Here is a 57,671-nt window from a genome sequence, read left to right as displayed (position 1 = left end):
CCACCACATGCCCTTAATCAAAAAATCGAAACCAACTTACGTAACGCGAATTACTTAAACAATAATTCTGCTTTTACGAAGCTTGAGTTTGATTTTTGGGGGAATTTAGAAAATGCCCTCGATAAATTTCCTGGTTCTAAATTCACTCAAAAAAATAATGATGGTTCAATTCATATTAGTGTGCCCTCAGTTAATCGAGTTAGCGCGAAAATGTGGTTATTGAGTCAAGGAAAAACGGCACGGGTAACTTTCCCACCGAGTCTACGGCACGAAATTAAAACTGAACTTTTAGCTATGCTTGAACAATATTAACGCTAAATAAGCCCATCCAAACGCTAAACTTGCGTCTTGATGGGCTTATTTTTTAAATTAAAATTCTTCAAAAGCGATGGTATTTGCATCCGCCAGTATCGTTTTTAAAGGTGTCAATAACTGCTCTAATGAAAAACTATAAGAAGCACGATGTTTGGCAAACTCTTCAAATAACGGTACTAATACTTGATCACAAAATTCCCATGGATCCGTATATGTATAAAGTGCATTGGCTAAACGACCATGTGTATCACTTATCAATTCAGTGATAATCTGGCGGGCTTCGCGTGGTAAGACCAAATACTCCCGTGCTAAGTTAATAAATTGTTCTGCCAAAACCTTAATTACAAATTCGGCATCTGTTAAGGTGAACTGTTCAAGGGAACTTGTGATATTAACATGCCGCTCATTTGTTTTCTTAATTTCGCGATATAAGATGTCAGCATTAACACGCCCTTTGAATAAAATGTCAATGTCAGCCATATCAATATAATCAACGTCTGGTAGTTTTTTCATGATTTGATATTTCAGTTCAGCTGCGACTGGCGATAATTTGTTCACACCAAAGGTTTGCTTTAAAATTTCAATATTTTCTGGTTGATCTAGTAAATTAAACAGCATTTCCGGATTCTTAAATAAACTAGTATTTAAACCTAATCGTTTAGCTTCCGCATTTAAAATTGCTCTGACAAAAGCCAATCCATTAATTTTCAATCCTAAATAGGTCGCATTTAGCAAGGCTTTTTCGATTGAAGTACCATACCACTGACTGATAACATACGCCACAGCTACACTAATCGACATATTCTTTTTAGCTTCAATTGTATCGGTCTTTGCATTATATTTAATGGCATCTACATTCCCATTTAAGGCAATGTGGAGAACTTGATCAAATGAAAATAACCCTTTACGAATAATATGTTGGGCAACTGTCGGATCAGTTATGGTTGGAATATCACCCTGCTTAATTCTTTCAGTCATTAAGGCCACTGCTAAGGCATATTGATCTGCGGGAACTTCAATTTGCATTAACGCTCCATTGGAATCCCAATAACGGAACTGTCCTTCATCAAAGGCTGCTTCAATCGCATCATGCGCACTGGGATGATAGCTACCTGAAACGACATTTAGACAATTATCTTTACCATCTACACCAATTTGTTCAAAAGTTGTTATTTCACTTGGATGCTCTTTAAAGAAAATAAGTTGTTCATCATCTTGGGTGCGATTTAGAACTTTAACTGTAATTAATCCATTTTTATCTAAACTAACTTCCAACTCACACTCATCTGCAAGCTCGCCTAGAGGAATATCGGTTAATTGAATACTTCCTAGTGACTGTAAGTTGTCACTACCTTGTAACAGGTTCAACGGTGTCAACCTATTCTTATCAATCGGAATCGTTGGCGCAATGTTTGGAATAACCGTATTATCTTTAACTAGTTTAACAAAGCTACCATTATTATGTTCAAGAATAATTGATAATGGTGTTACATCAACTGAGGTAACATCTTTAAACATATTATTTAAAATCGCTGATTGGATCGTGGTCCCTTTTAAAGCCATCACTTCGTCATCAATAACCTCAACGCTCACGTCAGCAATCGTACTCATGGCTTCTTTAATGACCGGAACCTGACTTCCTCCACCCGCTAAAATAATATTATCAATTTCTTCCACTAAATAACCGGAGTCTTTAAGGAGTACCGCAATTAGGTCTTTAATTTCATGAACTAACGGTGCAACTAAAATATTAAAATGCTCACGAGTCAAAGTTACATCAATATCTAATGATGTATCACCATCATTAACAACCGCCACAACTTTAATTTGAGTGGCCTCTTTGGTCGAAAGTTCAATCTTCGCATTTTCCACCACAATGGCTAGGCGTTTCATAATACTGCTATTATTTGATAAATCAATCGCATGTTGTTGATAAAAATCTTGCACAAGCCATGTCATAATGCTTTTATCAAAATCATCACTCCCAATTTGATTACTACCGTTTGCTGCGATGACTTCGACAATTCCATTGTTGATTTCAATTAATGATGCATCGTACATTCCCGCCCCAATATTGCAAAAAATATTAAGTTCATTAACCTTAAATTCCTTTTGAGACGCGTATGCTAATCCCACAGCGGTTGTTTCATTAATTAAATTAATTGTTTTAAAGCCTGCTAACTTGGCCGCATGCTCCATGGCTTCCCGTTGACGATCATTAAACATTACTGGCACCGTAATCACAACTTCAGCAATCGTTTCCCCAAACGAATTTTCAGCTGAATGCTTCAATTCACCTAATACTAAGGCCGTAACCTCAGTAGCTGTATAAAAAACACCATCAATTAATACCCGATAATTATCTTCTCCCAAATGGCGTTTGATTGATTTAATTACATGGCGATTTGTTAATGCGTACTTAGGTACTTGATTACCAATCAATGGGTGATTACCTAATGCCACCCGTGAAGAAATCACGCTTTCTTTCTTACTATTTAGTATTACTTTAGGGCCGTCTTGCGTATAGACTGCAACCCCTGAATCATATGTTCCAAAATCAATTCCAATCAGCATAAATCATCCCCATTTATATGTATCCTTAATATAATTCTTTAAGGTTATCATTCTTCTTCTAAGTATTTATATCTTAATAAAATATGTGTTACTATATTCTAAATAAATTAGCCGACAGTATATGTCACCTTAGCGTAAATTTTAAATTATATTGGGAATCCACATTTTACTTTGTTCTATTTTACTCTTATTTAATTTAATAAACATTAATTATTTTTCACTATAATTAATTTTTAGAAATTGATTATATTATAATATTCAACATACTAATAACGATATGCTTAGTTGCATATTTCGATTGCGAGGTATTCACAATATGACTACTGGCGATTCAAAACGCCTCCTTGATTTACTATTAAAACTATTAGCAGGTGAAAAAATTGGCCGTGATGCTTGGCTTGAAAGTAATCATTTAAAATTACGGACCGTGCAAAACGATTTTAAAGATATTGCAATTGCCATCGGTGATGACAATCCACGCTACGCGGTCGTTCGTGCCAATAAGACGATTGCCATCACCCGAAAAGCTGCCATTAACGAAAAGCATATTCTAGCTATTTGTAAAATTTTGCTTGCCTCACGGGCCTTTACCAAGCTTGAAAAAGATGCGTTAATTACTAGCATGCTAGCTTTAGGTGCAGCTGAAAATACTCAATTGATTAAGCATAGCTTGGCTAATGAAACCAATGACTACAAACCTGTCCATCATGGTAAAAATCTGCTGGATTTAATTTGGCAATTTAATACTTGGATTGAAGCGCGCCAAGTATTATCTTTTGATTACGAACGAATGGACCATACAAATAAGGCCGATACTGCCCTACCAATTGGCTTATTTTTTGATACGTATTATTTTTATATTATCATGCAGCGTGAGCAAGCTGGTAAAAATTTCCAAGCCTTTTACCGCATTGATCGCTTTAATAATATTCGTACTAATAACCGTGTCAAAATTAGTCACCCCGCCAGTCTCAACACGCTAGAGGAAAATAAGATTCGTAAAACTAATAATCTTATGCAGTTAGGGCATAGTACTCCGATTGAATTTGATTTTACCGGTAATCCGGAAGCGGCCTTAGATAAATTCCCCGATGCCCAAATAACCGATAAAAAAGTTACTAACGGTGTCCATATTAAAATTCCTAACGCTAATCAAAATGGCGCAATGATGTGGTTTTTAAGTCAAGGTCATCGAGTAAAAGTTACTAGTCCCGTCTCACTAGTCAACGCGATTCAAACTGAAATCGCAATGATGCGTGCTTTATATTAACCCCGTGCTTCAATAGTTTGCTATCTTTAAAACATATCAAAAGCCCCTGAAGCAATTCTTCAAGGGGCTTTTATCTATCGTTTTTTGATATTATCCGCCTATCAGTCCTTTTTCATCACTTTATAATTCTTGAGCTAGCAATTGATACAAGCGTACACGTGAATCAATAGCGGCTAACAAATCCGTTTGAAACTCCTTAATCCCAGTAAAGGGAGTTATTTTATTAAAGAAAACTTGGCGATACTGATATGCAGCACCGTTATCAGTTGTTTGCCAATCACTTGAATACAACGCAAAGACCGCTTGCACTGGCCGGACAATACCTCGTAAGTGTGCAGGGATAAACTTAGAACTAACTTGCGTACTATAAGCCGTCAACTGTTCAATATCTGATTTACGATGTTTACTGCCTAAAATATTTTTCAATGGTTTATATTTAGCATCCAAAATGATATTACCCATAAATTGTTTAGTATCATTTTGATAAATATCAATTCGAATGTCGGGTTTATTTTTATGGGCATCAATTACAATTGGACAAGTCTCATCAGTATCGGCAATGTTTTTGCCAATTTGTTGATTAAAAGTTAACCTTAACAGCACATTATCCCGAATCAACATCACAAACGTATTTTCTTGTAAAGTTGGTATTTGCGGTTGTAACCCTTGGTGATCATATAACCAACCACCAATTTGTTGGTAACCAGCGGCCATCAATAATTTAATTGTTTTAATGTACGTCCACATTTCATACAAATGCGCTGTTCGTTTCCAATAATATTGATTCTGAGCAGGTAACTGTGCCTGATTATGCAACGCTAAGTACTGTTGATAAATTAAATTGTAGCGGGCCGATAAAATTAATGCCTTGGGTAAATCAAACGAACGTTGACTTGGTAAGTTGGCAAAGATTTCATCTTGCAAAAACATCGTAAAAGATTGTTGCATTTGGTGCAATGCTGTCAATTGGCCAACGATATCAGCTTGTTGTTGTTGATACTTATCGCGCTGAAATTCAAACTCGCTCACTGCTAATTTATTAGCATACTGGGTTACTTGTTCAAATTCGGCCCTTTCTTGCTTCGCCAACGTGGTCAAATATTGGATCCCTTGTTGAGTAAAGCGGGCAAATTCACTCACAATCGCTTTTAACCACCGATTTTCAGGGATGTCATACGCTAGATACCGGTTTGGTGCATACGTCATCCCCGCATGTGGTGGCTTTTGACTCATCTTTTGTAATCCCTGATTATCAGTAATCTTTGCCCGTCCGCTCGGTAACCATGTATACCGCTTATCAATTTGATATTTAGCTGTTTGCCGTAGTTGCCCAATTGTTTGTTGTAATTTCGCTTGATTAGCAATAAACATTTGTAATTTCACATAAAAATCAGGATTACTTTGATTGGTCTTTGGGATATCACGTTTACGCCGCACATTATCGCGTGCTAATCCAGTTGCAAATGCTTCAATTTCTTCGCGCATCTTAGCTAATTCATCAAAGTCCAAATTTTGCGGGGTAATTTGAAAATAAGCATAGTATTTATGGCCATTAGTAACAACCACTAACGTATAATAACCCGGTCTTAATGGGACCGTTTGTTCCGGCACATCAAGCATATCAACTGTGTCCTTACTATGTTTAAATACCCCAATGGCTCCGTGATTGGGCGTAAAGTACGTTGTTTCACCATCAATTTGACCACCTAAATCATATTCCGCCAAATCCTCAATATATAAACGTGCTGCATCATCAGTACTAGTAAATGTCAAAATCAACTGTTGGGCTTCACGAAACCATGGGATCCGATCCTTAGCTTCCGGGAGCTCAAGAACATCGTGATTAAAGAAGGTTAATTGTTCCTGACGACGATACGATTGGAGCGTAATTTTAAATGGTAAATCCATAAACTTGTAACTCCCTTGCTTTACAATGTATTACTTCGCGGGCTTTAGTAAACGGTGATGCGGTTGCATATTCATCAAAAATTTTAATTAATTGTCCCTCGTTTGTTTCATCACCAACTAAATCTTTTAATGACGCTTGTGATCCTTTGACTTTGGTTAAGACCCGTTGTACGATTTGACGATCCAAAGCCTCCGTACGGGCTAAATATTGATTATCCACAGCAATGTTAGTCAAATAATCATTAATTTGATTAACAATCCGCCAACCAATACCGAGATTTTTATCCGCTTTATTTAAAGCTTCATGTAATTGCCACAAGAACCCTTTTTCAGCATTTGATAGCGCATAATTTGGCGTTAAGTTTTGCATAGCCCGATAATCAGCCATTGTATAGCTGTTAGTCACTGATTTAACTGGCGTAGAGCCACTCAATGTATCTGTTTCATTAAACGGTACCATATCAAGGGTAATTACATTGGCCCGATCAAGCACTTTATCCGAGAACTGATATGTTGATTCATCAGTATTTACCGTACCAACAAATAAAACATTGGCACCAATTTTTACTTGAGCTGGATACTGTGCACTATTATTTAAATTATTTGCCAATTGCGAATTATATAACGTTATCGCCCGTTCATCACTATCCATTTCAAGGACCGATAAGAATTGTGAGAAATAGTGTTCTACTCGGGCTAAGTTCATTTCATCAAACACGACAATATAAATATCATCGGGGTTTTGATTAGCTGCAATCAATGTATCAACTAATCCACTATCACCTGGTCGGTATGTATGATTAACAATATCAGCATAGCCTAATAAATCGGCATCATCCGCCCAAAATGGCCGCACCGGAATAAATTTAACTTGGGGTATCGACGCTGGTGTTTGATTGATTTTTAAAGCCTCAGCATACGTTGCCACCAATTTAGATTTTCCTGTTCCACTCAAACCAGCTAAAATAACCATCCCATCACTTTTCATCGCTGTATGGAAATTAACTAAATCAGCTTGGCGATAAAATAAGTTACGTTGGTTCCACGCAATTTCAATAAACCGATCAACAAACTCCTTTTCAGTATGATTAATGCCGGTAGTTGCCGGAATTGATGGCGTACTACTTACTTTAATGACTGGTGTTTTCACCGCAGTTACTGGTGTCAGTGTTGTTGTGCCGGTTGCGTTTACGTGTGGCTTTTCAGGTACCACAACACTTGCAAGGGCTGCAGCATCAAATAAACCTTGGGCAAATAGTGGTTGACCAAGATTAATACGATCATCTTCACTCATTGCAATATCCGTTTTGCTTGGTTGATAACTTACCAAATCCCCCTTATTGTGGCTTTCTTTTAAAAACGAACTTGGCATAAATAATACATCATTTAATTCATAGCTCAAGTCCAACCATTCATCGTTAATCGTATATTTTTTTAAGCTTGTCGTTGAGAAACTAATATTACCACTGTTGTCAACGGCTTGACCAGTTATTGGTGAATAGAAGGTAAAGTGATCTTCATCTTGTTTCCACACGATTCCATGCGGCGTATCTTCAATATTTGATGACCAAGGATTACGAAGTTTACCTAATTTTTTATTTTCAAAAATGTAACTTTCAAAATCGCTTTGGTTATTCACAAAAGCACTATTATCAGGGCCAAAAACAGGTAATGGTAATAATAAATCATTGCGATTAAAACTCGCATTTTTACGTAATAACTTAACTAGTTTCTTCCCTTGAAAAAAGGTCCGGCCCATACTAGGATTGTAACTAACATATGGTTGTACAATGATCAAGAATTTCTCAAGGAATTCATAAATAGCATTAATCCGATTCATTTGTGAGTCGTATTCCCGATCTTCAAATATAAATGAATCAAAGTTATTTACATAAACTTGGATTTTATCTGGTATATCACTTGGGCTAACGCTATTGGGAAAAACCGAAACCGGCTGCATGTAAATATAGGCATGATTATCGCTCCCAATATTAATGTCTTCTTTAGCCTCTAAGTAGCCAACGATTTGATAGTTTTGCATACCATTGATAAGTGTCATGATTGTATTTCTCCTATTTTTTGTTTAGTTAGTTAATAAATTAGGTAATTCATCGCGCTTAACTGTAATTTGAACATCCTGTAATGCATTCATAATCATATTACGCGTATGCCGAGTAACATATTCCGTTGCTAACCATATTTCTTGCATATCAAATTCCGTAATGAGTTTTAACAGCTCCTTGACGTCCGTTTCGGGATTATAAAGCTTAATAAAGGTTGCTTGGGGGGTAAAGTCGGTTGGTAACGTCTTAATTTCAGCAACTAAGACGACCCGACGCATTGCTTTGGCTTTTTGTTGTTCAGCTTTTAATGCTTGGCGGGCTTGTGTTTCGTTTTTAGCCTCTTCAAACTGTTTAGCCTGATCTTTTAAGGCTGCTTTGACCGTCTTTAACTCAGCTTCTAACTGTGCATTTTGTTCTTCAAGGCGCTTAATTTGTTGATTAAATGAGTTATTCAAATTATCAATTTTAGTTCTTTCTTGCTCTTTGATTTTTTCAACCTTCACGGTTAGTTCTTTAGCAGCGCGTTGCTTAGTAGTATTAATCTGATTGTTTAATTTTTTGACTTGCGCTTTTAAAAGCTTATTTTCATTGATTAAAGCCGGCTCTTCTGACGCCTTTACCTTAGCAATTGATTTTTTAGTCGGTGCAACCGCTACTTCATTTTGCTTATGCTCCGCCAACATTGCCTCGACTTCGTTAGTAAATAGCTTAAGGTCATAATTTTCAAACATCTGGCGAATATTATCATCACCTATATTAGTTAAAACCGGCCCTAAGAAGCGAATTGTCGTATATTTACTATCAGCAATCGCTTGTTTTAAACTTTCAACACTCGTAATATCCGCCACATCTAATTTTTTATCAATAAAAGTTGGAAAATTGAGTAAAATATAGTCTAAATTTTTATCACTTAAATTTTTGAGAACCTTTGGGGGCACCCACATAACGCCCCCGCGCTTGATCAACATATTACTGGACTTTTGCGGTAATTTTTTGAAGATCCGTTCCACTGTATTACTATCAAGGCTAGCTAAAACATATCTGATCAAGTGTTTAGTATTTATATTCATGATTTACAACCTCATTTTCTATTAAATTATTCTTATTTTAACATTATTTAATAACGATTAAATAATACATTAACTAAGATACGTATAAAATCAAATATTATTCAATTATTTTAACTTGTTAATGCGTAATATATTTGCGTTTTATGTGATGGTGATTAATTTCATTAAAAAAGCTGACCATTTTTGATCAGCTCTTTTCCATCTTAACTAAATGGTCATTAAAAAATGATACGGTGCAATAGCTTTAAACTTAAGCTCTGTTTTACCGGCTGCTACTAATTGACTGTTTTTAATTGGTTGCTTTGCTTTAAGTCCTAAGGCTTGATTAACAAAGGTGAAAATATTACCACTCAAGAATTGCAAGGTCATATCCATGTTTTTTTGCTCGATTTTAGCCACAAACATTTGACCACTCAAAGTTTCAACAATAAAAGCCGTCTGCGGAAACACCGCTTGGAAGTTGGGACTAGTCTGAGTTTGTAAGATGCACGGTGTTTGACCTGCATGCCAAGCATTTATTCCCTCTTGGAACCACGTTTGCTCTTGCCCAATCCATGGTCCCCGCACAATTGGTAGGCTAATTACTGTTTCGTCTTGGTCGGCCATTGCCTTAACCAGTCCGAGTTGACCACGGTGTTCATTGTTATCCATCATAGTAATTAATTGATCACGATTAATGATATAGCTCGTATTATCGGTTTTAATTTCAATATTTAGCCGTTCCGACAAGATATCTGTTAAGAATGTCGTGATAGCAACTTCAAATACCCCTTCAATACTTGCCTGATCTGCATCACCTAAAAACGGAATCTGCCATTGACGGTTGTTGGCTGTGATCGTCGTTACTGGCAATAATGGTAAATCAACTAGGGCCTGTAAGTATTGCGTTGTCACGCTTTCAAACGCTGATGCCGTAATGGCTAACGTTGCTTGTAAGGCCTCGACTGGCAATTGGTTACGAGGTACTAAATTAGTTGTTATTTGTACCATTAGTGGTTCTTGATCGTTTACACGAGTTGCCAACGCTGCTTTAATATTGTTTGTTAATTGGGCCTTACTCCCCGTTTTTAATTGCTTTAGCCACTCCAAGGGCATTCCACTTTGTTTTAATTCTTGTAGCATTTTTCACCTCCAACGTGAATGTTATTCGAAATATAAATAACTTTCATCTGATTCAGATTCTAAATATACGAAAGTTATTTATATTTCATAAATAACTATACTGGATTTTAAAATATTACACAAGTTATTTTTGAAATTTATTTATATTTCATTTCAATAACTAATCAAAAAGCGGTAGTTAGTCCCTACCGCTTTTTTCAAATTATCTTCAATTATTTTAATGACAAGGCCGCCACATCAATTTCCCAAGGTAACCAATCACGGAAGAATTCCCCTTCGTGACTAACTAAGATTAAATTACCTTCAAAGCGAATCAACGCCTTTTTCAACGCTTGTTTTGTATCTTCATCTAAGTGGTTGGTGGGTTCATCCATAATTAAGAAATTACTTGGAATCAATTCCATCATTGCAAGCTTAACTTTAGTTTGCTCACCCCCTGATAAAAGATGCATCGCTTTTTGGGCATTTGATGCGTTAATACCAGCTGCGCCAAGTCGTTGCCGGGCCATCCGTGGTTCAAGTTTTGGAAAAGCATCTGCCATTACTTCTAATGGTGTCATCTTATCATCATCCCAGTCCAAATCTTGGTTAAAGTAATTAACTTTAACGGCTGGAGCAAATTTACTTTCACCGTGTAATGGTTCAATTAACCCTAAAATAGATTTAATCAAAGTTGATTTACCAGCCCCATTAAACCCTTTTAGCAATAATTTTTGGCCATGCGTCATCGCAAAACTTACCGGACTTAATAAGGCGTGCGTGTATCCAACTGTTAAATGATTAACTTGCAGTACTTCTTGTGATTGCATCGGTACATATGGAAAATCAAAGCTAGCATGTAATTCTTCATCCGGTGCATCCACGATTTCCATTTTAGCCAACATTTTTTCCCGTGAACGAGCTTGTTTTGACTTAGTCCCCGCTTTATTCTTACTAATAAATTTCTCGGCTTTAGCAATCACAACTTGTTGCTTTTCAAAGCTCCGTAATTGTTGCTCCCGCTTTTCGGCTTTTTGCCGCATTGCTTGTTGGAAACTACCACGATACTTAGTAATTTTCCCAAACGCAATATCGGCAATCGTATTCGTAACTTGTTCTAAAAATTCATAGTCGTGGGAAATAATAATCGCCCCACCATCAAAATCTTGTAAAAACTCAACCAACCATTCAATGTGGGCCGTATCTAAGTTATTCGTTGGTTCATCTAAAATAATTACGTCATCGTTTTCTAATAATAACTTAGCTAAAATAACTTTTGAACGTTGCCCACCAGACATTTGACCGGTTAAGTGATCCGCACCAATGGCATTTAAACCTAATCCGGTAACGACTTTATCAATCTTAGTATCAAGTTCATAGAAATTAGCTGTTTCAAGTTGTTATTGTAATTGCCCAGCTTTCACCAATAATTCATCATCAGCCGTCTCACCATATTGGGCGTATAATTCATTAATTTGCGCTTCCTTATCAAATAATTCTTGGAATGCTGTTTGTAAAAATTGGTACATCGTTAATTCAGCTGGTACTTCGGCATATTGATCCAAATACCCAACTTTTAAATTCTTTTGCCAATTAATCTGGCCTTCAACTGGTAAAGTTTGGCCCGTTAAAATTTTAATTAACGTTGACTTACCAGCCCCATTTTGACCAACAATTCCCATATGCTCATGATTATTTAATTGAAATTCTGCATCGTCATATAATTGTTTATCCGCAAAACTCATTGATAAACCACTAACTTCTAATAATGCCATCTAATCCTCTTTCTCGTTAAATCAACGTTCTCTAATATCTCTAATTCAATCAATGCTACGCTTTTATATAGCTAATTTCAACAGTCAGTATTGTAAACACAAAAAGCCAAAAGGCGAATCCTTTTGGCTTTTTGACTTTATTTACCAAATTTTAGGGCGTAATTACGTGCATCTAAGCGTTCAAAACTTAGTGCATTAGTACCAAATCGCTTTAAATCCGTTAAGGTAATTACTGTTGCCAGGCTAGTTTTAAACTGCGGCGCACATAGTCATAAATATTGCCCTCAATAAAATCAAGGCGTGCATCAACCCCAGTTCCCGTTAATTGGGCCGTTAATTTAGTCCCTTCAGGTGTATAGAACGTTATGACTTCATTAATTGGGAAATACGCGCCTAAATCAACCGACGGAATTTGAATGATACATGGAGCATCCCCTTGGGTCCAAGCATTAATGCCGATTTTATCCCAAGCAAAGCGATTACTATAGCGGCCACCAATCATTAAATTGATTTTAAAAGCTTCATGATATTGGCTATCCGGATGTGCTTGCAAAGCTTGTAGTTCAGGTAAATATGGGCCTAACTCTTGCTGGGTAATCCCCGTTGGTGCTTGGTCCATCGCCATTTCAATTACTTGGGCAGGTGATAATGGGACCGCTTGTTGCCAATCACTTTCACTAACAATTAGTTGGGCAACGGCCGTATTTAATTGTTCGAGGAAATCTTTAGCGGCACTGCGATTTTTACCATTAGGGACATTTTTAAGGGCTAGTTTAGTGCCCCGTTCATTAACTAATTCCTTAATGATTTGTGTGGCGGGTTGATTTGCAACCAAAACAACGTTGTATCCTTGAATAGCTGATTTAGGTAACTGATAATCAACTAATTTAAGCCCGGTGCCATCAAATATTCCAACTCGGCCGGCTCCTAGTTCATGGTCAACCGTCACGTATGCGTTAAATTGCGCATCTTGTTGGTTAGTAAACTTAATTTCTCGGGGGATGACACCTTTGTAGGTTTGTAGATATTGCGCTGCATGAATTGGATTCCCAATTGTAGCTTGTACGAAGGCTTCGCGGTGATTAATTAATACGTCTCGTAACGTCGTTTCATCAAAAATTTCACGCTTACCATCGATAATAATTGTTAGTACTAATTTTTGTTTCAAAATTGCTAACCAAAAATGTTCAAAAATCGTGGCAATTAAGGTTTGTGGCTCGATAAAACTTTTACGGACACATGGAATAACAATCCGAATACCGGGAGTAGTTGGGGTAAACAACGCGGTCGATGGCGTTACCCCTTTACGTAATTTTCCTTTACCGCTATAAATTTGACCATCTAGTTCATGATCAAATAACGCCACCCAACTTTGGAGGGGGTAATCGTGGCATCTGGTTGCATCGTTTGATAATACGCCATGTTTAATTCTGAGCCGGCCATTAATTCGCGCCGAACCAGTTTTTTTAACTTAGGCCCTTTAACATTGGTGGCCGTAATGGTTAAGGCTTGCACATTTGGTAACTGTTGCCACCGATCCATTTGAGCTACCACACCACCAGTATATGAATCTTGTGCCGCTAAACTTTCAATATGGGTAAAAATTTCATCAAACCCTGGCAATTCTTTATGGGCAACTGCCATGACATCCAAAGTCAATTCAATCGGTTGCTGCGGATTAATTGGGTGCACCAATAATTGCGTCGCTAGCGCCGTTAACATCGGGGTGATTCCGGCTTTTTGAGCATGCAAAAGATGCTTACTAAAAACCGTTTCAGTGATGGCCTTGCGTGTTTTAAATTTATAAATATTTTTCATGTTGTGACCTCCTTGGAGCCCTTAATCAGTTGGCGTGTTAAGCGACAAGGCACTAATATCTAACACATCAGGGAGCCAATCTTGATAAAAATCAGCTTCATGACTGACTAAAATTAAATTACCGGTAAATTTCTTCAAAGCCCGTTGCAAGGCTTGTTTTGTTGCTTCATCTAGGTGATTAGTTGGTTCATCCATAATCAAAAAATTACTTGGGGTTAATGTCATCAAAGCCAATTTAACCTTGGCTTGTTCCCCACCCGATAACAACGCCAATGGTTTTTGGGCATTTTGCTTATTAATTCCCGCGTTATTTAAACTGCGCCGAATTGGTTGTAATTCCATCTCAGGGAATTGATCACGTAGCACATCTAATGGTGTTAGTTGATCATTCTCCCAAGTTAAATCTTGATTGAAGTAATTAACGACAATGTCTTCCGTAAACTTGCTAGTACCCGCTAATGACGTGATTTTACCCAATAACGTCTTAATAAGTGTTGATTTACCAGCTCCATTAAACCCAACTAACGCAAGCTTTTGCCCCGCCACCATTTCAAACGAAATTGGTTGGAGCAATGCTTGGTCATAACCGACTGTTAAGTTATTAACCGTTAGTGTCGTGGCCGGAGCTACTGGCCCGGTTTCAAACGGTTCATCATAAATCGCATACGGATCTTCCATCTCAGCTTCGACTGGTTGATAAACCGGAAAATCAAAATATGACCGTAAATCTTGATCTGGTGCATCGACTAAATTCATTTTATCAAGCATCCGGCCCCGCGATTTAGCTTGTTTAGCTTTAGTACCGGCTTGGTTTTTATCGATGAATTTTTGCGTCTTGGCAATCAATTCTTGTTGTTGCGTAAATTCACGTAATTGGCGTTTACGATTTTCATTTTTTTGCCGCATCGCTTCTTGGAAACTACCCCGGTATTTAGTCATTTTTCCAAAGGCAATATCGACGATACTATTAGTAACTTGCTCTAAAAAGTCGTAATCATGTGAGACAATCATCGTCGTACCATCAAAGGCTTGTAAGAAGGTTACTAACCATGCAATGTGGACCGTGTCCAAATAGTTAGTCGGTTCATCTAATAATAAAACTTCATCATTGGCTAATAATAACTTAGCTAAAATGATCTTTGACCGTTGGCCACCTGATAATTGTGCCGTTTTATGGTCGGCAATATCGTTTAACCCTAAGCCCGTGATAACTTTTTCAACTTTAGTATCTAAATCGTAAAATTCTGCTTGTTCAAGTTGTTCTTGAATTTGCCCTGCTTGCATTAATAATTGCTCATCACCGGTTTCAGCAAATTGTTCATAATAGGCACTCATTTGGGCTTCCATTTGGTACAAATTGGTGAAAGCTGTCGCTAAAAATTCCCGCACTGTCAAATCATCGGTAACCGCAGCGTATTGATCTAAATAACCAATGCTGGTCCCTTTTTGCCATTTAATTGTGCCACTAACTGGTAAAATTTGCTCGGTAATTAGCTTAATTAACGTTGATTTACCGGTTCCGTTTTGACCAACAATCCCGAGGTGTTCCCCGGCTTGCAGTTCAAATTCGGCCTCCGTGTATAATTGCTTATCATCATAACTCATTGATAAGCCTTGTACTTCTAATAGCGCCATCTTTTACGCTCCTTTATAGTATTGCTTAAATTAAATCTATACTTGTTTTTAAATTTATATTAAACTAAAAACTAACATTCATTCAGCACAAAGGAATTCTTTATCATGAAAAAATTTTATTCATTTGGCGGCATCCTTTTAAGTATTGCTGCCATCATTTTTGCTTTTTTTTATTCGTTACATGTAAATTTAACGGCTGATGAAGCCTTTACAATTGCCTTAATTAACCATAGTCCCTGGGATTTAATTAAGACGGATGCACTCGATGTCCATCCACCATTATCATATTTAATTTATAAAATTATCGCTTGGCCAATAACTCATTTCACTGCCTATAATAATTTAGAAATTGTTTATTTACGGGTATGGAACTTTATTTTTGGCCTAATTAGTATCTTTTTTCTAAGCAAGATTATTAAATTATATCAAAAAGGTGTCAACTATTACATGCTTAGTGCCTTTATCATACTATCGCAAATCACCATAAATGGTTTAACTTTGCGCATGTACCAAATTGCGACTTTATTTTTAATTCTTGAGCTATACATGTTGTTGAAATATGCCAAAGTACGCCAACAACACTACTTATGGTTAACATTATTATTTGCAAGTTTAAGTGCTTATTCACATTATTTCGCAGCAATCTTTGCCGGTTTAATCCTTTTTTACTACTGGTTAACGCGGTGTTTCCAAAAGGACCACGATTTAATAATCAAACTACCTTTGTTGGCGATTGGCTTCGTTATTTCGTACCTTCCCTGGATTTTTATCGCAGTTAAACAAATTACCTCCGTGAAAAAAAGTTACTGGATCTTACCAGATGAATCATGGAATGCGGTATTTCAACAATCTTTTAATTTAAATTTGTTACCTATGTATACATATTTATTGCTTGGCCTCTTATTACTACAAATTATTTTTTGGTGGCGTAATTATGCCCATCCTTTTGTACTAATCATGTTCGTGACATTACTTTCATATTTAACGGCCTATTTAATTGGTGTCGTTGAAATTTTGAATAACCGGCCGATTCTAATTGATCGTTATCTCTACCCGATGTTTTTCATTACGCTGTTTTTCATTTTAATGAGTTTGAGTGACCTAAAAATCGCCAGCTATCTTAAGTCTCTGATTTATTTGACCATTATTGGTTGTGCATTATGTATTATTCCATCACAAGTAAATCAATTGTCAAAGTTTAGTCCGGTAACATCCACTAATATTTTTACTAAAAGCATCATTGGTTCAAAAGTCCTTACACCCAATAATTATGGTACCACCGTTAATGTTTTAAATTCAGCTGCCAAAAATCCACAGTATACTTATTGGATTCCGCGCAATCATTATGAGTTTGGAATAAAACTAGTCCAAAGCCCTAAATTATTTAAAACAGTTTATCCCAATATCAAACCATACTAAATAGCTTAGTTGAATATAAGGTATAAAAAAGCTAAAATTAAGTAGTAAACTTTTTTCGGGGGGACATTTATATGTCAGTTAAAAAAATACGGTTAATCATCAATCTAGCAGCGATTATCACATTGCTTGTTAGCTTGATTGGATACCATATTATTACGGTACAAGCATTTATTTTAGCAATTGCCATTAAATTTATTCCAGGGTTCTTTTTACCTAAGCGCCAATTAAAAAACCAGTAAACTTAGTTTTTAACTAGGTCGACTGGTTTTTTTATTACCAAAACTTTTGTTAATTCGTTGCATTGCAATTTTCATAATACCCCTCCGTATTACTTCTAAAATTGTGCGCAGTTAAATTAATTTAAAAGGTTACGCCACTTTCCAAAATAATATTGGCATATGGGGCCATTTCCCCTGTACGAATAAATGCATGAGTATCGGCTAAACGATGCTTCATATCATCATGGGAAATAAATTCCAATTCAGTATCAGGCAAAAGATTTTTAATCGCTTGTAGTTGCCCAGGATTAGCGGTTTTTATTTCTTCGGCCAAATAAATTTTTTGTACAGCTAGTTCGGTTAAAACATTCTGTAATACGACATTAAAGCTAGGTACATTGTTTGTTACCGCTAAGTCAATTTTTTCAGTTCCCTTAGGCACTGGCATTCCAGCATCCCCAATTGCAATGGTATCAAAATGCCCCATCTGGGCAACTACGCGCGAAATGTCTGAATTAATAATGCGTCCTTTTTTCATGTTAAATTCCTTTCAACGATCAAAATGTAATTAAGTAGTTAGCCTATACTTCTATTCTACCGATATTTTAAAGCGCTTTCAATTATTAACTAGCAATAAAAAGACCCCTCGAGTGGATTTACTCCAATTCGAGGGGGCGGTATGCAACCAATTTTCAAATTTAAATTATGTCACAATACTACTTATTGTCTAACATTTCCTTGGCATAACTAATGTAATAATGGCGCCCGTTGGCACTAGTTTCTAAATCAGCTAGCGCGTATAACATTTTGATTTTTAAATCAACGGCTTTAACTTCCCCAATACCAATTAACAAATCACATAATTGTAATGCCCATAAATAATCGGTATCCTGAATGGCTTGTTCAAGCGCATCAATAACTTTTGGTGCACCCCCAATCAATGCGACCATTTTTGCTGAATACAAATATTGCGGCATTTTATGCAAGTTAGTTGGATTACCATCAAACCAACCAACATAAGCAGCAAAAATTGCCCGAACGGTCCATTCAACACTCCCATAAATTTCTGCTAAATATGGCAGCGTCCGTAAGTGATCTGGTAACCGAACTTGTTCCACAACTTCTTCGACTGTCAATCCGGCATCAATATGGGCAAGCGTTTGATCAAAGACTGAAGCCACGGCATCACGATAATTGCGTAACGTGGTTTTAACAATTTCAGCACCTTCCAATGGCTCTAAGTGCCCAGGTAAAACTGCTACCGCATTATACGAAATCAGTAAATCCAAACTTTGAATCCAACGCCCAATATCACGGTATTGCCCACCACGAATGGCTGCTAAGTTCGGAAAAGCCCCATAGTAGTTATCACCAGCACACATAATTTTCTGTTCTGGCAACCAGATATACCCCATATCACCGTTTTCACCGGGAGCACTGATTAATTGTAAATGGACTCCATCAATCACACGATCAACAATCCCATCACTAATAATTTCTGTTGGTAACAATGGGGCATACCCACGTTGGCCTTGAGTATGGCCTTCACGCATCCCAATTCCTTGCGTGATAGCTTCATTATCATCAAGCTCATAGCCCATTTGTCGTTCAGTTCGTTTCAAAAGTACGTCATTAACTTTTTGGGCATCAACGAGTGGTTGGTCACGATTGGCAAAAGCAATCACTGATTGGGCAGTTGCTTGAAACATACCAGCACCACCACGATGATCTGGATGTCCATGAGTGTAAATAATCGTGCGCACAGGTTTTGGTGTGATTTTTTGTAAATCCATCAACATTTGTGCTGCGCGATCTGGTGAATCTAGTGTATCAACTAAAATAACACTCATGGCCCCTTCAATTGCAATTGCATTACTATGACCATATCCCACAAATTGGTGTACGCCCTCACCAACGTGGTAAATTTGCTTATTTTCATGTTCGTTAGCAAATTCTTGTAAAATTTTTACGCCCTCTTTGTGTAACATTAGAAGTAATCCCCCCCTTTATCCATAATTTTCCTATATCGTTAAGTTAATTATACTACATTTAAAGAATATAAAACTAATGTATTAAATCCAGTTTAACTAATTTATAAGCTTTTCTTTGGAATAAATAAGTAGTTTAAACAACTTAAAATATTGATATACCAATCTTAAATAAACTTATATTAAAGTGAAATTACACAAAAAAAGCTAATACGAGAAATTTGATCATTTTTTTGCAAACATATCGTAAAATACATTTAATATCGATTTAATTGCATAATATATTTATAGTCAATTTAGTAAGGTATTTTAACAGCAATATTAATTATCGATAATTTTTTGCACAAAGGTTTTAGTTTTACTATTTTTAGCTCGATGTTCAGTAAAAAAATCGTGGGGTAATTTGGCGCGAATATCATGTTGCTTCATCAACATTAAAACATCACTGAAACTATCCCGATATAATGTGGGAATCATTGGCTCATGATACGCCAAAAAGGCAAAAATTTCTAAAAGATTATTAGCCGGTGCCTGACTAGCAGCTACCATTATTTTTTCAGAAACGATTGTGCCAGTCATATCAGTACTAAGAACAATCATTGCCGGCCCTTCCTTACTGATTAGTGCTGGTTTAACTAGCATGGTTTGCTGGGATTGTTCTTCATATATTTGATAGGGAAAACTATCTTTAATATTTTGAGCACCCTGAGTTATTTGTAAAGTTTTAGCCCGTGGCCGCTCAATTACGGGCCCCCGGTGCATGGCTTGTTGATACTCTTGATTGGCTAGCAATTGTTGTTCCATATCTTTGGTCAGATTATCAGCATTTATAGCCTTAATTGGTTGTACATGTTCGACGGCTTCTAGTTGTTCTGGGCGCACTGAAAGATCCCGATTGATATTAAAATCGATAGCCTTACTCCTTTTTGATTTTAGTATTTAGATATTTATCGGCGTATTATCCCATTTAGTGAATCCCTAACCGCAAAAAAAGAAGATGAAATATTCATCTTCTTTCGATTAATATGCTATTAATTTCGGCTTAGTACGTATCACCATTCACAATTGAATTTTTAACAATCACATAATCAACTTGGTGCAAGTCTTTTAAGACGCGGCCACCGGCATATGAAATTGCTGATTGTAAATCTTCATGCATTTCTTGCAAGGTGCCATCAATTGAACCGCGATAAGGAACAAATAATTTCTTTCCTTCAACGTGGCTGTATTCACCCTTTTGGAATTGGGAAGCAGAACCAAAGTAAGTTTTAAACATCTCACCGTCAATTTCAAACTTTTCACCAGGCGTTTCATCATGACCAGCAAATAATGAACCAATCATAACCATATCAGCCCCAAAGCGAATTGATTTAGCAATATCCCCATTGTAACGAATACCACCATCCGTCACAATCGGCTTGCGCGCAGCTTTGGCACATAAACGTAATGCGGCTAATTGCCAGCCCCCAGTACCAAAACCGGTTTTAAGCTTCGTAATACAAGCTTTACCAGGGCCAACCCCAACTTTAGTGGCATCCGCACCAGCATCTTCTAAATCGCGGACCCCTTCAGGCGTGGCAACATTTCCAGCAATTAAGAAAGTTTCTGGTAAACGGGCTTTAATAAATTTAATCATGTCCATCACCGTTTCGGAATGACCATGGGCAATATCAATAGTAATGTATTCTGGTATGATGCCTTCCGCCGCAAAGCGTTCAATCAAGGCGTGTTCATCTGCTTTAACTCCAATACTAATTGAAGCAAATAAGCCGGCTTGATGCATTTTAACGACAAAATCGTAACGGGTTTCTGGTTCAAAACGATGCATGACATAGAAAAAGCCCTTTTCAGCTAAGTGCTTCGCTAATGGTTCATCAATCACCGTTTGCATGTTAGCTGGTACCACAGGAATTTTAAAAGTCATCGGACCAAATTGAACTGATGTATCGGCTTGTGATCGACTTGTAATCACACATTTACGTGGTACAAGTTGTACATCTTCATAATCAAAAACTGTTAATCCATTATTCATTATCTATCCTCAAACTTTTTCATTTTAATTTGCAAAACACGAACTTTATAATATATCCAAGCCCCAAGAAAGTATTATACCGAACTTTATCTACAAATGAAAGCAAAAAATACTTTTAAACCGAAAAATATCATTATAAATAAAATATAGTTCGTGTTTAAGTCACAAATTCATCGCTAAATACGAACTTTACACAAAAAAAGGATTCGCTAATGCGAATCCTTTTTTTGATATTATTCTTCAGCCATGTTAGGTTGATCGTTTTCAGCATAAACTGGTGCTTTCAAGCCTAAGTCAATTTCAATTTGTTGTTTTGAAACTGGTTGTGGTGCTTCAGTCATTGGTTCAGAAGCCTTACTATTTTTAGGGAAGGCAATCACTTCACGAATGTTATCTTGACCTGCAAGAATCATCGCTAAACGATCAAGTCCAAGAGCAATTCCGCCAAGTGGTGGGAATCCAAATTCCATGGCATCAAGTAAGAAACCAAATGCTTCGTGAGCTGATTCAGCGGTAAAGCCAAGGGCCTTGAGCATTTTTTCTTGAATATCCATCGTGTGAATACGGATTGAACCTGAACCAAGTTCGTAACCGTTCAACACTAAATCATAACTTTGGGCGTGGGCTTGGTGCGGATCTTCACCTTCATTAAAGAAGTGTAAGTCTTCTTCGTTAGGCATGGTGAATGGGTGGTGGGCTGCAATCCAACGGTCTTCCTCTTCTTGGTGTTCAAAGAGTGGCCAGTTAATAATCCATGCAAAGCCCCATTTTGATTCATCAATCAAGCCCAGCGTTTTAGCTGTGTCACGACGTAAGTAATCAAGACTCCCAGCCACGACGTCCGCTTTAGCCGCAACAAAGAGTAATAGGTCACCAACTTTGGCATCCATAGCCGCTGTGATTTCAGCAAATTGGGCGTTCAAGAACTTCGCAACGGGACCATTAAAGCCTTCTTCAGTAACCTTAACCCATGCAAGTCCCTTAGCACCGAAGCGTTCGATGTATTGGGTGTATTTGTCTAAGTCTTTACGAGAGTAATGGTCGGCCCCACCAGGCACAGTAATCCCTTTAACGACCCCACCATTAGCAATCGTACTTGAGAAGACGCCAAATTCTGATTTAGCTGCCAATTCGTTTAAGGCAACTAATTCATACGCAATTCGTAAATCAGGCTTATCAGTACCAAAACGTTCCATTGCTTCGGCCCATTCAAGGACAGGGAAAGCAGCTGGATCAACCGTTACACCAGCGGCATCTTGCATAATCCGAGCAACCCAACGACCAACTAATTCACGGATTTCATCTTGGTCCATGAATGACATTTCCACATCAAGTTGAGTAAATTCTGGTTGCCGGTCACCACGTAAATCTTCATCACGAAAGGCGCGTGCTACTTGGTAGTAACGGTCAAAACCGGCACCCATCAATAATTGCTTAAATAATTGAGGTGATTGTGGTAAGGCATAGAAACTACCTGGGTAAACCCGTGAAGGTACAAGGTAATCCCGCGCACCTTCAGGAGTTGATTTAGCCAAGTATGGGGTTTCAATATCAACAAAACCTTCACCATCAAGGAAATCATGCGTTGCTTTCGTAATCTTTGAACGCATCAAAATGTTCCGTTGCATAACTGGACGACGTAAGTCCAGGTAACGGTATTTCAAACGTAATTCATCAGAAACACTGATTTCATCTTCAATATCAAATGGTGTAGTCTTTGCTTCCGCCAAGATTTTAGCACCGTGTACTTCAACTTCAACTTTACCAGTCTTCATGTCAGCATTGATGGTCTTAGCATCACGTGCCTTAACGGTTCCTTGAATTTCAATAACGTATTCTGAACGCATTTGGTCAGCAACTGCCAAGGCATCAGCACTAAATTCTTCAGAAAATACTAATTGCACAATACCTTCACGATCACGTAAAGAAATGAAAATTAAGGCTCCAAGGTCACGGCGTTTTTGCACCCATCCCTTTAATACAACGTCTTGACCGACAAATGATTCATCAACTAATCCCGCATATGTTGTCCGTTTCATAACTAATCTCCTACTCTGCGTCATCAGCTAAATTAGCTAATGCGTCCTCTTCATTTTCAATTAAAAATGGTAATTCTGTGTAAATTTTAGCCAATGGTACTTTAACTTGTTCACCAGTTTCCATGTTCTTCAAGTTAACCTCTTGGTTAGCCAATTCATCAGGTCCAATCGTTACCACATATAATGCATTCAACCGATCGGCGGCTTTGAATTGTGCCTTTGGTTTCCGGTCTAAGTAATCACGTTCAGCCGTGTAACCGTATGAACGAATCCCTTGAACTAATTTCAAGGCTTCTACATCCGTTTCTTCGCCAATATTAGCCACATAAAAATCAAGTGGTTCAACTTCAGGCAATGGTGTTTGTTCACTTTCAAGGAGCAACATCAAACGTTCAAGTCCAATCCCAAAGCCAATCCCAGATGTTTCGGGGCCACCAAGTTCTTCAACTAAACCATTGTAACGACCACCACCAGAAATCGTTGTCCAACCGTGACCAAGGGCTTTAGAGTTCGTCATGATTTCAAAAATTGTGTGGTTGTAGTAATCCAACCCACGGACCATTGATGCGTCAACTTCGTAATCTAAACCAAGGGCATCAAGCATCGTTTTTAACTTATCCCAGTGGGCTTGCGCATCAGGCGTCAAATAATCAAGAATTGATGGGGCATTTTCAACAAAGACTTGATCTTTGGCATCTTTTGAATCCAGCACCCGCAATGGGTTTTTGTGTAACCGTTCTTGCGAATCAGCACTTAATTCCGCTGCATGTGGTTCTAAGTAATCAATCAAGGCTTGCCGGTAAGCTGCCCGTGATTCGGCATCCCCTAAAGTATTAACCGCCACTTTTAAGCTCGTTAAGCCAAGTGATTGGAAGAAATCGATCGCCATGGCAATAACTTCAGCATCCAAAGCTGGTGAGTCAGCCCCAAAGGCTTCCACCCCGATTTGGTGGAATTGACGCATCCGCCCTGCTTGCGGCCGTTCATAACGAAACATTGGTCCGATGTAAAATACTTTGTAAGGTTTTACTTGTTCGGGCGCAAACAATTTATTTTCAACAAAGGCCCGAACCACGCCGGCTGTACCTTCTGGGCGTAAGGCGATGTGGCGATCACCCTTATCGTGGAAATCATACATTTCTTTAGTTACAACATCTGAAGTATCCCCCGCTGAACGTGAGAAAACTTCAAAATTTTCAAACAATGGTGTCCGAATTTCGTTGTATTGGTAGTTATTAAATAATAACCGCGCTGTTTCTTCAACATAGTGCCATTTAAGACTGTCACCAGGTAAAAGATCCGCGGTTCCCTTTGGTTTTTGGAATGATTGTTTAGCCATTGTATTACCTTTCTATATGCGTGACTGGACAAAAAAAGCGCCCCCACTAGCACAAAATACTAGTAAGGGCGCTTAAAAAAGCACGGTACCACCTTAGTTTATCACTTACCTCGTAACGCGAGGACACGCAGCCTAAGCTGGACTTCAAAAGTGTCTTTCAAGTAAATATTAGCTTGGTTCACAGCCACCACCAATTTTCTGCGCCTAACATTTACCGTACTTTTCTTTATCTTTAGTCATCAGTTATTAAACATAAATATAACGTGTTTGAACATTTATTGCAAGTAGATTAATGACCCTTTTTAAAATCATCATCGTCATCAGTTTTAAGTACCGCCATAAAGGCTTCTTGCGGCACATCAACAGTCCCCACTGACTTCATGCGCGCTTTACCACGTTTTTGCTTATCAAGCAACTTCGCCCGGCGATCGGGATCCCCAGTGTGAATCTTAGACGTAACATCTTTCCGGTAGGCTTTGATGTTTGTTCGTGCAATAATTTTGGCCCCAATAGCCGCTTGCACGGGAATTTCAAAGTTTTGACGAGGAATAATGTTTTTCAACTTACCAGTAATAATCCGTCCACGTTCAGCCGCAAAATCACGGTGCACGATGAAACTAAGAGCATCAATTTTTTGTGAATTAAGCAAGATATCAATCGTTACCAAGTCACTTTGACGGTAGCCGGCTGGTTCATAGTCTAATGAAGCATACCCACGCGTACCTGATTTTAACTTATCAAAGAAGTCAAAAATAATTTCTGACAATGGCATGTAGTATTTAACATTTACCCGCGCAGCATCGATGTAATCCATCGTATCAAATTCACCACGTTTACGTTGGGCAAGTTCCATGACCGTCCCAACATAATCGTTAGGCACCATGATACTTGCATGCACGTATGGTTCTTCAATATAGCGAATTGCCGAAACTTCAGGCATTTCTGCCGGATTTGAGACATCAACTTGTTCGCCATCGGTCTTGGTAACATGGTACGTTACTGATGGTGCGGTTGTGATCAAATCTAAATCAAATTCCCGTTCGAGACGTTCTTGAATCACGTCCATGTGTAGCAAGCCTAGGAAACCAGTCCGGAAACCAAAGCCAAGTGCTTGTGATGTTTCAGGTTCAAATTCTAACGCAGCATCGTTAAGTTGCAACTTTTCCAATGCTTCCCGTAAATCAGTAAATTTAGCATTATCGGTTGGATATAACCCTGAATAAACCATCGGTGTCATTTGACGGTAACCTTCGAGTGGTTCACTAGCTGGGTTATTAGCTAACGTAATTGTATCCCCAGATTGCGTGCTCTTAATATCTTTGATGGATGCTGTAATGTAACCAACATCCCCAGCACCTAGGAATTCACGCGCAACTGGCTTGGGTGAGTTAACCCCAACTTCCGTCACTTCATATTCAGCCCCCGAGTGCATCATCTTAATTTTGTCACCAACTTTAACGACCCCTTCACGGACCCGCACTGTTAAGACAACCCCACGATAGGGGTCATAAGCTGAATCAAAGATTAAGGCTTTCAATGGCGCGTCAAGTTCACCATCCGGGGCAGGCACCGTTTTAACGACTTGTTCAAGTAATTCTTGAATCCCAATCCCTTGCTTAGCCGAAGCTAACACGGCTTCAGAAGCATCAATTCCAATAACATCTTCAATTTCTTCACGGACAACTTCAGGTTGGGCCGCTGGCAAATCAATTTTGTTAATCAATGGCACGATTTCAAGGTCATTATCCAACGCTAAATAAACATTTGATAATGTTTGAGCTTCGACTCCTTGAGCGGCATCAACCACCAAGACCGCCCCTTCACCAGCTGCAAGCGCACGCGAAACTTCATATTGGAAGTCCACGTGACCTGGAGTATCAATCAAGTGGAAAATGTATGTTTCACCATCTTCAGCATCGTAATGTAACTCAACTGAGTTCATTTTGATTGTAATTCCGCGCTCCCGTTCCAATTCCATTGAATCAAGCAATTGATCTTGCATTTCACGGGCCGTAACGGTATGTGTCAATTCTAAAATTCGGTCGGCAATTGTTGATTTACCGTGATCGATATGGGCAACAATACTAAAATTCCGAATATTTTTTTGGCGTTCTCGCATTTCTTCTAAGTTCATTATCGAGTCCGTCCTTTCTATCTTCCATCATTTATCTGGATTTAACGTCCCTTACATATGGCACATGCAAAGCGGTTTAAATCTATCCTATTAATTTTACCAGTAATAGCAACAAAAAAGAACTAGCAAGCGCTAGTTCTTTTTTTATTTTAGCTAATTGATTTAAATGGGTGACGCCATGATTGCGGTGCGAAAATGAAGTAATACATTGTAATGATAAGGGCTAACCAAATTATTAACAAAATCAGGCCTGAAAACATATCCGTACTACTAGTGCCAAAATTCCCATTAGTGTAGAATACAAATCCGGTATAGAACACAATTAGTAACCATAATGGCCAACGTAACTTGGCAAACATCACAAATTTATCATTACGTTCTAATGATAATTTACTGAAGGCCTTAATCGCTAAGGCTGCTAAAATAATCGCAATGACTAAGCCAACACACCCACCAGGAATGGTATTACCTAACCAATTAAACACTTTTTCTGGTGCTTTAGCACTCTGGTCTGGATCATATTGAAGCGAACGTAATGTTAAGGCGTTAATCAATGATGGAATTGATAGGAAAAATAAGCTACTCATGATAGCACTCCCAAATTTCTTACCAATTAATACACTGGTTAAGCTCAAAAACATCAAGCCGGCTCCTAACCAAGTCAACGAAGTAAATAATTCCACAAAACTAAGTCCTTGCTGATTAATATTGTAATACTTCGCTGGCACGGTGACATAGGTAATTAAATAATAAATTCCTTCACCAACAAGCATTGCTAGCATTGGTAACCCAATCAATAATTTAATTTTAGTCAACATTACTTTGGCACGACTAAACCGTGAACTTGCTAAAAACAAATTAAAATTCTGAGCAGTATCATCAGCTAAAAGTAACGTAATTACTAACATCGTCACAAAACTGACAAACACAAACGTTGCTGATTGGCCATATGAATTATCACGAATTCGATTAGGGGCTGAAAAACTATGTGGCACGCCATCTTCGAGCCAAAAATTGCTTCCACGTTCAACATATTTATCAACAGCGATGTTGTGTTTACTTTGCTTAGCCGTTTCATAACTTTTAAGCATTTCAGGGTAAGAACTTTTAAATTCTTGTGAATGCATATACGTATTGGCTTGTTGCCATGAATTAAGTTGGCTGACTGTTAAAAAAACAAAACTACCCAAAATAATTGCCATTAATACTGCCAGCGCTTTGCGATAACGCCGCCATAGTAATTTATTAATTGTCATATTAACTCCTATTTTTCTAAGATATAATCATTTTCATTAACTAATTGTGTCCGGAACAAGTCCTCTAATGATAATGGTAATTCTTCATATAATAGTGGTGCTAAATTGGCAATTTTTTCATCTAATTGCCGTGTATAATTTTCAAAAATCATTACATATACTCGTCCACGAGCTTCAACTAACGTCCCAGCTTGCTTAATTTCATCAGGTAGACCGTCTTTAAAGACTAATTGAATTTTGCGCGCAGTTTCCCGAAGATTTTCTAAGCTATACTCCCCCACTACTTTAGTGTCTTTAAGAATAATGGCCCGATCAACTAACGTATCAAGTTCAGCCAAGTTGTGTGATGAAATGATTAAGCTAATTTCCTTACTTTGAACCGCATTAATCAGTAATCGTTTAACGTTTTCCCGAACTAACACATCAAGGCCGTCAAATGGTTCGTCTAAAATAACAAATTGGGCTTGGGTTGCTAATGCTAGTAACACATTAAAGAGCCCTTGCATCCCTTTAGAAAAGTACTTAACTTTTTGATTCAATGGTAAATTATGGTCCGTAATTTCCGTCAAGAATTGATCAACATCCATCTTCGGATAAGTAATGGCATACATCTTGGCAATTTCCATTGGCGTATAATGAATATAAAAATTATTTAACGGATCAACAAAGAATAATTCTTGTTTTAAAGCGATGTCTTCCGTTAAATCCTGATTGTCAATCAATACACGGCCATTATCAGTTAGATAAATGCCCGTCATTGCCTTAAATAACGTAGTTTTCCCAACTCCATTACGGCCAATCACCCCAACAATTTCACCATGATTCACTGTGAAAGAAACATCTTCAATGATTGTCCGATGGTTAATTACTTTCTTTAATTCATTTACGATTAGCTTCATGCGTCCCTCCATACCATTCATTCATTAAATCGGCAATCTCTTGCCGGGATAAACCGATGTACATACCTTCAGTTAATAAATCATTTAATTGGCGTTTAAATTGATTCATTTGTTGGCGATCTGGTCCGAAGTCACTCGAATCTTCGGCCACAAATGTTCCTCGACCAAGGACTGTGTCAATCACTCCTTGTCCTTCTAACGCTTTATACGCTTTCGCAACTGTATTGGGATTCACTAGTTGCTGTTGAGCCATTTCACGCACTGATGGTAATTTATCACCAGGTTGCAAGATGCCTAACAAGATATCTTGTTTAATCCCAAACATTAGTTGTTCATAAAGTGGTCGCCCACTGGTTGGGTTGATATTCATGTTAGCCCCACCTTTCTATAATTTATGCATATTATATGTACTACTATACATAGTACATTGCGATTTGTAAACAATTTTGTTTATTGAATTTATTTTATTTTAATTACTGATTTTTAACATTTAACAATTTTCTTATTCTAAGATTGTTTTTGATAACGCTTTCATCTACAATTAAAGCATCTTTAAACCTTTGGAGGATTTAGTATGGATGCTCGTTGGAATAACCCATTATATGTAACTACCGCAATTAATGATGAAGGCCTTGAAGGGCACGCATATGTCCCAGGTGGCATTGAGGTCCAAATCAGTAGCCCCATGAATAATCACCCTGGGACTAACCCGGAACAATTGTTAGGGATGTCTTTGGCAACGTGTTTGAAAGCAACCTTACAAGCCGTTGAAAATGAACATAATGTACCCCAAAGCGCACAAGTCCATGTTAACGTCGCCTTCGTTGGGGAACGAGCGGTATTTGAATTTTTAGTACATGTCCAAATTCGGATCCCTGGCGTGGACTTTGAAACAGCTCAAGCCTTTGTACATGAAGCTGAAGGCCGCTGCCCAGTTTCAAAATTACTTAGTGCTAACAGTACTTACACCGTTGAAACAGTTGAAGAATTCCACGAAATTTAGACAGTGTACTTTAAAATAATTAACTATATAGAACACACTAAAACAGGCTGAAGCATACATCTTCAGCCTGTTTTTATTATTTTTTGCCTTACAAAGCGAAATCAAATAGCCAAAAATAAGTTATTGATTATCTCGATTAAACAAAGCCCCCGCCGGCATTATCTAAATCAATTGGCGCGGTCCGGGTCACAATTAATTCTTGGTTAATAAAGGTCTTAATACCTTCTTCACCAAGTTCTCGACCGTAACCAGAATTCTTAACGCCACCAAAAATTAATTCTGGTAATGTCCCGCCATATGAGTTCACATAGACGGTCCCGGTTTCAATTTGACTAGCAACTTCGGTTCCATGCTTTGCATCGCCACTAAAGACAATTCCACTTAAACCGTAGTGCGAGTCATTAGCCAATTTAATGGCCGCTGCTTCATCTGGCACTTCATAAACTTGACCAACTGGACCAAAGAATTCGGTATCATACATTGGATTATCAGGCGTCACATTCGTTAAGATAATTGGATCAAAATGAGCCGTTTCTAAATCGGTATCAATGGTCCCAAACGCTAATTTAGCCCCACCATCAAGTGCTTTTTGAACTTGGTCAACCAATAATTGTTTGGCTTTAACCGTGCTTAATGGTGCTAATTGCGTCGTTGGATTAAGCGGATCGCCAACATGGACATCCGTAAATTTTTGAATTAATAAATCAAGTACTTTTTGGTAGTTTTTCGTCGTGACAATAAACCGTTTTGACGATGTGCAAACTTGACCAGCGTTGTAAAGGCGTGCTTGCCCAATGATTTTATCCAATTCGTTGAAATTAGCATCATCTAAAATAATAAAGGCATCGTTACCACCTAGTTCAAGTGAACTCTTTTTGAGATTAGCACCGGCTTCTTTGGCTAAAATGCGACCACCGGCTTCAGAACCCGTAAAGGCGAGTCCTTGAACCCGATTGTCGGCTAAAATATCGGCAATTTGATCATGCGTTACGAAGAGGTTTTTGAAAGCTCCTTTTGGGGCACCAATTGCTTCAACAACCTTTTCAAAAGCATCCGCTGAACCTGGTGTATTGGCAGCGTGCTTTAAAATCACGGGATTACCGGCCATAAAGTTAGGGGCGAAAACCCGAATAATTTGATAGTAAGGGAAATTCCATGGTTCGACCGCTAAAATAACCCCTAATGGTCGGGAAATAATTTGAGCATCCCCCATGACGGTCTCAACTGGTTCTGGTTCTAAAATACGTTCCGCGTTATCTGCATAGTACCGGGCAATCATGGCAGTTAATGCAACTTCACCTTTTGCTTCGACAATTCGTTTACCCATTTCTTTAGTTAATACTTCAGCTAATTCTTGTTCATGTGCTTCAAAGTAATCCGCCAACTTCGTTAAAAGTTCACGCCGAGAACTGACATCATCATTACGCCAATCTTTGTATAAGGCGTGTGCTTGCGCAATTGCGGTTTCTACGTCAGCATCGGTTGCATTTTCATAGGTATGCAATAGTTCATTGTTGTAAGGATTAATTGATTTATAAGTCATTAAAAAACCTTCTTTCCTGCATGCATTAAAGTTACCTATCAACACCGTCATTATACCGCTTTTAAAATCTGACTAATACTAACTTGCTTACTTTTAATCATCATTATTATCTGCATAATTTTACCCTTTAGAAAAAACAAAAAACCATGAAAAAATAATTTCACAGCCTTTTATTTATGGACAGATATTTTAGATGGAAAATCATGAAGATATGGAATTACTCCATGCATTTATAATACGCCTATTATAAACAAATTACAATATTCACAATAAAAAAAACATAAAAAAGTTTTAGTATAGGCTTTTAATGATAAACAATAAAATAAACAACTAATCTTTGCTCACTTTTACACTAAAACAACGATAAAAAATAGAGTATCGATCTTAAACCAATACTCTACCTAGACGTTACATTATTTATCTTCAGATTCGTCGTGTTCCGCTTTCTTTTCACGTAAATCGTCAACAGTGTCGTTAAATTTTTCAGCTACTGCTTCAGATACGTCTGAAAGCTTTTCAGCTGCTTTATCTTTAGCATCAACCAAAGCTTCCTTAGCTTTACCAAACAAACCTTCAGTTTTACCTTCTGCTTCCAGCTTTTGGTTATCAGTTAATTCACCAGCAACTTCTTTTACTTTACCAGTAACTTGATCTTTCGTGTTTTTTAAGTTTTCTTCAAATGACATTTTACTAGTCCCCCTTTTAATGTGTAAGACCATTATATAAGAGGTTATTTAGATAAACAAATCATCAGCTCATACGTATAGCATTATTTGTTTTAAAATCAATCTCAAATATGTCATAAGCTTGAATTTCAGTAAACATAAAACTATGACAAAACATCTCATCAGGGTTTTATGTTATTTATTGTTTTAAATTTTAGAGATCACCGGTTAAAAATTGAGCTTGCCCGTTAGCAAAACTCCAATCAGCATCCGTATTTTCAACCATATTAATCATAATATCAGTCGGTCCAACCCCTAATTGCTCACCAACAGCAGTTACAAATTCACGATAGAATGTTTGTTTTTCAGCTGTGGTCCGTGGACGGGTTGTAATTGACAAAACAATCACTTCATCTGTTCGTTTAAAGCCCAAACCAGTATCTTCAATTAACATTTCATCGTTTTGGTGTAAATCAATTAGTTGATAGCGATCACCAGTTGGTGCACTAAAGGCTGCTAAAGTTACAGCATATGCAATATCAAGCAATTGCTTACGGCGTGCAGCATCGGCCCAAGCGTGTGCATTTAAATCAAATCTTAAAAGTGGCATATCAATATCCTCGTTTCTAATGGTAGCTTTATCGTAACATCAAAGCTTACTTATTATAAGTATTACCGTAATTCCTTTACCCTTTATTTAGTGTTGGTAAAATTTGTTGATACGGAATTACTTGAATGTCCGCGTAAATATATGGCGTTAAATCAGTAAAATTATCCGCCGTACTCGTGCCTGACAACACTGCGACACCCGCTCTAGCAAGGTTACCAAGTTCGATATCCATCCGTGAATCGCCGACCACAATTACATCCGTTAATGCTAATTGACATTGCTCACAAAAAGCCATTAACGCAGCGGGATTGGGTTTAGTTGGATATTCATCAGCCGTTGCAATAAAATCAAACAAGTCCTTTACTTGTGCATATTTTAACGTTGCCATCGTCGAATTAATTTCATCCGAAGTCGCAATTCCTAAAACATATCCTTGTGCTTTGAGCCGCTGTAATAAGCCAATTAAGTCCCCCACCGGCTTAACATTATCTAAATGGGCCACCAAAAATTCATAGAAAAAATCTTTCACAAATTGTTCCGCTTGGCCGGTCGTTGTAAACACTTGATGATCAACTAAAATCGTGGCCACATCCGCTGGAGTACCCGATGTTAACGCCGAATCACTGACTAACTCACCATCAACCATGCCTAAAGCCTCAACAACGCCAATCTTTTGATCAGTACGAACCGTAATAGCAGCTAAAAATTCAATTGTTGCTTGTAACCAGATGGGGCCAAATTCAAATAAGGTCCCATCTTTATCAAAAAGAATTCCTTTTCTCACCTACCTACCTCCTTTAGGCTATTTCAATTAATTTTATCATTATCATAGTCGATAATTAACTAAAAAAGGTGTCTCATAACTTTTTTCGCGTACTAAATTACTGCTAAAATGCGTTCCACACAATATATTCGAAATACGACAAAATCCCTGGTGAAGAAAATTCTTCACCAAGGATTTTTAGCGTATTTCTTAATATCGCCCGACTTCCGTCACAGCTCTTTTAATTTATTTCAATAAAGTTGCATATGGAATCACTTGGACATCTGCATAAATCATTGCTGTTAAATCAGCAAGTTCCGCTTTCGTACCAACACCTGACAATACGGCAACCCCACCCTTGGCAACATTTCCAAGTTCAAGGTCCATTCGTGAATCGCCAACCATAATGACATCATCTAATGCTAAGTTAAATTGTTGGCAAAATGCAAGGAGTGGTGCTGGATCGGGTTTACGAGGATATCGATCCCCACTGGCAATAAAATCAACTAAATCGGTAATGCCCGCATGTTGCAAGCTAATCACGGTTGCTTCATAGTCATCGGAAGTTACAATACCAACTTTAATGTCATCGGCATGTAAATTCTCCATTAATTGTCGTAAATCACCAATCGGCTTTAATTGGTCTAAGTGAGCCTTTAAAAATTCTAAGAAAAATGTCCGAACGAAACTTTCCGCCGCGCTTGGTTGTGTGTAAACACCATTGTCAGCTAACACATCTGCAATATCTTTAATTGTCCCAGATGATAACGCTGAATCCGGCATAACAACACCGTTTTTGACCCCTAATGCTTGAGCTAATTTCTGTGGGTGCTTGGCATCAACCACGACTTGCTCCACAAATTCAGCAATTGCGTTGGTCCACATTGAATCAAATTCAAATAATGTCCCGTCTTTATCAAATAATACCCCTTTAGTCATGCACTAAAACCTCTTGATACGTAGTAATTGTGGGGGTGCGTTCACCCCAGAAAACTGGGGTGAACGTCGCTTGTTGCACCCCATTTTGATCTTTAACATCCGCACGTAACCAGTGGTACTCGGTTAAATCAATTTCAGGCGTAATGGTGTATGTTGACGTAAGTGCCGTTGTTGAAGCCACAACTGCTCCGTCCAACACCCATTCGGTTACATAACCAGCTGGCGTGGTGTTGGGTAATTGTAATGTAAACGACCGGACGGCAGCGGATACTTGTTGACCAGGTAATAGATCCGCTTGATTAACACTTGTCAGCATAATTTCACCAAACCGACTCACTTTAGTATGTTTGGCCTTAATCCCCGCTAAGACATTATCGCGCGTTAAACTCTCGACCATCACATACGTTGCTGGGTCACCAATTAATGACGGCATATTAGCGTCAGGATATTTATCATCTGGTAGCAAGTGACTGTCAGAACCACCAATCCCGGTGATTTGCCAACCGTGATTCCATAAAGCACTCCATAAATCAAAAGCTTTAACAGTCGCGGAATCATTATCACTATATGTCGGATCGTTAATTAATTCCATTGAAGTAACATAAGCCAATGGCACATCTAACGTCCAGTCCCAAGGGTCAAGAAAGGGATGGTTAATTGACATCAACCCATTGTCACGATTAGCTTCAATAACTTGCATTAAAGCAGTTTCGTTCACAAAGCCTGGCATCCCTGTAGCATCAAGCAATGGCCGTTCAAGCCCTAAAAAGTTAGTGTGACCAAATGGTGTGGTTAATTCACAGCCTCCAAAAATTGCCACTTCATCTTGACGTGGCCATAAAGCAGTTACCACATTATGTTCTGTAGCCACAAAGAAATCTAAGCCTTGCTCTTTAGCACTTTCAATATTAGCTTGGCGCGTCATCATTCCATCGCTGTAAATTGTATGGGTATGAAAATCACCTTTAACCCACCCTGATTTGCTTGGTTGACTAGCTAATTCGCGCACCACATCTTGTTGGCTTTCAGCATCAATTACCGGGGTTGTCAAATGATCAATACGGTTAATTTTCAACTCTTCACTTGCAGTTTCAATTTGTGAACCAAAAAATTTAATCTCCCAATGCCCCACTAGTGATAATGATGGAAAAACAGTCGCACTTGAAGTCGCGACTGTTTTTCCGATTAACACTTGGCGGGCATCTTGTTTATGGGTGATTAGGATTTGACCAACTTGTTGTCCCTCGTAAATCACAAATAAGTGATACCAAGGTTTAATACTCGTTGTCAAATTAAGTTCGATTTGTGCTAAATCTTCGTTAACATCAAATTCATAGCTACCAAACGGATTGGCTGCTGTTACTTGATATTTAATCTCTTCCATAGTCATATGCCATCCAAATTATTATTTACTTGCGAGTGCTTGATCTAAAGCTTGTTGTGCAACTTTAGCTGCTTCATCCAAGGCTTTTTTAGCTGGGATGTTTTGAATTTCAACTTCATCAGCTGCTTTTTGTAGTGCTGCCAAAATCTTACCACCAGTTGGATCGATAAATTCAGGTGAAGCATTTTGGGCTTGTTCAAAGGCTACGTTAGCGTATGGGTTGGCAGTTACAAACTTCTTGTAGGCTGCATCATCAGAAACTGACTTACGTACTGGCACGTAACCAATCTTTTCAGACCAAGTTGCTTGACGTTCTTTGTTTGTAAAGTATTCAATCCACTTGAAAGCCGCTTTAGCTTGGGCATCAGTTACTGACTTAGGAATAGCCATATTCAATGCTTGGGCTTGTGGTTTAGCAGGATTGTTGTTAAAACCAGGTTGTGGTAAGGCATTGATAAATGAGAAATCCAAGTTAGCACGGTCACCAGATGAACCAGTGTATGAACCAGCTTGATTGTGCATCACTGTATCAATTGTCTTGTACCAGTAAGTCCAACCTTGACCACCTGAAATCGTACTCATGTTCTTAGTTTCAAAGAGTTGTTGACGAGCAAATTCCCAAGCTTGAATCCACGCTTTTGAGTTAATATCAACTTTTTTGCCGCCATCTTTTAAGAATTGACCACCATTACTTAAAGCCATATCAGTAAGGTTGTCTGGGCCCCACATGATCATGTGACCATTAGGTACGCCCGCTTTTTCCTTCATTTGCTTACTTGCAGCAGCCAAGTTTTGCCAAGTTGAGTAAGCTGTCTTAGGATCAACACCAGCCTTCTTCAAAACTTTTTCGTTGTAGTATTCAATTTGCGTTGTACCGTATGCTGGTACCGCATATGTGTCACCATTAATTTGGTCATCTTTGGTAAATACAGGTAAGAAGTCTGATTTGTTAAAACTTGTTTCATTAACCATTGGGGTCAAATCACGCAATACACCTTTAGGACCACCAAACGCTTGAATCGTGTTTGATTGGGCTAAGAATACAGCTGGTGCAGTGTGGGCTGCCAAACCTGCTTGAACTTTTTGCCAAGTAGTTGGGTAATCGGCTTGTTGCACCCCTTTAACTACCACTTGATTTTGTGACTTATTAAAGTCAGTGATCATTTCTTGCATTTGCTTACCAGCACCAGAACCTAATCCATACCAGAATTCGATTTGGACTTTCTTACCACTATCGGCGCTGTTTGATGAACCATTTGAACAACCAGCCATGATTGTTAATGCTGAAGCTGCAGTAGCCGCAAGGGCAAGGTATTTTAAGCTCTTTTTACTAAAACGCATATTGATAATTCTCCTATTATCCTTTAATACTTGATGTTTTTGATGACTGCACGAAATACTTTTGTAAAATGACATAGACAATTATTAGTGGAACCACCGCAATTGTCGTTCCAGCCATAATGATTGGGAATGTTTGATCAAACGCTCCTTGTGTATTTGAAAATGAATTCAACCCAACTGAAATAACTTGTTTCTTAGTGTCATTCAAGAGGAGTGATGGCCATAAGTAACCGTTGAAATTAGTAATAAAGCCAATCAAAGTTGCGTTTAAAACGGCATTCTTGTTCATAGGTACGACAATTTGCCAAAGAATGGTCCACTCACTTGCTCCATCTGAACGAGCCGCTTCAATAATTCCCTTTGGTACTGACATAAAACTTTGCCGTAGTAAGAAAATTACGAATACATTGGCCAGGTTGGATATAACTAACCCAATCAATGAGTTAATTAAGTGCATTTTCCCTAAAATTACATAACTAGGAATGTAAGTCGTTGCTGATGGTAACATGTATGTTGCTAAAATAATGGCGAACAAAACATTACGGCCCATAAATTTAAATTGGGTTAACGCATAGGCAATTAAACTTGAAAAGAACAATTGCATAAAGACAATCACCACCGTCGTCCATGCACTATTCCATAACCATTGCATAAACGGAGCAGCTTTTAAGGCATTCGTGAAGTTATCAAAGTGAAAACTTCGGGGAATAAGTTGTAATGGTTGATTTAAAATTTCATTAGCTGATTTAACTGAACTAACTAACATCCAAATCATAGGATAAACCATCAAAAGACCGATGATTAGTAAAATAATAAATAAGGCCCAGCCTTGTATTTTTTGTACTTTTTTCATCTCAAACCTCCATGCCTAATAGTAAGTGTGCTTACGTGACATGCGAATTGAAATGTAAGCTAAAATTGCTGAAATTACTAAGATCACAATTGATAATGCGGTTGCACTACCCATTTGGAATTGTTTAAATCCTAATTGGTAATACAAGTAAAGTAAGGTTGTCGTGGAACCCGCGGGGCCCCCTTGCGTCAAGACCGTAATTTGGTCATACGCTTGAAGACATTCTAAGATCATGACAATCACCAAAAATAATGTCGTTGGTGAGACCAGTGGAATCAAGACGTACCAAATTTTTTGCCACCAAGACAATCCTTCCATGTCAGAAACTTCAAACAAGCTTGATGGAATTTTTGCTAAGGCATCTGAGAAGAACAACGCGGCCCAACCAGCATTTTTCCAGATAGTAACAATAATAATTGTCCACATGGCCGCCGTCGGATTGGTTAACCATTGAGGTTCTGGTAAATGTAAGATATGCAAGATTTGATTAATTGGACCAACTTTACTATTAAAAATCCAACCCCAAACAATTGACATCCCGATTAGTGGTGTCACCCAAGGGGCAAATAATAATGCCTGAATGAATTTATAGCTTCGTTTTAATTTGTTTAAACCAACTGCTAATAAAAAACCAAACACAATAATTGGTACAACACTAAAGAACGTGAAGTAGGCGGTATGAGCAAATGCTTGTTGGAAATCTTGACTCGCAAATAACTGCGTGTAGTTTTTAATCCCAACGTAGTCAAAAGTTGGACTAATGTAGTTCCAATCCGTAAAGCTTAACCAAAGGGACACAATCAATGGAATAATCCAAAAGACAACCAGCGGGATTAATGGAATCACAACGAATAAAAGCAGTTGTCTTTTGCTAGCCTTCATTTCCATAAGTTAGCCTCCACACGATTAGTTGACACTTGGTCAAAGAAGCTAACTTGTTGAGCGGTGAAACCAACCCCTATTTCTTGATCAACTTGATAATCATTATTAGAGCCGTCACGAAGCGTAAACTTAGTTCCGTTAACAAGACCGTGAACATAACGATCAGCACCCATATCTTCGATGTAAGTTACCTTCATCTTCAATGGCGCTGCATTATCAACAAAGGCATCTTCTGGTCGAATCCCAAATACTAATGGTTGATTACCAAGATCATCTTTAAGACTAAGCTCGGCATTTTCCAAATAGTATTTACCATCATGGTTCTTTAAGGGAATTAAGTTCATTGGTGGAATCCCAATAAAACTAGCAACGAACATGTTTTGTGGCCGTTGGTAAACTTCTTTTGGGGTACCAATTTGTTGGATATCACCATGATTTAAAATAACAATCCGGTCAGCCATTGTCATGGCTTCCGTTTGATCATGCGTTACATAAATCGTTGTGGCGGCCATTTGCTTGTGTAAAGTTACAATTTCTTCACGCATAACAGCGCGTAACTTAGCATCCAAGTTGGATAATGGTTCATCCATTAAGTAAATTTCTGATTCACGGACAATCGCTCGTCCAAGGGCGACCCGTTGTTGTTGCCCCCCAGATAAGTTACCAGGAAATTTATCTAAGTAATCGGTTAAATTCAAAATTTTGGCAGCGTCGGTAACTTTTTGCTTGATAATTTGTTTATCAATCCCGCGCATTTTTAAACCAAAGCCCATGTTCTTTTCAACTGACATATGTGGGTAAAGTGCATAGTTTTGGAAAACCATCGCAATGTTACGTTCTTTAGGTGGTAAGTCATTTTGCAATTCACCATTAATCAAAAGTTCACCCGCTGAGATTTTTTCTAAGCCGGCAATCATCCGAAGTAATGTAGATTTACCACAACCTGAAGGTCCAAGAAAAACAGTAAAGTCACCTTTTTTGATATTTAAATCAAAATCCTCGATCACTTTTTCTTTGTTTTCATATTGCTTATTAATGCGCTTTAATTCAATTAAATCCATGTAAAAGGTTCCTTCCTTTGCTAACTGAAAATAATCTTAACATGCGTTTTTTTAAGACTTGTAAATCAAATGTATTATTTAAGTTATTAATTATTTATGAACAAATCCTTACAAATCAACATTTATCCAGATTTCAAGTAAATAATTTGTAATTTTCCTTGGTTTATACTTAAAAAAGAATACGTATAGCTATGAATATTTACTTTTTATTTACACTACATCAGCCTTTACTTATAAATTACAAGCATATCCAAGGCCTTTATTTATGATTTCCAACAAAAAAGTACCTAGAATTAAAAATTCTAGATACTTTTATCTCAATTTAATTATTAAATGCTTGGTCAATATCTGCAATTAAATCCGTACTATCTTCTAATCCGACCGCAATTCGTACTAGTTGTGGCGTAATGCCTAACCGTAACCGTTCTTCAACCGGTAATTCAGCATGCGACATATTGTAAGGTGTCTCAACTAAGCTTTCGACTGATCCCAAACTCACGGCTAACTTAAAAATTTTAAGTTTTTCAATCGCCGCGGTTACATCAACGTGATCGACAAAGGTAACTGTTACAACCCCACCACCATCACGTAATTCATCACGTGCAATGGCATCACTCGCATCGTTTTGAATACCAGGATAGTGCACTTTAGCCACAATACTTTGCTTACTAAAGTATTCAACTAACTTATGCGTATTTTCTAAATGACGATCCATCCGGACAGCTAAAGTTTGAATACCTCGCCGTAATAAATTTGAGTTTTCTGGTGATAAAATACCCCCAATTGCATTTTGAATAAAATAAACTTTATCAGCCAGCGCTGCACTATCAACCACAACTAAGCCCGCAGTATTGTCAGAGTGCCCGTTTAAGTATTTAGTGGCTGAATGAATGACAATATTAGCCCCAAGTTTTAGTGGTTGTTGTAAATATGGCGTTAAGAACGTGTTATCAACAATGGTCAGTACATTGTATTGACTTACTAGCGCAGAAATTTGCTTAACACTGGCCACTCGTAACAATGGATTATCCACGACTTCAAAATAAATTGCTTTGGTATTAGGTTTAATGGCTGCTTCAATCTCAGCTAAATCTTGAATATTGACTTCGGTAAATTCAATTTCCAGTTCTTTTAAATATTCATTTACTAACCGAAACGTTCCCCCATAAATTGAATTAGAAATAATGATGTGATCGCCTGGTCGAAAGGTCGCAAATACTGAATGAATAGCGGCCATTCCTGATGAAAGGGCAAAACCACGATAACCACCTTCTAGTTCCGCGATTTGTTTTTCAACAAATTCGCGCGTTGGATTACCTGAACGTGCATAATCCCATCGTGGTAATTCATTGGGTTTACCATATTGGTAAGTTGTTGCTGAGTACACCGGTACAACCACTGCCCCGGTATTATTGTCGTTAATATCAATTCCATGGACTAATTTTGTATTAAAGCCTGTCATATTATATTTCCACCTTTTGGTTTAGTTGGCTTTGGTAATATCACTACCAAAGTATTTTTCTGATAATTTTGTAAGCGTCCCATCTTGGCGTAGCTCTTTGATGGCTGCACTAACCTTTGCCAATAGCTTTGGTGATTGTTTATTCAACATTGGTTGCACGGCTGTTGGTGCTAATGTTTTTGATAAATCAACATATTTTAAATCACTTGTCGGATTGCTCTTGGCATATGCTAAGAATGCTTCGCGTGAATTAATCGTTGCTGCCACGCGATCTTGACGAATTAAGCCCAGTGCCGTTGGAAAATCACCGTTTGGCACCACCGTTGCCCCGTATTTAGTTGCAACATTGAAATTATCGGTTCCGGTTCCTTCTACTAACTTCTTACCTTTAATAGACGCTAACGTCTTTAACCCCTTTTCATCACTGCGACTAATTAAGACATACCGTGAGTAAATGTATGGATCGGCAAACGCATAAACTTTAGCACGTTGCGGCGTCTTATTGATATTATTTAAAATCACGTCATACCGACCACTCCCTAATCCCGCAATTAAACTATCCCATTTGGTTGGGACAAAGACTGGTTTGACCCCAATTTTTTTAGCAATGTCTTGGCCTAATTCAACTTCAAAACCAGTTAATTTACCGTTATCGCGATATGAGTATGGTGCAAAGGTGCCTTCTAACCCAATTGTTAGTGAACCCCTCTTTACCAATTCACTTTTATAATTGGTATCTTTCCCAGTTGCATTCTTACCGCCATTAGCACAACCTGCTAACAAAACTCCTGCTAAAATGACGACCGTCCCTAAAACTTGTTTTTTAAATTTCATTATTTTTCTCCTCTTTATCATTAAATATCCGTAAAGGTCATCGCCGAGATAAAATCATTGATTCGTTGGTTATCTGAATGAAAGAATGTCTCTTTCGAACCATCAAATAAAATTTCCCCATTTTCCACAAAAATAATTTTATCGGCAATTTTTTGGGCAAATGCCATATTATGCGTCACAATAATCATTGAGCGTTTTTCTTTTGCAATTTCAACTAACACTTTGAGCACTTCCAATTCAAGTTCCGGGTCCAAGGCACTCGTCGGTTCATCCAATAGAATGTATTTAGGATCCATTGCTAGTGATCGGGCAATTGCGACCCGTTGTGCCTGTCCACCAGATAATTGACTTGGAAACTTATTTTCATTACCTGCTAAGCCAACTTTTGCTAACAACTCATGGGCCTTTTCAGTGGCAGTCGCTTTATTTTGCTTCAGCACTTGGACGGGACCTTCAGTAATATTTTTCACGATCGTTAAATGAGGAAATAAATTGTAATTTTGAAAGACCATTTCCGTTTCACGCCGAATGCGAAAAATATCTTTATCTGCTACCGGTTTATTTAGATCCAATATGGTCCCATCAAAATCATATAAGCCACTTTCAGGTTGTTCTAAGAAATTCAATGAGCGTAAAAGCGTTGATTTGCCGGAACCAGATGGTCCTAAAATTACCGTTGTCGCATGTTCATTAAAGGTGACATTTATGTCTTTTAGTGCATGATGGTCACCAAATGTCTTGTTGATATTAGTTAGTTTTAACAAGTCCTTACTCCTTTAAGCAATCGTGTAACGCGAAGTTATTTTTTCAAGGTACCCTTGGATAAAGGTTAAAACAGTACAAAATACTGCATAGATTAACGCTACCAAGGAATACATCAATAATGGTTGAAAGTTAGCCGCAGCAATTTGTTGACTAACTTCAAATAATTCAATAATCGTAATCGAAGCCGCTAACGAAGTATCCTTAACTAAGCTGATAAAACTGTTAGCCAACGGTGGTACCGAAGTACGTAAGGCTTGCGGTAAGATAATCCGTTGTAACGCTTGCCGACGCGTCATCCCTAAGGTTGAAGCCGCTTCCCATTGACCTTTTGGAATCGCAATAATCGCTGCCCGAATCGTCTCTGAACAATAGGCACCTGTATTAAGCGAAAACGTTAAAATCCCGGCCGTAAATGGCACTAATTTGATACCATCCGGAGCAATGCCCGCAATCTTTAAATATGGTAATCCAAAATAGACAATGAATAGTTGGACTAACAACGGTGTCGTCCGAAAAATCCAAACATAGAATCTAAAAATAGCTTTGACAACTAGCATTACGCCGCGTTTATTTGAAATTCTAATTAATGCCGTTATTAACGCAATCACGATCCCTATAACAAACGAAATTACCGCGATGGGAATTGTATATTTAAAGGCGGCTCCTAATAATTGTGGTAAGTATTGTAAGACATTTTGCAAATTCTCTTCCTCCGTTAAAAAATGACAATAAAAAAACATTCGTCCTTAGCCAAGGACGAATGTTAATTCGTGGTACCACCTTAATTCACATTATTTTCTCAAACAATGCCTCTGCGCGTTAAATAAAGCTCACCAAAAAAAGGTCACCAAACTCAATTTCAACCCGAGCATCTTTAACGTGCGCAACCCCGTTGGTAGTTTAATTAATTCACTACCACCATTCCAGACCCATCTTCCTAGCTATTCATTTACCTTTTCACACCACCCAAAGGCTCTCTGAGAATTGCAAGCTAGTACTCTGTCTTTCGTTATGTTTTTTTATTGTTGCATTAATAATATAGCATAAGATTAGAATGTCAACATTTTATTTTAATTTAATTACAATCTTTTATATTACCTAAGTAATAGCTTATTTAACTTTCCGCCCGGTATTTAGAATATCATGCGGATCAAAAACGGCTTTAATTTGTTGTTGTAAGGCGACTACTTGCTGCCCTAACGTCGCTGTTAGCCACTCATTTTTAAGTTCCCCAATCCCATGCTCAGCTGAAATTGTGCCACCAAGACCCAAGGCAAATTCAAAAATCTGATGAATGGCCGTTGTAACTTCAGCTGGGATTTCTGCCAAATCATTAGCAATCGCAAAATTAGGGTGAAAATTTCCATCACCGGCATGCCCACCTAAAAAGGCCTTTACATTACTACTTAATTCAATACTTTCAACAAATTCAGCTAATTCGGGTAATTTTGATAACGGAACCGCGACATCTTCCACCAATAACCGACCATAGGCATTTTCTGCTGCGTAATAATCTTGGCGAATTTTAATTATCTTGGTGGCAAATTCGGGATCATCAGTTACGGAAACTTGAATGGCCGCACTTTCCTTTAAAATTTTTTCTAGCGCAGTCACCGCGCCCACTGGTGCCACATCTAATTGAAAAATCAACAAGGCCTGAGCCCCGTCTTTAGCGAGCGTTGCATGTTCGTAGCGATCGAGCGCTTCAATTGAGGTACTGTTTAAAGCTTCTAAAATTGACGGATACAAACCACTTCCAGAAATTTTTTGCACCCCAATACTAAGGGCCTTCATATTTTTAAACGTAGCTAACCCGGTCACTGGATTTCCAAAGGGAACTGGTAACAACCGCACCGTCGCTTCAACAATAATTCCCAACGTCCCTTCTGAACCGATAAATAAATCCGTTAAATCATAGCCAACGTTATTTTTAAACGTCTTACTACCAACTTCAATCAATGAACCATCAGCCAAAACAACCTTGAGACCAATCACAGATTGCTTCGTTGTCCCATATTTCAGTGAACTGATGCCCCCAGCATTGGTTGCAATGTTGCCACCAATTGAACTAATCGTTTTTGAACCAGGATCAGGCGCAAAAAAGTATCCGGCCTTACGAGCTTCCCGGTCTAAATCACCATTTAAGACCCCTGCTTCAACAATCGCGTATTGATTTGGGATGTTTACTTCGATAATTTGATTTAAAGTACTTAAATCAAGTACCACCCCATTATCTAAAGCAGCTGAACTATTAACAATCGACGTCCCCGAACCACGGACCGTTAATGCAATTTTTTGCGTATTACAAAAAATTGCGGTTGCTTGAACATCCGCAATTGAGCGGGCTTTAACAACCAAGCGAGCTTGATGTGGTTGTGTCACTTCTTGTGAAAAAGTATTTAAGCCATAAGCGGCTAAAGTTTTGGCATCTGTTAGTACTTCACCGTCTGGAATTATTAATTGTTGTTCAATCACTGTCATTTTTTGTTCCTCCGTTTATTTATCAAATAAATGTAATTTGGCAATCCGTTCACAAGCTTCCGTAAAGCGGGGTTCATCAATTAGTAACCCGACTCGCACAAAACCTTCCCCATGTGTGCCAAATCCATTACCTGGGGCAACAGCAACAGCAGCCTTTTCGAGTAATAAATCAGCAAAGGTTGCGCTCGTATATCCGTTTGGTACTGGTAGCCACACAAAAAACGAACCACCACTTGGGCAAGGTTCCCAACCGATTTTCCGGGCGGCTTGATAAAATTGGTTTCGGCGTTTTTCATATAACGCAACCAGTTGGTGCACGGAACTTTGATCACTGTTTAAGGCCGCAACTGTCGCAACTTGAATCGCTGGGAAGACACTCACAAATAAATGATCTTGAATTAAATTAATCGCTTCAATCATATCCGCATTCCCAACGGCATAACCAATCCGCCAGCCCGCCATATTATATGATTTTGATAACGTTCCTAATTCAATCCCCACGGATTTGGCCGCTGGTGTTTGCAAAAAACTCAATGGCTTATGTTGATCATAGCCAATGGCGCCATACGCAAAATCATGGACTACCCCAATTTCGTTTGCTTGGGCAAAGGCCACGGTTTCTTCAAAAAATTCAGCGGTCGCAACCGCCCCGGTCGGATTATTAGGATAGTTCAAATACATTAATTTGGCAGCTTTAATTACGTCAGCTGATAACTGAGTATAATCGGGTAGAAAATTGTGGACACGTTCCAATGGCATTAACGCCATTTTGACTTGGGCCAAGGCGACCCCGGAAAAATAATCTGGATAGCCAGGGTCTGGTAATAGTAATGTCTCCCCTGGATTCATTAATGCCAAAGGTAGTTCCACTAACCCCGTTTTACTACCACCAAGAATGGCCACTTCGGTTTCCGGATCGAGTTGTACCCCATACTCACGTCCATAATAATCCGCAATGGCTTGCTTAAGGGCGGACAAACCGCGAAACGGAGCATATTTATGATTAGCAGGGTCGGCCACGGCCGCTTGCATCGCTTCAACTACAAATTGGGGCGTTGGTTGGTCTGGATTTCCTTGACCTAAGTTAATAACGTCGGCCCCACTTGCTATTTTTGCCGTTACTTTTTGGACTAACTTAGCAAAAAATTGTTCCGGTAATTGGTCTAAAACCTTGGCTTGCTTAAATTTCATTTCCATTCTCCCTTAACTTTCAAAATCAATAAAAAAGTCCTTTGGCAGCATGATGCTGTCAAAGGACGATAAATTACCGTGGTACCACCTTAATAAGTGTTAACTGTAACACCCACTCAAACAACGATAACGAGCTTAACCGGAATTAATTTGTCAGCGACTCACTAATTCAGTATTCCAAACGACCATCTTGGGTTAATAAGCATGGATGTCTTGCATCAACCGACACCTTTCTAAACATTTTACTAACTTACTCATCGCTTTACTTTTAATAAATTACCGTTATTATGCTCCGAATTGACATTATAAGTCAATGAAAAAATTAAATTAATCTCATGTTAATTAAGACATCGCACTTACTTTAACAAAAAACGACTTCCGTAAAATACGAAAGTCGTTTATTATTAAACGTTATTTTAACGTTATAAATGAAAATTCTTTTTTCCAGTAAATGTTCTTGAAATGTAACACAATCATCCCAATTATTAAGTAAGCAATCCCTAAGAAAATCAAATGTGGTACTTGGCTATATTTATCACCAAAGCCAAAAATAATGGCCGTGACATCTTTAACGCTTGAATACATTGGGAATACTGACGTAACTAACTTCCGAATGGGTGTTAATGTTGAATATGGCACAATACTTCCTGATGTAACAAATTGTGAAAGCATGATTGGCACGGCCACCGCCATTGCATATTGTTCCAACAAGAGGAACACAATGTGTAAGAGTAAAAAGCTGACATACATGAATAACATCCCATGTAAGATTAAATCACCAGTTACAGCTGCCGAAAGATTATTGATATGTTGTAAGGTTACGGCACCAACAATTGGTGAAAAAACTGAGATGATGATAAAGGCTAATTGTAATGCCACATAATCCATCCAGATTTTCTTTTCATTCATAATCTTAGCTCGGAAAACCCCAACAATCACAATTCCTGAAGACAATGCCCCAATGAAAGTAGCAATTGTAAGGAAAAATGGTGACATAATTTCGTTAATATTTGAATTTTTTTGGTTAATATCAACGATGTTAGGAGCAGCGACATGACTGATTTGGCGTACATTCGCTGGTAATAGTGCATCATTAATCTTGTCGGCGGCTTTTTCAGCTACTTGGCGTGAGAAAACATCACTACCACTATTTACGTAGTATTTTACGTGGTTTGTTTTATCAACATCAACAACCATAATTGCTTGATGTTTTTGTAATGCTTGTTCACCTTGGTTTTTACTGTCAACAAAACTTGATTTAAAGGTAAAATCTTTATTGTTTTTAAAACCTTCATACACCTGACGATTACCAGTAAAGGCAATATCTAATTGATCAATTTTATGCACTGATTGTTTATATGTTCCAATATAAATCCCGACCATGAACAATGGATAAATAATACCTAAAAAGATTGAAAAAATAACTGGTTTCTTTGAAAAAAATGCTTTCATAAACCCTCCCTATAAATTAAATTTGGCAATAAAGAAACATTATACGCTTCTTTTACTAATAACTAAACTATTTATTAACAAAGTGGTAAAAGTTATCCTTTTTTTAACTTTAATTCCTTCAGTATTACGCATCAATATATTTTAATATTATTATAAATAAAACCAAAAGACGTATTAATTTGCAGTACTTTACGTTAAAATACCCATTAATAAATTCTAATCATATTTTAATCTAAAGCGCTGATATTTTACTTAAAAGGAGCTTAACCTATGACCAATCATAATTATGCTAGCCGCGTTCAAAATCACAATAGTTCCATCATCGCGGACCTATTAGTTCAAAGTTCTGATCCCCAAAACATCTCTTTTGCCGGGGGCTATCCAGATGCGAGTTTGTTTCCTAGTGCTGATTTAGCTGATGCCTTTCAACACGCCGTTGCTGATAATACCCCAGCAGTCTTTCAATATACCGATGCTAAAGGACCTCAGGAACTCCGTGAACTAGTAGCCGCTCGCCATGCCAAACACATGGGCTACCCGGCCACTGCTGATGATATCATTATGACTCAAGGTGGCCAACAAGCCATTGACCTCTTAGCAAGTCTATTTCTTGATGCTGGTGATGGTCTCGCCATTGAAGGACCAACTTACTTAGGGGCCATTTCAATTTTTGAAAACTACGCCCCGAAGTATTATGAAATTCCAATTGAAACCGATGGAATCAATCTTGCTATTTTAGAACAACAATTACAAGCTAATCGTGGGGCCGATCGTATTAAGCTTCTTTATCTTGTCCCTGATTTCCAAAATCCAACTGGTATCACCATTAGTGTTGCTAAGCGTCAACGCTTAGCTGAATTAGCCGAAACGTATGATTTTTACATCATTGAAGATGCGCCTTACCGCGAATTACGTTACCGTGGTGAACATTTACCAACGCTGCAAAGTTTTGACACACATCACCGCGTGATTTACGTATCGAGCTTTTCAAAAATTTTAGCGCCCAGTCTACGTATCGGTTATATTTGTGCTTCACCAACTATCTTGACAGCGGTGGCGGGCTTAAAATCAGCTGCTGATATTCAATCACCCAATATGACACTTGATGCTCTCACGTATTACCTCAACCATTATGATATTGATGCTCATATCGCCAACATGATCCCTTACTATGCTAAAAAGCGGCAAACGATGATTGATGCATTACATAAATATATGCCGAGTGAGGTAACCTTTACTGAACCTGAAGGGGGCTTCTTCTTATGGATTACGGCGCCTGCAAGTCTCGATTTAAATGCCTTTATGTACGACGTTTTAATTCCCAAAGCCCGGATTGTCTACATCCCAAGTCAAGCACAATACATTCATGGCGATGTTGCTAATTCTGCTCGTTTAAACTTTTCTGCGGTTGCCATAGAAAAAATTGAGCCCGGCATTCGCCTACTTGCAGAGACCTTTACTAACTATTTAACTAATCATCCGGCTGAATAGTGAGTTTACTTACTAAAAAAGTCGTTGTGACATAACTCTTTTCAAGTACTAAATTGCTACCAAAATGCGCTCCAGAAGTCCGATATATTCGAAATACGACAAAATCCCCCATGAAGAAAATTCTTCACGAGGGATTTTTAGTGTATTTCTCGATATCGCCCGACTTCTGTCACAGCTCCCTTTCTTATACGCTCTCTTATGTACAAAAAAAGCCGCAATCCCTAGGGAATTACGACTTTTTCACAAAGTTCAATTACTTAGCAATGATTGCGTTGTAAAAAATCGCCCTATATAATAGGAAGAAAAAATCTATTATATAGGGCTTTTTGTATTTTTATCATCTTAAAATAACTACGTTTAATTCACTCGTGCCCCCAAATTGCCCCCAAAAACTACGGCTAGTTTAGCATTTATATTTTCTTCACAAAAACAAGCCCCCAACCAATTAAGGATGGGGGCTTATTTTAAATCAATTCAATTAATTTGTTAGGAGCGAAACCTTGGATGACTATATCATCTTTAATCGTAATCGGAACAGATTGAAAGCCTTTAGCTTTCAATTCTTCGCGAACACCTAGATCATCATCTATGTTTTTAACGATATATTTAACACCATGCTTGTTTAAATACTGTTTCACCATGCGACACTGCATGCAGTTATTTTTGGAATAAATCTCAATCATCATTTCACCTTAAAACATGCTTTTCAATGTACTATGATTTTCATCAATTAAATCATCGTTAGTTAAAATACCCTTCTTAACTAACACATCTGCTAATTTTTGTGAGCTTGGATGTGGTGTCAGATTGGCCACTGGAATCCAACCGGACCCAGGGAAATATATAAGCAATACTGTATCGCCCAGTTGTGCGGTTACTAGTTGTGTGAATGCAATCAAGCTTGGGTCTTGGACTCCAATGTCAAGTACAGCAGTGTACGCTGCGACATTTTTCAAGTCGGTAATTTGAATGTTATTTTCAGCAAAGATCATATCTGATATAGCAACTTTTAACCCACTATTTGAATTACTATTGTTGCCTGTACCTTGACCATCATGACCTGTCATGTTAGCAATTACAGTTAATGAATTTTGCCCATCCGATTGAGCTCCAACGAATAAAACTACTGTATCGCCAACCTTTGCAGATTTAGTAACATCTTGTGACAAAATAGTATCATTATCAACTTTGATATCTAACACAATATCGCCAATCGACAAAGTCATGTCCGTCAGCAAACTGGTCCCATCAAATTGACCACTTGAATCAACTCCCTGTTCACTAAAATATATTTTCTTAAAGCCAGGTTCACCTTGCGGACCAATAGGCCCAGTTGGACCGGTTAAACCAATTGGTCCTTGTTCACCATCGTGTAAATTAGCGAGTGCATCATCAATCTTTTTAGTAAATGCATCAAGTGTAACCGTGCTAATTACATCACCAGTTATACCTGTTGCATTTTGATTAATTTTCAACGTTACAAAGTTATTATCTGGAAAAATTGAAGTACCTTCTGGGCCTTTAATCCACAACTCTAAATAGTAAGTATCCGGTGGTAAATTTAAATCTCGTGAATTTAGAATCACATTTGTACCATTAACTGATGCCGGAATATCTTCAATATAAACTTCATTGTTTTTGACTTTAAAGATAATATTTTTATCATCTAAATTAACAGCGCTATTATCTTCTGTTACATTAAATTTAAAGCTAGTATTCGTGTCACTTAACTTAACGTTTGAAGAACCTATTAATTCTAGTTTTTTAGACATTAAAATACCTTCCCATTATTCAAATTGATTTGAAGTGCCTTAACAGTTGTTACACCAGCATATCCGTCGGTAGGTACCCCAAGTTTAGTTTGTAGCGCTTTAATCGTACCGGGACCGGCAAAACCATCGACTGCTACACCTAACTTGGCTTGCAATTTACGAACTACTTCAGACCCTTTCCCTTCAAGGCTTACTGTTGTAAACGCTGGAATAAATTGGGCTGAATATTTAGTTTGGCCCCAAATCTGGCCATTAATGGTGCCACCGAGAATTTTTTGCATGGCTGAAATAGTGCTTGCTCCAGCATAGCCATCAACAGCTAAGCTTGTTTTTGATGGTGAAATTGACGCACTGTTGCCCATGTATTGCTTGATTTTTGCAATAAAAAAAGCTTTAACATTGGCGTTAGATTCACCATGTAAAGCTACTGAGCGGTGCGGACATGCGGTTGCAAATACTTCTTTGTGGAGCATAATTGTTTGCTCGTTTGGTGTGATACCATAACGATTACAAATTTGAGCTGCTAACTTAAATGCGTTATCTTCATTTTGTCGGAAGATAGCTTCATCTCCCATAGATTGACAAGCTTCAATTCCAATGAAGTCATGGTTGTATTTCCGATTGGCGCAGTGCCAAGCAACGTTAGACTCTTTTTCGGCCTGATAAATTCCGTCACTAGAAACGTAGTAATGAGCGAATCCAGCTTCGGCTGGGTGCGTTGGTAGCCAGTTTCGATACCATGCAGCCGTGCCAATTTGTGATCCAGCATCGTTATGAATGATGATTCCTGTTGGATTGTATCCTCGTGGTCCTGCTACTCCTGGGTAAAAATTAGTCATGGTTAACATCTCCTTCATCCGTATTTTCGGCAACTCCGACAATGGCCAAAAATGCCAAGATAGCATTCACTAAGCCTTGAATCTGGCCCCAATCACCGTGAAATTCAATCTTGAATGCTGCTAATGCCGATTGAATAACCAATAATAATGCTGCAACGGCACCAGTCAACACCTTAGCATTGATGCTGCCATCTGCATTGAAAAATTTCTTTTTAATAATTTTAATCATTTGCATTTCCTTTCAAATAAAAAAGCTAAACATCACGCTCAGCTTCATGTTTACTTGCTAAATCTTCAACTTCCTGCCAGCTTTCGTTTGGTGCATAATCCGAAATTGGTAGTTGACGACATTTGGTATATATCATTTCGCCTGTCCCATTACCTCCCAAGTCTCTATAAGCATTCCATGTATATTCCAAATCATCTAACTCAGATAACGTAATGGAATTAAACTTAATATATCGGCCACCTTTTTCATACAATTGGCTATGCAAGGTTGCTAAACTAGCCGATTTTAGCAGTTGAATCTCTGTATCGTGTGCTGCTTTGCTAGAACGGTAGTATTTAATGGCACCTACCAATGATGTGCCTGTTACCAATGTCATCACTCCATCTATCCACCCCAATTGATCCACTAACTCTTTAATAAGCACATACTCTCTCCTTTAATCGGGCCGGGCATTTCACCCATTCGGCATTTAAGTCTACTGACTTATTAAATTTAATTAGCTGGTGTTGGAGTTGGTGCTAATAATGCGTCGACATTAGCCTTAAATTTAGCGATTGCAGCGGCTTGAACTTGGTCTTTTGTTGAAGTCAATGTGATGCCCTCATTTTTGCCCAAAATTACATTGGCGGTCACGTTTTCGGGGAAATCACCACCAGTTAAATAACATGCCATGTTTTGAAGCTCAAGAGTACCATCTGAATTGAACACTGGTGTGATGCTATTGATTGTTACTTGCATTATTTGTCCTCCTTGGGAGCTGTTAACTCCTCAATCTGTTTAGTTAAATCTGCGATTTGTTGTTGTAGCTGAGCGGCTTGTTGATTAGCTTCATCAAGCTGCCCCTCTTTTAACGCCAAGTTGATAGTTAAAGTGCCAATTTGTCCACCTAATTTATTTAAGATATTTTCCATTTTTAATCCTCCTAAACCCCTCTGATTACATAATTTTGAACAACACCAATCCCTTTTTGTCCAAAGTAAAATCCATTATTATATGAATTTAATAGTGCTACTCCGTATGTGCCTGAACCATCTCCACGGGCTAGTGTTACAAATCTAATTTGATCGTTAAACCAGTGACCAGCTGTGTCAGCTAGTGGCGATGCATAGAAGCCACCATTCATATTAGTCGTATTGTCAACGAAAAACGGTAATTTGGCATATATGCCCTGACCTCGAATATTGCCGTTACCATCAACCATTCGCTCACCTTGAGGGCTGATTATTAAATCAGAGGTAATGCTATACTGGCTCAAATCATCTTTAGATGCTGGATTATCGCGATGGCCGAAGATGATGTTACCGCTCGTACCATTACCGCCTCCGTTTTTATTAACCCAGTGTATTAAGTCTGCATTTGAACCGTTAGGTATAGCAGCACCATCAACTTTGAAATAGGTACCAATCCCACCAATCTGTCTCATTGAATTTTTGAAAACATCATCTTTATACGGAGCCGTTAATTGAATGCCATATTGATTGAATGCATGGTGCCAATATGAACTCTTGGACGTGTCGTTATAGCTTCCTTGAAGGTCCAATCCGGTTGATGAAATATCAAGATGCAGCGAAGCCCCTAGTTTGTTTGCTTCAATTTTAATTTTATTGGCATCTAATGTCCCTGCCGTGATGTTACCGGCATCAATGTTAGTTACTTTAATCTTACTAGCGTCAATTGAGCCAGCAGTTATATTCGAAGCGTTAAGATTGGTGAAATTACCACCAAGTGCGTAGAAATTTTTAGTGACAGTTGTGTCTGAGTCTAAGGTTATTTTGGCGCTTTTAATAGTTGCAACATGCGGATCTAAATTAATCGCAGCCACAATGTTACCGTTGTTATCGCTGATAGCTTGGCTGATACTAGTAGCCGTTTGAGACATGATTGAACTACCGCCGTCTAACCCTTTCATTAGATTGGTGCGTAGTAGTGCAGACATGAAGTCGGTAGATAGATTGCCTTTTGTATCTTTTACAAAACTTGTAATACTATTTGCTGTATTTGTAACTGCTGACAATCCTTTTTGGGGGTCATTTACAGCTGTTGATACGCCGTCAGCTGTATTCTTTACTTCTGCTATTCTGCCGTTTAACCCTTGCCAAGTCTTAGTGCTACTAACTGCTGTCTCTAAGCTAGTATATTGATTCCCATTACTATCTTTAAATAAATTACTAACACCCTCTGCAGTTATTTCAACTGTTGCAACCCGTCCATTTAATCCTTGTACTTGTGTAACTACTTTGTCAGCGGATTGTTGTACTGTAGTAATACGCCCATCTTGTGTAGATACTTGGGATTGAATACTATCAGCTTTAACTTTCAAATTGGCAATATCTTCTGTACTATTTTTAACTGTCAACTCAAATCCATCAGCTTGTTGTTTTAACTTAGACACATCACCTTGGGTGTTGGCTAATCCAGTAGTTAATGACTTAGCGGTTACTTTAAGGGTAGATACATCACCTTGAGTATTAGCAAACTGAGTAACTAACATGTCACTATTTAACTTCAATGTACTAATACTGTTACCGTGATTAATTAACTGCACATTAATGGCGCCATTGGCCGTATCTACATATGAAATCGATGCCTTATCATTCAACTTAGATGGCAAATCAGTCTTGGCATTGGCCAAATCACTAACTGTATTAGCTAAATTATTTTTAGTAATCGCCAAGTCAGTGTTAGCTTTATCAGCTGTATCTTGGGCCGCTTTAGCTAAACCATTAGCTTGGTTAATCCCTACTCCAAAATCTGAACGCGCTTGAGCAACCGCATTATTAGCTTGATTTGAAGCTGCATTAATGTCTGCTTTAAGCTTCGTTTGAATTTGTTCGCTATAATCCTTGGCTTGGTTAACAGCATCAGTAACACCGTCAGCAATTTGTTGGCCCATCTCTGGATCAATACGTTTGTCCCAGAAAAAGCTACCATCAGGACGTTTAGTATAGATGTACAGTACTAATCCATCACCACTTTGGACCCAACCTAAATCACCCTCATTAGCATTAGTTGGCAAATTATCTAAAGAATTAACTCGATAAACTGTATTCTTACCATCAGCACTAATTTGTGCTATTACTGCTATTTGATTAGCGGCATTAGCAGTATCAATCGCATCATTAATACGTGATGAAATTGAAGCATTAGCCTCTTGATATCGTTGTACTGAACTAATATTCCCCGCGGTTACTGTATAACTAACTTTCAAACCATCAGTAGTAAATTCATCATCAACACTGATAATTCGGATTTTTTGCTTGAAGTTAATCCGTTCATCAACTGCAGTTATCCAATCACCAACCTTGGCCATCTTGTAGGGATAACCTGCTTTGTTTAAGTCATACAATGATAATTTAATCGATACAGGTAAACTATCATCAACCTTAGATTTCAATGCAGACAGTAAATTAGCTTGAATTGTGTATCGTTCATCATCGATAGGCTCTGCTTCAATTCTCCCGTATATCTTAGATAATGGACTTTCATATACAGCATGTAACTGCGGGCTACTCTGATCATCCGGGTTAGCATGAACTCCAAAACCCTCTGCATAGGTGGCAAATCCTGATATATCGTTTTCAATCGACATATCTGATAAGTTAAATCCATGCCGTACTATCGTAGATAAATCGGTTCCAATTTTTTGATAAATTGAAACAAGTGTTCCATTAACTTCAAATTCCGCACCAATAGCATTGATGACGTCATTAAACATTGACATCTTGTTGGTCATACCAAAATTTTCTTTACTAACAGCATTCGGTTTGAAATTCAAAGCATATTTGTATCCAGTACCATCAAAAATGTTACCTAAGTAAGTATCAATCGTATTGCTACCATTGAATTTTCGATAGAACATTTTCTTGGAAAAGTCCCAGAAAAACTTATGAATCGCATCAAATGAAATCGTATTATCAGAGTCATGGTGCTCAAAGTAAGTAATCACATAGGGTTCGCTATCGAACTCTAGACCCCAACCTGTATCAATATTATTGATTACATCATCGCCACTATAAATAGTTCCTGATAATGATTTTTCACCATTGACGGAATGCTTTCGCTTGATGTCAGCGACTGCCAAGCGAGTACTATTTTTAATATCTTTAAACTTAATCATAGATACAGCTCCTTGTAGTCGTTGATTGTGATTGTTGCATTAATTGAACATTTAACAGTTACTTGCCCATTCAGGCTGGGTTCTAACACAAAATATTCAGCATTCGTATAATCATTGATTGAGATTAAATTCTTTGTGTTATACATACCACCTAATTTAAATACATCCCCAGTTGCAACGGTTCCGCTATATGTCCATGTACGTGATCCAATAGTTAAACTAAATCCACTCGCTACTTGGTTAGCGGTTATCTGCAAATAAAAAGGCACCTCCAATTGAGATGCCTTAGCGGTGCCTGCGTATGGTATTGAATTAGTAATAGTTAACGTTTTAGGTACCGACTCACCAAATGGCAATTCAGCAGTAACGAACGTAATTTCTAGTTTATAAATTTGTCGACCATTGATATTACCTACAAAGCTTGGTTCAATAACATCATCAATAGTTACATAAAATCGCTTAAAACTAGCTACTTCATTAGTTTGGCCCACTATGTTACCCGATGTTTGTCCCGGCCGTTCAAAGCTATATTGCCCATTATCAGAATACATTGGTGTGATGTAGTAGGGCTCTGAGCCGCCTAATATTTGATAAAGCCAATTGCGTTTTGTTTCATAATCAGATTGATTATTAGCAACTAAATAGCCTGCAAATTTAAGCTTTTTATCTCCATAATCCCCACCAAAATTAACTTTCCCATTACGCCCTTTAAACGATAATGTATTGGCCGTGATACTTGGTGAAGACTCATCAAAGTTAGTTGTAACAATGTTCCTGCTACTCAACTTAATGCTTTCTAAATTATTAGTGATTAGTAGGTCCATTAGATACCTCCTCCCATGATTAAATTATTGATATTTTGTCGGCGTGAATTTTGACTATTAACTGTCGTTGTAATTTTGTCCCCGACTAGTTCGTTGTGTACATAGAATGTAGGTGCTTGAGCACTTTGTTCCGCAACTTCATCACTAAGCGCATTTAATCCACCATTAATTTGACCAGCTACTCCCACACTACTTGCGGTTAATTTAGCATTAGCTTCATATTCTTGATGTCCAAATTGATCTGCAATCTGACCAGCGTATGATGAAACTGAACGTTTAACATATTCAAAATTGTTATTCAATGAACTGCCAAAACC

Annotated in this window: 51 protein-coding genes, 1 pseudogene and 2 other annotated features (1 of these 54 running past the window's edge); of the genes and pseudogenes, 6 read left to right on the top strand and 46 right to left on the bottom strand. The window is 38.1% G+C overall.

Annotation, left to right across the window (positions count from 1 at the left end; translation table 11 throughout):
- Nucleotides 1-312, top strand: the 3' end of a protein-coding gene (locus LQZ76_RS03870) for a helix-turn-helix transcriptional regulator (RefSeq protein ID WP_230098450.1). The gene continues 651 nt to the left of window position 1, outside the view; only the last 312 of its 963 coding nucleotides appear in the window; its start codon lies beyond the left edge, outside the window; the stop codon is at nucleotides 310-312.
- A gap of 57 nt (nucleotides 313-369) precedes the next feature.
- On the opposite strand, the gene LQZ76_RS03865 is transcribed toward LQZ76_RS03870, so the two are convergent.
- Complete coding sequence (locus LQZ76_RS03865; RefSeq protein WP_230098449.1) at nucleotides 370-2,889, bottom strand: Hsp70 family protein; 2,520 nt, start codon at nucleotides 2,887-2,889, stop codon at nucleotides 370-372.
- A gap of 316 nt (nucleotides 2,890-3,205) precedes the next feature.
- Here LQZ76_RS03865 and LQZ76_RS03860 point away from each other — a divergent pair, with 316 nt between their 5' ends.
- On the top strand, nucleotides 3,206-4,159 hold the full coding sequence (locus LQZ76_RS03860) for a WYL domain-containing protein (RefSeq protein ID WP_230098448.1): 954 nt from the start codon (nucleotides 3,206-3,208) through the stop codon (nucleotides 4,157-4,159).
- A 120-nt stretch (nucleotides 4,160-4,279) separates the two neighbouring features.
- Here LQZ76_RS03860 and LQZ76_RS03855 read toward each other — a convergent pair whose 3' ends face one another.
- The 8 genes and pseudogenes from LQZ76_RS03855 to LQZ76_RS03820 form a co-directional block, all read right to left on the bottom strand.
- Nucleotides 4,280-6,067, bottom strand: a complete 1,788-nt coding sequence (locus LQZ76_RS03855; protein ID WP_230098447.1) for a DUF2357 domain-containing protein — start codon at nucleotides 6,065-6,067, stop codon at nucleotides 4,280-4,282.
- Nucleotides 6,051-8,126 (bottom strand): McrB family protein, encoded by a 2,076-nt coding sequence (locus LQZ76_RS03850; protein WP_230098446.1) that lies wholly within the window; start codon nucleotides 8,124-8,126, stop codon nucleotides 6,051-6,053. Before LQZ76_RS03850 ends, LQZ76_RS03855 begins: the two co-directional genes overlap by 17 nt.
- 24 nt (nucleotides 8,127-8,150) lie before the next feature.
- Nucleotides 8,151-9,200: a hypothetical protein gene (locus LQZ76_RS03845; protein WP_230098445.1), complete on the bottom strand. Its 1,050-nt coding sequence runs from the start codon at nucleotides 9,198-9,200 to the stop codon at nucleotides 8,151-8,153.
- Between the two features lie 207 nt (nucleotides 9,201-9,407).
- The gene (locus tag LQZ76_RS03840; RefSeq protein WP_230098444.1) at nucleotides 9,408-10,322 is read right to left on the bottom strand and encodes a hypothetical protein; all 915 of its coding nucleotides are present in this window, start codon (nucleotides 10,320-10,322) and stop codon (nucleotides 9,408-9,410) included.
- 212 nt (nucleotides 10,323-10,534) lie between these two features.
- A pseudogene (locus tag LQZ76_RS03835) lies at nucleotides 10,535-12,076 on the bottom strand (ABC-F family ATP-binding cassette domain-containing protein).
- Nucleotides 12,077-12,305: 229 nt separating this feature from the next.
- The gene (locus tag LQZ76_RS03830) at nucleotides 12,306-13,442 is read right to left on the bottom strand and encodes a hypothetical protein (RefSeq protein WP_230098443.1); all 1,137 of its coding nucleotides are present in this window, start codon (nucleotides 13,440-13,442) and stop codon (nucleotides 12,306-12,308) included.
- Nucleotides 13,418-13,894, bottom strand: coding sequence for a hypothetical protein (locus tag LQZ76_RS03825; protein ID WP_230098442.1), 477 nt, complete (start codon nucleotides 13,892-13,894; stop codon nucleotides 13,418-13,420). The genes LQZ76_RS03830 and LQZ76_RS03825 overlap by 25 nt, the downstream gene beginning before the upstream one ends.
- 21 nt (nucleotides 13,895-13,915) lie before the next feature.
- Nucleotides 13,916-15,529, bottom strand: coding sequence for an ABC-F family ATP-binding cassette domain-containing protein (locus LQZ76_RS03820; RefSeq protein ID WP_230098441.1), 1,614 nt, complete (start codon nucleotides 15,527-15,529; stop codon nucleotides 13,916-13,918).
- 105 nt (nucleotides 15,530-15,634) lie between these two features.
- On the opposite strand from LQZ76_RS03820, the gene LQZ76_RS03815 reads away from it, so the two are divergent.
- The gene (locus LQZ76_RS03815; RefSeq protein WP_230098440.1) at nucleotides 15,635-16,948 is read left to right on the top strand and encodes a glycosyltransferase family 39 protein; all 1,314 of its coding nucleotides are present in this window, start codon (nucleotides 15,635-15,637) and stop codon (nucleotides 16,946-16,948) included.
- Between the two features lie 71 nt (nucleotides 16,949-17,019).
- Nucleotides 17,020-17,187: a hypothetical protein gene (locus LQZ76_RS03810; protein ID WP_230098439.1), complete on the top strand. Its 168-nt coding sequence runs from the start codon at nucleotides 17,020-17,022 to the stop codon at nucleotides 17,185-17,187.
- Between the two features lie 121 nt (nucleotides 17,188-17,308).
- Here LQZ76_RS03810 and rbsD read toward each other — a convergent pair whose 3' ends face one another.
- From rbsD to LQZ76_RS03760, 10 genes are all read right to left on the bottom strand, one after another.
- Complete coding sequence (gene rbsD / locus LQZ76_RS03805) at nucleotides 17,309-17,704, bottom strand: D-ribose pyranase (protein ID WP_230098438.1); 396 nt, start codon at nucleotides 17,702-17,704, stop codon at nucleotides 17,309-17,311.
- Nucleotides 17,705-17,882: 178 nt separating this feature from the next.
- Complete coding sequence (locus LQZ76_RS03800; protein WP_230098437.1) at nucleotides 17,883-19,154, bottom strand: alkyl/aryl-sulfatase; 1,272 nt, start codon at nucleotides 19,152-19,154, stop codon at nucleotides 17,883-17,885.
- Between the two features lie 321 nt (nucleotides 19,155-19,475).
- Complete coding sequence (locus LQZ76_RS03795) at nucleotides 19,476-20,036, bottom strand: hypothetical protein (RefSeq protein WP_230098436.1); 561 nt, start codon at nucleotides 20,034-20,036, stop codon at nucleotides 19,476-19,478.
- A 160-nt stretch (nucleotides 20,037-20,196) separates the two neighbouring features.
- Complete coding sequence (locus tag LQZ76_RS03790; protein WP_230098435.1) at nucleotides 20,197-21,186, bottom strand: GMP reductase; 990 nt, start codon at nucleotides 21,184-21,186, stop codon at nucleotides 20,197-20,199.
- Nucleotides 21,187-21,419: 233 nt separating this feature from the next.
- Nucleotides 21,420-23,225 carry an aspartate--tRNA ligase gene (aspS, locus tag LQZ76_RS03785; RefSeq protein ID WP_230098434.1) on the bottom strand — a complete coding sequence of 602 codons (1,806 nt, stop codon included), beginning with the start codon at nucleotides 23,223-23,225 and terminating at the stop codon, nucleotides 21,420-21,422.
- Between the two features lie 10 nt (nucleotides 23,226-23,235).
- The gene (hisS, locus tag LQZ76_RS03780) at nucleotides 23,236-24,564 is read right to left on the bottom strand and encodes a histidine--tRNA ligase (protein WP_230098433.1); all 1,329 of its coding nucleotides are present in this window, start codon (nucleotides 24,562-24,564) and stop codon (nucleotides 23,236-23,238) included.
- 289 nt (nucleotides 24,565-24,853) lie between these two features.
- Nucleotides 24,854-26,698 (bottom strand): translation elongation factor 4, encoded by a 1,845-nt coding sequence (gene lepA, locus LQZ76_RS03775; protein ID WP_230098432.1) that lies wholly within the window; start codon nucleotides 26,696-26,698, stop codon nucleotides 24,854-24,856.
- A gap of 149 nt (nucleotides 26,699-26,847) precedes the next feature.
- Nucleotides 26,848-27,954, bottom strand: a complete 1,107-nt coding sequence (locus tag LQZ76_RS03770; protein WP_230098431.1) for a hypothetical protein — start codon at nucleotides 27,952-27,954, stop codon at nucleotides 26,848-26,850.
- A gap of 8 nt (nucleotides 27,955-27,962) precedes the next feature.
- On the bottom strand, nucleotides 27,963-28,853 hold the full coding sequence (locus tag LQZ76_RS03765; RefSeq protein WP_230098430.1) for an ATP-binding cassette domain-containing protein: 891 nt from the start codon (nucleotides 28,851-28,853) through the stop codon (nucleotides 27,963-27,965).
- Nucleotides 28,834-29,223: a GntR family transcriptional regulator gene (locus LQZ76_RS03760; protein ID WP_230098429.1), complete on the bottom strand. Its 390-nt coding sequence runs from the start codon at nucleotides 29,221-29,223 to the stop codon at nucleotides 28,834-28,836. The genes LQZ76_RS03765 and LQZ76_RS03760 overlap by 20 nt, the downstream gene beginning before the upstream one ends.
- A 204-nt stretch (nucleotides 29,224-29,427) precedes the next feature.
- Between LQZ76_RS03760 and LQZ76_RS03755 the strand changes: the two genes are divergently transcribed.
- The gene (locus LQZ76_RS03755) at nucleotides 29,428-29,856 is read left to right on the top strand and encodes an OsmC family protein (RefSeq protein ID WP_230098428.1); all 429 of its coding nucleotides are present in this window, start codon (nucleotides 29,428-29,430) and stop codon (nucleotides 29,854-29,856) included.
- A 136-nt stretch (nucleotides 29,857-29,992) separates the two neighbouring features.
- On the opposite strand, the gene LQZ76_RS03750 is transcribed toward LQZ76_RS03755, so the two are convergent.
- The 17 genes from LQZ76_RS03750 to LQZ76_RS03670 form a co-directional block, all read right to left on the bottom strand.
- On the bottom strand, nucleotides 29,993-31,399 hold the full coding sequence (locus LQZ76_RS03750; RefSeq protein WP_230098427.1) for an NAD-dependent succinate-semialdehyde dehydrogenase: 1,407 nt from the start codon (nucleotides 31,397-31,399) through the stop codon (nucleotides 29,993-29,995).
- A gap of 413 nt (nucleotides 31,400-31,812) precedes the next feature.
- On the bottom strand, nucleotides 31,813-32,085 hold the full coding sequence (locus tag LQZ76_RS03745) for a CsbD family protein (protein ID WP_230098426.1): 273 nt from the start codon (nucleotides 32,083-32,085) through the stop codon (nucleotides 31,813-31,815).
- A 193-nt stretch (nucleotides 32,086-32,278) separates the two neighbouring features.
- A complete protein-coding gene (locus tag LQZ76_RS03740) occupies nucleotides 32,279-32,674 on the bottom strand; it encodes a tautomerase family protein (protein WP_230098425.1) in 396 nt (131 codons plus the stop codon).
- A gap of 76 nt (nucleotides 32,675-32,750) precedes the next feature.
- Nucleotides 32,751-33,458 (bottom strand): HAD family hydrolase, encoded by a 708-nt coding sequence (locus LQZ76_RS03735; RefSeq protein ID WP_230098424.1) that lies wholly within the window; start codon nucleotides 33,456-33,458, stop codon nucleotides 32,751-32,753.
- 225 nt (nucleotides 33,459-33,683) lie between these two features.
- Nucleotides 33,684-34,376, bottom strand: coding sequence for an HAD family hydrolase (locus tag LQZ76_RS03730; RefSeq protein ID WP_230098423.1), 693 nt, complete (start codon nucleotides 34,374-34,376; stop codon nucleotides 33,684-33,686).
- Nucleotides 34,369-35,760 carry a CehA/McbA family metallohydrolase gene (locus LQZ76_RS03725; protein ID WP_230098422.1) on the bottom strand — a complete coding sequence of 464 codons (1,392 nt, stop codon included), beginning with the start codon at nucleotides 35,758-35,760 and terminating at the stop codon, nucleotides 34,369-34,371. Before LQZ76_RS03725 ends, LQZ76_RS03730 begins: the two co-directional genes overlap by 8 nt.
- 21 nt (nucleotides 35,761-35,781) lie before the next feature.
- Nucleotides 35,782-37,101, bottom strand: coding sequence for an extracellular solute-binding protein (locus LQZ76_RS03720; protein ID WP_230098421.1), 1,320 nt, complete (start codon nucleotides 37,099-37,101; stop codon nucleotides 35,782-35,784).
- 16 nt (nucleotides 37,102-37,117) lie between these two features.
- Entirely contained in the window at nucleotides 37,118-37,954 is an 837-nt protein-coding gene (locus LQZ76_RS03715) for a carbohydrate ABC transporter permease (protein ID WP_230098420.1), read from the bottom strand.
- Nucleotides 37,955-37,969: 15 nt separating this feature from the next.
- Nucleotides 37,970-38,842 carry a carbohydrate ABC transporter permease gene (locus tag LQZ76_RS03710; RefSeq protein WP_230098419.1) on the bottom strand — a complete coding sequence of 291 codons (873 nt, stop codon included), beginning with the start codon at nucleotides 38,840-38,842 and terminating at the stop codon, nucleotides 37,970-37,972.
- Complete coding sequence (locus tag LQZ76_RS03705; protein WP_230098418.1) at nucleotides 38,833-39,897, bottom strand: ABC transporter ATP-binding protein; 1,065 nt, start codon at nucleotides 39,895-39,897, stop codon at nucleotides 38,833-38,835. Before LQZ76_RS03705 ends, LQZ76_RS03710 begins: the two co-directional genes overlap by 10 nt.
- A 322-nt stretch (nucleotides 39,898-40,219) precedes the next feature.
- Nucleotides 40,220-41,359 carry a trans-sulfuration enzyme family protein gene (locus LQZ76_RS03700; RefSeq protein WP_230098417.1) on the bottom strand — a complete coding sequence of 380 codons (1,140 nt, stop codon included), beginning with the start codon at nucleotides 41,357-41,359 and terminating at the stop codon, nucleotides 40,220-40,222.
- Nucleotides 41,360-41,380: 21 nt separating this feature from the next.
- Nucleotides 41,381-42,196, bottom strand: a complete 816-nt coding sequence (locus tag LQZ76_RS03695; protein ID WP_230098461.1) for a transporter substrate-binding domain-containing protein — start codon at nucleotides 42,194-42,196, stop codon at nucleotides 41,381-41,383.
- A gap of 17 nt (nucleotides 42,197-42,213) precedes the next feature.
- The gene (locus tag LQZ76_RS03690; RefSeq protein WP_230098416.1) at nucleotides 42,214-42,957 is read right to left on the bottom strand and encodes an amino acid ABC transporter ATP-binding protein; all 744 of its coding nucleotides are present in this window, start codon (nucleotides 42,955-42,957) and stop codon (nucleotides 42,214-42,216) included.
- A 12-nt stretch (nucleotides 42,958-42,969) separates the two neighbouring features.
- On the bottom strand, nucleotides 42,970-43,659 hold the full coding sequence (locus LQZ76_RS03685) for an amino acid ABC transporter permease (protein ID WP_230098415.1): 690 nt from the start codon (nucleotides 43,657-43,659) through the stop codon (nucleotides 42,970-42,972).
- Between the two features lie 48 nt (nucleotides 43,660-43,707).
- Nucleotides 43,708-43,977 (bottom strand) — a binding site (T-box leader).
- A gap of 91 nt (nucleotides 43,978-44,068) precedes the next feature.
- Nucleotides 44,069-45,439 carry an FAD-binding oxidoreductase gene (locus LQZ76_RS03680; RefSeq protein ID WP_230098414.1) on the bottom strand — a complete coding sequence of 457 codons (1,371 nt, stop codon included), beginning with the start codon at nucleotides 45,437-45,439 and terminating at the stop codon, nucleotides 44,069-44,071.
- A 15-nt stretch (nucleotides 45,440-45,454) separates the two neighbouring features.
- Complete coding sequence (locus LQZ76_RS03675) at nucleotides 45,455-46,630, bottom strand: pyridoxal phosphate-dependent aminotransferase (protein ID WP_230098413.1); 1,176 nt, start codon at nucleotides 46,628-46,630, stop codon at nucleotides 45,455-45,457.
- Between the two features lie 58 nt (nucleotides 46,631-46,688).
- Nucleotides 46,689-46,902: a binding site (T-box leader), on the bottom strand.
- A 139-nt stretch (nucleotides 46,903-47,041) separates the two neighbouring features.
- On the bottom strand, nucleotides 47,042-48,082 hold the full coding sequence (locus LQZ76_RS03670) for an ABC transporter permease (protein ID WP_230098412.1): 1,041 nt from the start codon (nucleotides 48,080-48,082) through the stop codon (nucleotides 47,042-47,044).
- A 270-nt stretch (nucleotides 48,083-48,352) separates the two neighbouring features.
- Here LQZ76_RS03670 and LQZ76_RS03665 point away from each other — a divergent pair, with 270 nt between their 5' ends.
- Complete coding sequence (locus LQZ76_RS03665; RefSeq protein ID WP_230098411.1) at nucleotides 48,353-49,573, top strand: aminotransferase-like domain-containing protein; 1,221 nt, start codon at nucleotides 48,353-48,355, stop codon at nucleotides 49,571-49,573.
- A gap of 464 nt (nucleotides 49,574-50,037) precedes the next feature.
- Here the strand turns inward: LQZ76_RS03665 and LQZ76_RS03660 are convergent, their stop codons facing one another.
- The 10 genes from LQZ76_RS03660 to LQZ76_RS03615 all read right to left on the bottom strand — a co-directional run.
- Nucleotides 50,038-50,259: a glutaredoxin family protein gene (locus LQZ76_RS03660; RefSeq protein WP_230098410.1), complete on the bottom strand. Its 222-nt coding sequence runs from the start codon at nucleotides 50,257-50,259 to the stop codon at nucleotides 50,038-50,040.
- A 6-nt stretch (nucleotides 50,260-50,265) separates the two neighbouring features.
- A complete protein-coding gene (locus LQZ76_RS03655; protein ID WP_230098409.1) occupies nucleotides 50,266-51,345 on the bottom strand; it encodes a collagen-like triple helix repeat-containing protein in 1,080 nt (359 codons plus the stop codon).
- Nucleotides 51,345-52,184, bottom strand: a complete 840-nt coding sequence (locus LQZ76_RS03650) for a peptidoglycan recognition protein family protein (protein WP_230098408.1) — start codon at nucleotides 52,182-52,184, stop codon at nucleotides 51,345-51,347. The genes LQZ76_RS03655 and LQZ76_RS03650 overlap by 1 nt, the downstream gene beginning before the upstream one ends.
- Nucleotides 52,177-52,419, bottom strand: a complete 243-nt coding sequence (locus tag LQZ76_RS03645; protein WP_230098407.1) for a hypothetical protein — start codon at nucleotides 52,417-52,419, stop codon at nucleotides 52,177-52,179. Before LQZ76_RS03645 ends, LQZ76_RS03650 begins: the two co-directional genes overlap by 8 nt.
- 19 nt (nucleotides 52,420-52,438) lie before the next feature.
- Nucleotides 52,439-52,837 carry a hypothetical protein gene (locus tag LQZ76_RS03640; protein WP_230098406.1) on the bottom strand — a complete coding sequence of 133 codons (399 nt, stop codon included), beginning with the start codon at nucleotides 52,835-52,837 and terminating at the stop codon, nucleotides 52,439-52,441.
- A 68-nt stretch (nucleotides 52,838-52,905) separates the two neighbouring features.
- Nucleotides 52,906-53,151: a hypothetical protein gene (locus tag LQZ76_RS03635; RefSeq protein ID WP_230098405.1), complete on the bottom strand. Its 246-nt coding sequence runs from the start codon at nucleotides 53,149-53,151 to the stop codon at nucleotides 52,906-52,908.
- Nucleotides 53,151-53,324 (bottom strand): hypothetical protein, encoded by a 174-nt coding sequence (locus LQZ76_RS03630; RefSeq protein WP_230098404.1) that lies wholly within the window; start codon nucleotides 53,322-53,324, stop codon nucleotides 53,151-53,153. The genes LQZ76_RS03635 and LQZ76_RS03630 overlap by 1 nt, the downstream gene beginning before the upstream one ends.
- Nucleotides 53,325-53,335: 11 nt before the next feature.
- The gene (locus LQZ76_RS03625; RefSeq protein WP_230098403.1) at nucleotides 53,336-56,530 is read right to left on the bottom strand and encodes a phage tail protein; all 3,195 of its coding nucleotides are present in this window, start codon (nucleotides 56,528-56,530) and stop codon (nucleotides 53,336-53,338) included.
- Complete coding sequence (locus tag LQZ76_RS03620) at nucleotides 56,527-57,354, bottom strand: phage tail domain-containing protein (RefSeq protein ID WP_230098402.1); 828 nt, start codon at nucleotides 57,352-57,354, stop codon at nucleotides 56,527-56,529. The genes LQZ76_RS03625 and LQZ76_RS03620 overlap by 4 nt, the downstream gene beginning before the upstream one ends.
- On the bottom strand, nucleotides 57,354-57,671 hold a 318-nt coding region (locus tag LQZ76_RS03615; RefSeq protein WP_230098401.1), incomplete at its 5' end, for a hypothetical protein. The genes LQZ76_RS03615 and LQZ76_RS03620, both read right to left, overlap by 1 nt.

The organism is Periweissella ghanensis, from assembly GCF_918814755.1.
GTDB lineage: Bacteria > Bacillota > Bacilli > Lactobacillales > Lactobacillaceae > Periweissella > Periweissella ghanensis.
Note: the sequence above shows the minus strand (reverse complement) of the source record. Positions and strands in the feature narration are given on the sequence as shown.

What these genes read in the sequence shown, in the direction of transcription:
- LQZ76_RS03865 (WP_230098449.1), bottom strand. Translation starts at nt 2,889, where the DNA reads ATGCTGATTGGAATTGATTTTGGAACATATGATTCAGGGGTTGCAGTC.
- LQZ76_RS03860 (WP_230098448.1), top strand. Translation starts at nt 3,206, where the DNA reads ATGACTACTGGCGATTCAAAACGCCTCCTTGATTTACTATTAAAACTA.
- LQZ76_RS03855 (WP_230098447.1), bottom strand. Translation starts at nt 6,067, where the DNA reads ATGGATTTACCATTTAAAATTACGCTCCAATCGTATCGTCGTCAGGAA.
- LQZ76_RS03850 (WP_230098446.1), bottom strand. Translation starts at nt 8,126, where the DNA reads ATGACACTTATCAATGGTATGCAAAACTATCAAATCGTTGGCTACTTA.
- LQZ76_RS03845 (WP_230098445.1), bottom strand. Translation starts at nt 9,200, where the DNA reads ATGAATATAAATACTAAACACTTGATCAGATATGTTTTAGCTAGCCTT.
- LQZ76_RS03840 (WP_230098444.1), bottom strand. Translation starts at nt 10,322, where the DNA reads ATGCTACAAGAATTAAAACAAAGTGGAATGCCCTTGGAGTGGCTAAAG.
- LQZ76_RS03825 (WP_230098442.1), bottom strand. Translation starts at nt 13,894, where the DNA reads ATGAAAAATATTTATAAATTTAAAACACGCAAGGCCATCACTGAAACG.
- LQZ76_RS03820 (WP_230098441.1), bottom strand. Translation starts at nt 15,529, where the DNA reads ATGGCGCTATTAGAAGTACAAGGCTTATCAATGAGTTATGATGATAAG.
- LQZ76_RS03815 (WP_230098440.1), top strand. Translation starts at nt 15,635, where the DNA reads ATGAAAAAATTTTATTCATTTGGCGGCATCCTTTTAAGTATTGCTGCC.
- LQZ76_RS03810 (WP_230098439.1), top strand. Translation starts at nt 17,020, where the DNA reads ATGTCAGTTAAAAAAATACGGTTAATCATCAATCTAGCAGCGATTATC.
- rbsD (WP_230098438.1), bottom strand. Translation starts at nt 17,704, where the DNA reads ATGAAAAAAGGACGCATTATTAATTCAGACATTTCGCGCGTAGTTGCC.
- LQZ76_RS03800 (WP_230098437.1), bottom strand. Translation starts at nt 19,154, where the DNA reads ATGTTACACAAAGAGGGCGTAAAAATTTTACAAGAATTTGCTAACGAA.
- LQZ76_RS03790 (WP_230098435.1), bottom strand. Translation starts at nt 21,186, where the DNA reads ATGAATAATGGATTAACAGTTTTTGATTATGAAGATGTACAACTTGTA.
- aspS (WP_230098434.1), bottom strand. Translation starts at nt 23,225, where the DNA reads ATGAAACGGACAACATATGCGGGATTAGTTGATGAATCATTTGTCGGT.
- hisS (WP_230098433.1), bottom strand. Translation starts at nt 24,564, where the DNA reads ATGGCTAAACAATCATTCCAAAAACCAAAGGGAACCGCGGATCTTTTA.
- lepA (WP_230098432.1), bottom strand. Translation starts at nt 26,698, where the DNA reads ATGAACTTAGAAGAAATGCGAGAACGCCAAAAAAATATTCGGAATTTT.
- LQZ76_RS03770 (WP_230098431.1), bottom strand. Translation starts at nt 27,954, where the DNA reads ATGACAATTAATAAATTACTATGGCGGCGTTATCGCAAAGCGCTGGCA.
- LQZ76_RS03765 (WP_230098430.1), bottom strand. Translation starts at nt 28,853, where the DNA reads ATGAAGCTAATCGTAAATGAATTAAAGAAAGTAATTAACCATCGGACA.
- LQZ76_RS03760 (WP_230098429.1), bottom strand. Translation starts at nt 29,223, where the DNA reads ATGAATATCAACCCAACCAGTGGGCGACCACTTTATGAACAACTAATG.
- LQZ76_RS03755 (WP_230098428.1), top strand. Translation starts at nt 29,428, where the DNA reads ATGGATGCTCGTTGGAATAACCCATTATATGTAACTACCGCAATTAAT.
- LQZ76_RS03750 (WP_230098427.1), bottom strand. Translation starts at nt 31,399, where the DNA reads ATGACTTATAAATCAATTAATCCTTACAACAATGAACTATTGCATACC.
- LQZ76_RS03745 (WP_230098426.1), bottom strand. Translation starts at nt 32,085, where the DNA reads ATGTCATTTGAAGAAAACTTAAAAAACACGAAAGATCAAGTTACTGGT.
- LQZ76_RS03740 (WP_230098425.1), bottom strand. Translation starts at nt 32,674, where the DNA reads ATGCCACTTTTAAGATTTGATTTAAATGCACACGCTTGGGCCGATGCT.
- LQZ76_RS03730 (WP_230098423.1), bottom strand. Translation starts at nt 34,376, where the DNA reads ATGACTAAAGGGGTATTATTTGATAAAGACGGGACATTATTTGAATTT.
- LQZ76_RS03725 (WP_230098422.1), bottom strand. Translation starts at nt 35,760, where the DNA reads ATGGAAGAGATTAAATATCAAGTAACAGCAGCCAATCCGTTTGGTAGC.
- LQZ76_RS03720 (WP_230098421.1), bottom strand. Translation starts at nt 37,101, where the DNA reads ATGCGTTTTAGTAAAAAGAGCTTAAAATACCTTGCCCTTGCGGCTACT.
- LQZ76_RS03715 (WP_230098420.1), bottom strand. Translation starts at nt 37,954, where the DNA reads ATGAAAAAAGTACAAAAAATACAAGGCTGGGCCTTATTTATTATTTTA.
- LQZ76_RS03710 (WP_230098419.1), bottom strand. Translation starts at nt 38,842, where the DNA reads ATGGAAATGAAGGCTAGCAAAAGACAACTGCTTTTATTCGTTGTGATT.
- LQZ76_RS03705 (WP_230098418.1), bottom strand. Translation starts at nt 39,897, where the DNA reads ATGGATTTAATTGAATTAAAGCGCATTAATAAGCAATATGAAAACAAA.
- LQZ76_RS03700 (WP_230098417.1), bottom strand. Translation starts at nt 41,359, where the DNA reads ATGACAGGCTTTAATACAAAATTAGTCCATGGAATTGATATTAACGAC.
- LQZ76_RS03680 (WP_230098414.1), bottom strand. Translation starts at nt 45,439, where the DNA reads ATGACAGTGATTGAACAACAATTAATAATTCCAGACGGTGAAGTACTA.
- LQZ76_RS03675 (WP_230098413.1), bottom strand. Translation starts at nt 46,630, where the DNA reads ATGAAATTTAAGCAAGCCAAGGTTTTAGACCAATTACCGGAACAATTT.
- LQZ76_RS03670 (WP_230098412.1), bottom strand. Translation starts at nt 48,082, where the DNA reads ATGAAAGCATTTTTTTCAAAGAAACCAGTTATTTTTTCAATCTTTTTA.
- LQZ76_RS03665 (WP_230098411.1), top strand. Translation starts at nt 48,353, where the DNA reads ATGACCAATCATAATTATGCTAGCCGCGTTCAAAATCACAATAGTTCC.
- LQZ76_RS03660 (WP_230098410.1), bottom strand. Translation starts at nt 50,259, where the DNA reads ATGATGATTGAGATTTATTCCAAAAATAACTGCATGCAGTGTCGCATG.
- LQZ76_RS03655 (WP_230098409.1), bottom strand. Translation starts at nt 51,345, where the DNA reads ATGTCTAAAAAACTAGAATTAATAGGTTCTTCAAACGTTAAGTTAAGT.
- LQZ76_RS03650 (WP_230098408.1), bottom strand. Translation starts at nt 52,184, where the DNA reads ATGACTAATTTTTACCCAGGAGTAGCAGGACCACGAGGATACAATCCA.
- LQZ76_RS03645 (WP_230098407.1), bottom strand. Translation starts at nt 52,419, where the DNA reads ATGCAAATGATTAAAATTATTAAAAAGAAATTTTTCAATGCAGATGGC.
- LQZ76_RS03635 (WP_230098405.1), bottom strand. Translation starts at nt 53,151, where the DNA reads ATGCAAGTAACAATCAATAGCATCACACCAGTGTTCAATTCAGATGGT.
- LQZ76_RS03630 (WP_230098404.1), bottom strand. Translation starts at nt 53,324, where the DNA reads ATGGAAAATATCTTAAATAAATTAGGTGGACAAATTGGCACTTTAACT.
- LQZ76_RS03625 (WP_230098403.1), bottom strand. Translation starts at nt 56,530, where the DNA reads ATGATTAAGTTTAAAGATATTAAAAATAGTACTCGCTTGGCAGTCGCT.
- LQZ76_RS03620 (WP_230098402.1), bottom strand. Translation starts at nt 57,354, where the DNA reads ATGGACCTACTAATCACTAATAATTTAGAAAGCATTAAGTTGAGTAGC.